Genomic DNA, 57,671 nt, shown 5'->3' with positions numbered 1-57,671 from the left:
CGGGCTGGGTATTGTTTTCAGCCTCTCGGCTGGGCACCTGAAATACTGTAGCCCGAAACCGACATCAGGCACAAATCGCCACGTCATAGTAGGAATATCCATCACTGAGTTGCACCAATGTAATCCAAAGACAACTCCATTGATTTTCAGGTAGAAAAGAGTCATGGCTACTAATACTCCAGACTATGTCCAAGACCGTTTTCCCGGACCTGATCCATATGCTCCTTTGCGGGACCTGCCGACCTTCACATTGACCTCCACCGACCTAGAAAATGGCGACGAGCTCGATGAGAAACTCCGTGCCCCACAGTCTTTGTCGCCGCAGCTCTCGTGGGCAGACCTTCCCGAAGGCACCAAGTCTTTGGCAATAACCTGCTTTGACCCAGACGCACCGACCGGTTCCGGCTACTGGCACTGGGCCGTGTTTAACATCCCTGTTACCGTCAGCGAGCTTCCCACGGGTGCCGGATCATCTTCCGACCTTGGCGGTATCGACGGGGTAGTGACCCTGAAAGGTGACTCGGGCGATCACGCCCACTATGGCGCGAACCCACCCGGTGGACATGCTCCACATCGATACCTGTACGCTGTGCACGCAGTCGACGTTGAACAGTTGGATATTGACCCTGAAGCTACCCCAACGGTGCTCGGCTTTAACCTGTACTTCCATTCCCTCGCGCGCACGGTGCTGTGGGGCTACTACGAAACCAAGTCCTAAATGATTCCACTACAAATTCGCGTGGGCGGCGCCTTCATGGCGCTCGCCCTCGTTTTGCTCATCTACGCCTTTATTACGTTTCTGCGTGGTGAGAGCACTTTTACGCTCACCTTATCGTCGCTGCTTGTGATGATCGCAGCAATCCTACTAGGCGCATTTGCGACGATGCGCAAGGATCAACCTGCGTCACGTGGTCAGGTAATCGCGTTGATCGTCGCCGTGATTCTAGTGATCGCGAGCGTGATAGTTCCGGCAGTCACGTTGACAAGTACGACTCCGGTTTGGTTAGTGCTGTACGCCGGAATGGCCGTGCTCTGCGCGCTTATTTTGCGACGTTCTGCCATGTAAATCCGCTACCGACTGCCTGGCTGATATTAGTCAGGCCGTGGGCGCGTACTTGCTGGGCTAGCCCCTTGTGGATGTTGCGGATCCATCCTAAACCGCCATAGATGAACGGCGTGTAGCCCTGGAGTAGATGAGCGCCAGCAGTGATACGTTCCCATGCTTGTTGCGGCGTGGAAATTCCTCCAACACTGATTAACACCAGTTGGTTGCCCACACGATCGTGGAGCTGTTTGAGAACCTCCAAGGACCGATCATTCAGGGGAGCGCCTGAGATGCCACCAGCGCCCATGGCTTCCACCTCGGCAGGATCGGTCGTAAGCACTTCACGCGAGACCGTCGTGTTGGTCGCGACGATTCCCGCAAGCCCCAACTCCAGAGCGAGATCGGCGACTGCGTCGATATCGTCATCGGCGAGGTCTGGAGCAATCTTCACGAGCACGGGAGTTTCGGTTGCATCAAGCACGGCCTGAAGTAGAGGTTTGAGTTCTGAAACAGCCTGAAGGTCACGCAGTCCGGGTGTATTCGGCGACGACACGTTCACCACAACGTAGTCTGCTAGCGGACCCAACAAAGTGGCGCATTGGCGGAAATCACCCACGGCATCAGTAGATGTCTTATTCTTCCCGATGTTGATGCCGACGACGTCGGAGGACTTTCGCTTGGCCAAACCTTCAGCAACGACTAGTGCGCCCTTATTGTTAAAACCCATGCGGTTGAGGATTGCTTTGTCTGCCGGCAAACGGAACAGCCGTGGAGCAGGGTTACCTGGCTGAGGCTTTGGGGTCACGGTACCCAGTTCTGCATAGCCAAAGCCGATGGCCCCCCACGCGTCAATGGAAGCAGCATTCTTGTCAAAGCCAGCGGCAAGGCCCAAGGGTGCAGGGAATTTCGTTCCCAGGAGCTCTTGCTCTAGCTCAGGCGCATGAACTCGGACAAGCTTCTCCATCCCTCGGTTCAGCGGACCTACACTGTGCAGCGTTTTCAACCCAAAGTTGATGATTCCGTGAATTCGTTCAGGAGGGAGCAGGAACATTGCTTTGAGTGCGACATCGTACAAGCTCATGGTGGAGTCCTTACTTGATCTGGTCTGTTGGGATAATTTGGAGCCCGGCGCCACTAGCGGAGGCGAAGACGAGAGAACCATCGTCGAGCGTAGCCATGTGTAGTGCGTCGGGAACAGTGTTCACGCTGTAGCGCTTCTGCGGAACACCGTTGGAAATGTCGTACCCAACCGCAATGTTTTCCGCTGTCGATCCGACCCACGCCAGATCACGGCTACTATCCCACGCCACCGCCCACGGAGATTCTGCAACTGGCGCCATCTGCTGCAGGCGGATCACCTGGCCTGTTGTGTAAACCGCTAGCTGAGACCCCTGGGCGTCTGCAGCAAGAACCAATCCATCGGGTCCGGCAACTGCCTGTCCAATACCGATGCCTACGCGCAAAGTTCCGCCCTGGCGTCCGTTTTCCCAGTCTATGTCTTGAATAGTCGTGTTCTCTCGGTTGTAGCGCACGACGGAATCCGGCTGACCATCGTCATGTTGCACCGCGAACACAGAGTCACTCCGGTGTGCCACGGCAAATGAATCGATTTTCTCTCCACCCTTGTACACCCACGCCTTGGCGGAATCGCCGCTTACAGCGATGAGCTCTCCCGTCGAGGTAATCGCAGCGGATTGCACTGGCTCTTCAAGCGTGAAAGCCTCCTCATTCTTTCCATCGACAACACGAACTTGTTTGCCGCACGCGATGACGAATTTGTCGGCGCTGGCCGAAACATCGGTGCAAGTGTCGTCGACAGGAAAGGCCTTGGCGGTGCCGTCCGTGATTTCGTCGATAGTTCCAATCGTCAACTTGTCAGCGGTGCGCACTCCGAGGGTATCCCCGGTTTGGTCAAGATCAATGATGTCTTCGAATTCGTGCACTTCGCCGGTAGGGTCTGGCTGCTCAGGAGAGGCAACTGGCTGCGCGTTACCCATTTCTGGGCCAGGCTCTGGTGCGGTGCCTTCGGCGTTGCAGGCGGTCAGGGCAAGACCGAAAGCGGAAATTAGTGCGACATACTGGACTTTCTTCACGTGTCTAGCCTAGCAAGCAACTACTTGGAAACATCATCGAGCGCAGAAGCTATGGGGCGAGGCAAAATGATCTCAGGTACTTTCATCAATTCATGAAGATGACCCACCGAATCTACTTCACACACCACTCCGTCGACGCCGGGTTGTGCAAAAACCCAAGCCAGAGATGTGGCGGTAGGCGAGAGCCCTAATCCATCCGCTGCTGTCACCAAGGCCTCTACGATCGTGCGCGACTTCTCACCTGCATAAGGGTGTGTTTCTGGGCGGTTAGGTTGCCAGTTTCCGGTGAGCAGCCCATGTGCCAGTGGGGCTGCTGCAATAACTCCAACCCCAAGATGCTGAGCAGCGGGGATCACTTCCTCTTCGATGTCTCGTCGCAAAAGCGAATAGTCATTGTGCGTGACGACGAGGCCCGGGGTAACGGCGAGCTGCCAACCGGCGTATCCGTGGGCACCACCGTAACGCGCGCGACCGGAGGCTACGACTGATTGCACTGTGCCAGCGACCTCATCAGGAGGCGTTCGAGCATCCCAATAGCCGGCACTCAGTACATCGACGTAGTCGGTTCCTAGCGCATTCAGTAGGTGGTCTAGCTCAGCCAACAAATTTGTGCGCGAACAATTGACACGCGAGCCGACTGGCAGAGACATGTCCACTCCAACTGGAGCAGATAGCACCAGCTTCTCCCGCCCAATTTCCTCAATTGCGGCGGCGAGGACGTGCGCCGTCCCAGGGGCGATGTCGACGAAGCAGCCGCCGAGAGAGACGAACTCGCTAAGGATGTCCCGGGCCTTTTCCACTGTCCAACCTGCGGTGGAGAGCCCGAGAGGGCTAATGCGGAGTCCACTGTGACCTACGTTTCGTTGCTTCACTTCCTCCACATTAGTTGTAGTGTGGTTCGACGTGAATGAAGTATCTCAAGTAGCTGACACCATGTCGTGGGCACAGGTCATTGTCCTGTCGATTGTTCAAGGCCTCACCGAATTCCTCCCGGTTTCTTCCTCAGGCCACCTTCGTATCGTTTCTGAACTTTTCTGGGGCCAAGATGCAGGCGCATCGTTTACCGCAGTGATCCAGCTTGGCACCGAGGCTGCAGTGTTGGTTTTCTTCGCCAAGGAGATCTGGCAGATTCTCACCGGTTGGTTCGCCGGCGTATTTGATAAAGAGAAGCGCGGCCAGGATTACCGGATGGGCTGGATGGTCATCGTGGGCACTATTCCGGTGGGATTGATCGGCTTTTTGGGTAAAGATCTGATTCGCGAGAACCTGCGCAATCTGTGGATCACCGCAACGGTGCTGGTTGTCTTCTCCTTCGTTTTCATTTGGGCAGAGCGCGTGGGTAAAAAGGATCGTGGCTACGAGGAGCTCACCATGAAAGATGCCATTGTGATGGGGCTTTTCCAGTGCCTCTCACTTATCCCTGGCGTCTCACGCTCGGGCGGCACGATCTCTGGTGGCTTGTTCATGGGCCTCGACCGTGAGGTTGCAACCCGTTTCAGCTTCTTGTTGGCGATCCCAGCTGTTTTGGCTTCGGGCCTGTTTTCCCTGCCAGATGCGTTCGACCCACAGGCAGGCCAGGCCGCTACGGGCATGCAACTGACTGTCGGTGTCGCAATCTGTTTCGTCTTGGGCTACATTTCGATCGCTTGGTTGCTGAAGTTCGTCTCCAACCACTCGTTCGCCTGGTTCGCTGCTTACCGTATCCCTGCAGGTCTTATCGTCATGGCGCTGCTCGCGGCTGGCGTTTTGGCTCCGATGTAAGGTAGGACGCATGCAGTCTTGGCCAATCCCTGAAGTTCCTACTGTTCAAGGCGAACCTGTTGCGTTGTGTCTTTACGACACTGCCGACGAAAAGGTACGCCCCGTCGATGTCTCCGGCGATCCGGTAGGCATGTACGTTTGCGGAATCACCCCGTACGATTCCACTCACCTTGGTCATGCAGCGACCTATCTGACATTTGACCTTGTCTATCGTCAGCTCTTAGCCAACGGCCACAACGTTCACTACGTGCAGAACATCACAGACGTGGATGACCCGCTGTTTGAGCGCGCCGCACGCGATGGTGTCGATTGGCGCGACCTCGGAACCAGCCAAGTGAACTTGTTCCGCTCCGACATGGAGATTTTGAGCGTGATCCCGCCGCAGGACTACATCGGCGCAATGGAGTCTGTCGACGAAGTGATCGAGATGGTAGGGATTCTGCTGGACAAGGGTGCTGCGTACAAGCTTGACCACGGCGACATCTACGCTTCTATTGAGGCCACCGAGGAATTTGGCTACGAATCCAACTACTCCCGCGAGCAGATGTTGGAGTTTTTCGCCGAACGCGGTGGCGACCCATTCAGAGATGGAAAGAAGGATCAGCTCGACGCACTGGTGTGGAAAGGCCATAGGGAAGGGGAGCCTGCGTGGGATTCTCCGTTTGGTCAAGGTCGGCCCGGCTGGCACATCGAGTGTTCAGCAATTGCCACAAACCGGCTGGGGGCAAGCTTTGCGATTCAAGGCGGTGGCAGTGACCTTGCCTTCCCTCACCACGAGTTTTCTGCTGCCCATGCAGAAGCAGCTCATGGTGTGGACCGTATGGCTGGCCACTATGTCCACTCGGGCATGATTGGCCTCGATGGCGTCAAGATGTCCAAATCGCTGGGCAACCTAGTCTTCGTGCACAAACTTACCGAAGAGGGCCATGAAGCCAGCGCCATTCGCCTTGCTGTTTTCAACCAGCACTACCGCTCCGACCGCGATTTCAGCATGGCGGGGCTCGCCCGTGCTGAAGAGCGACTTCGAAAGTGGCGGGGGATCGTCGCCAAGCAGTGCTCGGAGCACGATGCTTTGGCAACGGTCAATTCGGTGCGTGCCGCCTTGGCGGATGACCTCAATGCGCCTCTAGCATTGAGCATTGTCGACGAAGCACCCGGCGACCACAATGGCATTGTGGCGGACGCGGTACACGGATTGCTCGGCGTGCAGCTTTAGCATTTCTAGGCCAAAATGATTTCTATGACCATCCGTGAACAGTTTCAAGCTGACGTCGACGAATTTATCTCTGATCTGAATACCTTTGCTACTGGCTCCTACTTGCGTGAGGACGATAAGGAGTTCTGGGAGCAGCCTTTCGACCCTGCGGTCTTGCCAGATCTGCAGAAGTTGATCGAGATGTTCTTGGACGCTTTGGAGACTCTTGAAGATGATCCAGGAGCCGAGGAACTCGTCCGCGTCGTAGAGGCGTTTCATGAGAACCTTTTTGCGTTCAATGAGCAGCACCACAACGCGGTGCTGGAACCGGAGGAAAAGGAAGAGCTTGCCGAGCTCATCTTCAACGCTTCTGCAGCTACTGGTGCTGAAGAGGAAGCACTGAACCAACTACCCGAACTGGAGTAAAATGCCCCTGCCTGCCGCCATTTTTTGGGACATGGATGGCACTTTGATCGATACCGAGCCTTTGTGGGAGATCGCAACCTACGAGCTGTCTGAAGCGGTCGGTCGGAGACTGAGTCTCGAGAAACGCTTGGAAACCATGGGTGGCAGCTTTGCTAACACTCTCCAAATCTGCGCCGACTGGGCCGGAGTTACTTACGACGATGCCGATGCCACCCGCTGGAAGGACGGAATGTACGCACGGATGCGCGAGCTTCTTTCTGGCGATATCGATACAAACCCCGGCATCAAACAGTTGCTGATTTCGCTGCGGGAAACTGGCATCCCAATGTTCGTCACCACTAATACCGAACGCACGCTTGCCGACCCTTGCATCGACTCGATTGGTCGCGAGTTCTTCCACGACACAATCACCGGCGATGAGGTACCCGCGGGGAAGCCGGCCCCTGACATGTATGTGGAGGCAGCGCGTCGAGTCGGCGAGGATCCTAAACGTTGTTTGGTTTTTGAGGACTCCTGGGCAGGCATGAGCGCGGGGAGTGCGGCTGGTTGTAAAGTGCTTGGGCTTGCCGACGAAGTCCCAGCAGGTGTGGTCCGTTTCGACCCGAAGCGTTTTGTTGGTGCTAATGCGTCGGACGTTGCTACGTGGTTTGAGGCAATGAGTTAAAGTTATCCCCGTGAAAAACTTTGACTCTCTCTTTGCCGAACTCACTCAACGCGCTGCCGAGCGCCCAGAAGGCTCCTCTACCGTAGAGGCGCTGGACAAGGGAGTGCATACCATCGGCAAAAAGGTCATCGAAGAGGCTGGCGAAGTATGGATTGCTGCAGAGTACCAATCTGACGAAGAGTTGGCTGAAGAAATGAGCCAGCTCATCTACTGGACCCAGGTCATGATGGTCGCTCGTGGGCTGACCCCGGACGACATCTATAAGTACCTCTAACGCCCACCTAACTCTTAAGAAAGAAGATCATGATTAAGATCGCTGTCCCTAATAAGGGTGCGTTGTCCGAGGCTGCATCCGACATCCTGCATGAGGCGGGCTACCGCGGCCGTGGAATGACCAAAGCGTTGAACATCTTCGACGCTGAGAATCAGGTGGAGTTCTTCTTTCTCCGCCCCAAGGACATCGCGATCTATGTTGCGGCCGGACACTTAGACCTTGGCATCACTGGGCGAGACCTTGCCCAAGATTCTCGAGCTGAGGTAGAGGAAGCGATGACACTGGGGTTCGGTGGATCCACCTTCCGCTTCGCCGCCCCTGCGGACGAGGAATGGACTCTTGAAGCGCTGCAGGACAAGCGCATTGCAACCTCGTACCCGCATTTGGTCGAAGATTACCTCGGCGAGCGCGACATCACCGCCGAAGTTATCCGCCTTGATGGTGCCGTGGAGATCTCGATCAAGTTGGGTGTCGCGGATGCGATTGCCGATGTTGTGTCTACAGGTGCGACATTGCGGCAGCACGGACTAGCCCCATTTGCTGACCCCATCGTGGCCAGTGAGGCGGTCGTCGTAAAGCGCAAAGGCGTAGACCTTAACCAGGAGCAAGAGGTTTTGCTCCGTCGCATTAACGGCATCCTTAACGCTCGCCACTATCTCATGATCGACTACAACATTGATCGGGAGAATCTGCCTGCAGCCACAGCAATTACCCCGGGCCTATCGGGCCCAACCGTGTCGCCACTATCTCGAGACGGATGGGTCGCTGTGCGCGCAATGGTTCCACGCAAACGTGCAAACGCGTTGATGGACCAATTGGCGGAGGTTGGCGCTGAAGCGATCCTTGCTTCGGATTTGCGCATCGCTCGAATTTAAACACAAGTACGATATTGGAGAGATCAACGAAAGGAACTCCCACCGTGCAAACGCGTACCGAAGAAGATTTGCTGGGCACCGTCGAGGTCCCTGCCGACAAGTACTACGGCGTCCATACACTCCGTGCAATTGACAACTTTCAGATTTCCCGTAACACGATCAACGATTTCCCTCAGTTCATTCGTGGCATGGTACAGGTAAAGAAGGCGGCGGCGATGGCTAACCGTCGCCTTCATACGTTGCCTAAGGATAAGGCAGATGCCATTGTTCAGGCGTGCGATCTGATCCTCGATGAAGGTCGCTGCATGGATCAGTTCCCGATCGATGCCTTCCAAGGTGGCGCTGGTACCTCCCTGAACATGAACACCAACGAGGTAGTCGCAAACCTTGCTTTGGAGATCCTTGGTGAGCCTAAGGGTTCGTACCACATCATCAACCCAAATGATCACGTGAACCTTGGACAATCCACCAACGACGCATACCCTACGGGCCTCAAGCTGGGCGCTTACTACCAAGTGCAGCTGCTTTTGGACGAGTTGGATCAGCTCCAAAATGCTTTCAAGGAGAAGGGGGCAGAGTTTGCCAACGTGTTGAAGATGGGGCGCACCCAGCTTCAAGACGCAGTCCCTATGACTTTGGGGCAGGAGTTCACCGCTCTCGGTGCCAACCTGGCTGAAGAACAGCCAAACATTCAAAAGGCCGCGGAAGGACTGCTGGAAATCAACCTCGGCGGTACCGCCATTGGTACGGGCGTGAATGCGCCCGTGGGCTACCGCGAAGCTGTCACCGATATCCTCCGCGAAAACACGGGGTTAGACATCATCTCGTCGCGAGATCTGATCGAGTCTACTTCTGATGTTGGCAGCTACGTGTGGACCCACTCGGCAATCAAGCGTACTGCGATGAAGATGTCCAAGATCTGTAACGACCTCCGACTACTTTCATCCGGCCCACGCGCGGGCCTCAATGAGATCAACCTGCCGGAGCGTCAGGCTGGCTCGTCGATTATGCCTGCAAAGGTTAACCCGGTCATTCCAGAGGTTGTCAACCAGGTGTGCTTCAAGGTCTTTGGTAACGATGTCACGATCTCTATGGCTGGTGAAGCAGGTCAGCTGCAGCTTAACGTCATGGAACCAGTCATGGCTGAGGCCTTCTTCGAATCGGTCCAGACGATGACCAACGCGGCAAAGACCTTGCGTGAAAAGTGCGTCACCGGAATCACTGCAAACGAGAAGGTCTGCGAAGGTTTCGTGAACAACTCGATCGGTATCATCACGTACCTCAACCCGATCATCGGTCACCACAATGGAGATTTGATCGGAAAAGAGGCGGCAGCAACCGGTCGTGGTGTTCGCGAACTAGTACTTGAGAAGGGGCTTCTCGACGAAGCTACTCTCAACGAGCTGCTGAGCAAGGAAAACCTGATGAAGCCTGAGTACCGTGGCAAGCTTTACTTGGATGACGAAGCGTAGTTTCCCGCGCAGTCTGTGAAAGGTCCCGCTGGCCATGCCGGCGGGACCTTTTGCGTGGAGTAGTGAGATATTTCTCAATATAATATGACCTAAGCCGAGTGGATCTAGACTTGAGTTGTTCCACCAATGTCTTTCTATTGAATCTAGTAAGGATTCCTGATGCTCCTCGCACTCCACCTGATCATCCTATTCGGGGCGATCATCCTTGGCGCAAGACTCGGGTCCATCGCAATTGGTTTTGCTGGCGGACTGGGCGTTCTGTTCCTTGGCCTGTCCGGTATGACGGTCACAGCTGAAGATATTCCGTTTGATGTCGTCGGAATTATTATGTGTGTGATCGCCGCGATTGCAGCGATGCAGCGCGCTGGAGGCATGGACTATTTGGTCCATCTTGCAGAGCGTTTTCTGCGTCGCAACCCAAAGCGCATCACTCTCTACGCGCCGATTGTGACATGGCTTATGACTGTCTTCGCAGGCACAGGCCACACGGCATTTTCCACACTGCCAGTCATCGTCGAGGTAGCCAAGGAGGGAAAAGTCCGTCCTTCCCGTCCGCTGTCGGTAGCGGTGATTTCTTCACAGATGGCAATCGTTGCGTCTCCAATTTCCGCTGCAGTTGTGTTCATGGCTGATCTTCTGGAACCGCACGGAGTGGGCTACCTACAGCTCCTCGGTGTCATGCTTCCAGCCACATTCCTAGCCATTTTCCCAACAGCTTGGGTAGCTAATCGCATGGGCAAGGATTTGGACAAAGATCCGGTTTACCTCGATCGCTTGGAGAGGAACCTCGTCGGTAAGCCGGTGCCTGCCAGTGAGTACGTGGCTCCAAAAGGCGCAAAGGCTTCCGTAGGAATTTTCCTACTCGCGATCGTGCTAGTGATGGGGTACGCCACGGCAATCTCGGAGCAGTTTGCTCTGATCGCCAATCCAACAATCCCGCGCAACGAGGCGATCATGGCGATTATGCTCGCAGCGGCGACAATCATCGTGTTGATCACTAAGATTCCTGCCGCAGAGATCCTAGGCACTCAGGTATTCCGCTCGGGCATGTCCGCAGCCGTGTGCGTGCTCGGCGTTGCATGGTTGGGCACGACCTTTATCAATCACTACCTAGACGACATTCAAGTCATTGCAGGTGACGTATTGAAGGCGCAACCGTGGTTGCTAGCGGTCGTTCTGTTCTTCGCTGCCGCGTTGCTGTACTCCCAGGCATCTACGGCGAAAGCACTCATGCCGGCGGCGCTGGCCATTGGTGTCAGCCCGCTCACCGCAGTTGCTGCATTGCCGGCAGTCTGTGCGCTGTTCGTTCTACCGACCTATCCGACTCTGCTCGCAGCAGTGGAGATGGATGATACGGGCTCGACCAAAATCGGCAAGTACGTTTTCAACCATCCATTCCTGATACCGGGTGTGGTATGTATCACTGTCGCGGTGCTGTTGGGATATGTTCTCGGCGGCGTAATACTCTAGATGCATGCTCTCTGACGTTTCCATTGCCCAAGCCCATAACCTCGAGCCAATCACCGACATCGCCAAGCGCGTAGGTATCGACGACGAAGCGCTCATTCCCTACGGTCACCACATGGCCAAGGTTGATCTATCCAAGATCAGGAAATCCGACACACCGGGCAAGATCATTCTTGTCACCGGCGTGTCTCCGACCCCCGCCGGCGAGGGAAAGTCCACCGTCCTGATCGGGCTGACGGATGCGATGGCAAAGCTTGGACACAAGGCAATGGTTGCTCTCCGCGAACCTTCACTTGGCCCCGTTATGGGCATTAAAGGCGGTGCTGCCGGTGGTGGCTACTCCCAGGTTGTCCCAATGGAAAACATCAACCTGCACTTCACCGGAGACTTCCATGCGATCACTTCTGCCAACAACACGCTGGCGGCATTGATCGACAACCACATCCAGCAGGGCAATGCGCTGAACATCGATCCCCGTCGCATCACTTGGCAGCGGTGCCTGGATGTCAACGACCGCTCACTGCGGCACGTCGTCACCGGCCTCGGCGGACCTAAACAAGGAGTTCCGACGGAAACTCGCTTTACGATTACGGCTGCTTCCGAAATCATGGCAGTGCTTGGCTTGGCTACAGATTTGGAAGATCTCAAGGCGCGGATCGCGAACTTAACGGTTGGCTTTACTTACGACGACGAACCAGTCACAGCGGGAGATCTCGGTGCCCAAGGTGCCCTGTCCGCACTCTTGAAGGACGCGATCAACCCCAACCTGGTTCAAACGCTCGGTGGCACGCCAGCTTTGATCCACGGCGGACCATTTGCCAATATCGCCCACGGCTGCAATACCTTGATCGCGACCACCACTGCGCAGCAGTACGCCGACATCGTTCTTACCGAGGCTGGTTTTGGATCCGATCTTGGCGCCGAGAAGTTTTTCGATATCAAATCTCGCTATGGCAACTTCGATGTCGCAGGTACTGTCATCGTCACCACAATCCGTTCCATGAAGTACAACGGTGGCGTAGCTCGTGAAGATCTAACCAACGAGAACCTAGAAGCGCTGAAGTCGGGCATCGTGAACTTGGAGCGACATGTGGAAAACATCCGCAAGTTCGGAGTCAAGCCTGTCGTCGCAGTTAATTTGTTTACCAGCGATACAGAAGCAGAACGCGAGTTTATGCGCCAGTGGGCCGATCAGTTCGGCGTTGCTCTCGCCGAGGCAAACGTCTGGGCGGAAGGTGGCGACGGTGCGATCCAACTCGCTGAAACTGTCCTGGACAATTTGGTGGAATCTTCGGCACCTTTGTACGACAACGACAAGGGCGTGGAAGCAGCGATTGAAACCATCGCGCGCGAGATTTACCACGCAGATCGCGTCGAGTACTCTAACCAGGCTCGCAAGGATTTGGAGACGATCAAGAAGAACAGCTGGTACACCTTGCCGGTATGCATCTCGAAGACTCAATACTCCTTTAGCGACGACCCGAAGGCACTGGGAGCCCCCGAGGGACACACTTTGCACGTGCGGGAGCTCTTGCCACGCACAGGCGCTGGCTTCATCGTGGCGTTGACTGGCGCAGTGATGACCATGCCGGGGCTTGGCAAGAAGCCAGCAGCCGACGGTATTGACGTGATTGACGGGAAGATTACCGGGCTGTTTTAGTCCTGCGTGACGTCCGCCGTCGACCCTGGCCAACCAGGGTAGGGCGGCGGAGTACCACCGAACTCCGGGCACAAGCTTTGGAAAGAACACCAGCCACACAACTTTGACTTCTGCGTTCTAAAGCGGCCGGATTTTCCGTCTCCTTCAATCTTTGACCACAAATCGCCAAGATCGCGCTCGAAGTACTCCAGCTCTTCCTTGGAGGGTGCAAGAAACATCGAGTCAATGACCTTCAGGTACATCAGCCGCAGCTGAGTTGGCACGGTGTTGAATAGGCGCCAGTAAACCAGCGCGTAAAAGCGCATCTGGAACTGCGCGTCCGCAGAATAGCGGGGGAGAGGCTTCTTTCCGGTCTTATAGTCGACAACGCGGACTTCACCAGTGGGGGCGACATCGACGCGGTCGATAAAGCCGCGAACTGGCACACCGTTGGGCAGCACAGTGTCAACGTAGAGCTCTTGCTCCGTGGAGTCGAAGGCCGCGGGGTTCTCCATCTCAAAATAGTCGCGCACTAGAGAACGAGCTTCGATGAAAAAGGCCTGCTCGTCGTCGACAAGCGCCGCAATATCGGGATCACTGTCCAGCATTTTCTCCCAGTTGGGCTTAATGCGTTTCACCGCGGCGGGGTAGGTTCTTTCCTCGCGCGCCCAGCCGTGCACGTCCTCCAAAACAGCATGCACAAGTGTTCCCTTTACCTGCGCAAGCGTCTTTTCTTCGGGGAGCCGGTCGATCGTGCGGAAGCGATACAAAAGCGGACACTGGTTGTAATCGGAAGCTCGGGACGGTGAAAGGGCGATTGGTCGTGGAGTCATGATGTTCTTCATCATAGAGTGTAAAGGTATGGACTCTATTCGCGACTTCCTCGATTTCGTTTCAGCTTCACCCTCCGCGTTCCATGCTGCACGGGAGGTAGCGGATCGGCTCACGTCTCATGGGTTTTCAGAAGACACACTCGTTTCCCCCGGAGGCCACGTCCTTGTCGATGGAGGCGCCGTAATCGCTTGGTGGATCCCCGATGTGCCCAACCCGGCGTTCCGCATCGTCGGCTCTCACACTGATTCACCTGGCTTGATGCTCAAGCCGCAGCCCGATTTCACGTCGCATGGATTCCATCAACTTGCCGTTGAGGTTTACGGTGGACCGATCCTAGCTAGTTGGTTTGATCGCGAGCTCTCGTTCGCTGGGCGCATTGTGCTTGCCGACGGCACACAACGCTTGGTGGAAACTGGGCCTATCGCGCGCGTTCCACACCTAGCAATTCACCTCGAGCGCACCAACGAGTTAAAGCCGGATAAGCAGGTCCACATGCAGCCGGTCATGTCGGTTGCACAGGGGGACTCGATTATGGATGTCATCGCGGATGCTGCCGACGTGGACAAACACTACATCATGGCGCACGAGATGATCAGCGTGGATACCCACGAGGGAGTGGTTTTCAATGATCTCATCGCTGCAGGCCGAATGGACAACCTGACCAGTGTTTACGCGTCGATGCAAGCGATGATCAATGCCAAAGAGGACACGCACGACATCATTGTGATGGCTGCATTCAATCATGAGGAAGTAGGCTCTCAAACTACTACAGGCGCCGGTGGGCCACTGCTAGAACGTGTGCTGAATCGCATCGCTGTCGAATATGGGGATCCGATGGAAATGCTGGCTTCCTCAACCATGGTGTCCGCCGATGCGGCGCATTCTCTTCACCCGAATTATGCCTCCAAGCACGACCCAACCCACCAGCCATTGCTCAACGAAGGTCCTGTGCTCAAGATTAACGCCAACCAGCGTTATGCCTCCGATGCAGTGACCGAAGCGCTGTGGATGCGCGCCTGCCAGGCGGTCGACGTTCCGGTACAAACTTTTGTGGGAAACAACGCCGTTCCGTGCGGATCGACTATCGGACCGATTGCGGCCACAAGGCTCGGTATCCCAACGGTGGATGTAGGAGTCCCGCTGCTGTCCATGCACTCGGCACGCGAACTTGCAGGCGTACAAGACCAAATATGGTTTACGAAGGCACTTACGGCATACTTAACCGGAAACTAGAGGAGGATCCTGCATGTATTCCGGACCATTTAAGGCTGGCGACAAAGTTCAGCTCACTGATGCTAAACAACGACACTTCACCATCGAATTGGTTGAGGGGGCTGAGTACCACACCCACAAGGGCTCCATTGCACACGACGATATTATCGGTGCCGATGAGGGGTCGGTCGTGCAGTCTTCAATGGGTTCGGATTACCTGTGTTTCCGTCACCTTCTGGTTGACCACGTACTTTCCATGCCTCGTGGCGCTGCAGTGATCTATCCGAAAGATGCGGCACAGATCATTGTGGAGGGCGACATTTTTATGGGTGCGCGCGTGCTTGAGGCCGGGGCAGGCTCCGGTGCGCTCACGATGAATCTGCTGCGCGCGGTCGGCCCGGAAGGGCACGTGTTTTCATATGAAATCCGCGAAGACCACCTGGCTTTTGCTAAAGACAACGTGGCCGACTACTACCGCGGTACCCCTGAATGGTGGACCCCGCGATTGGGTGACTTTGGCGAGGTCACTGTCGACGATCTCGGCGGGCAGGTCGACCGGGTGATTTTGGACATGGTCGAGCCATGGCATTTCATCGACACTGTAAAGAACGTTCTCATCCCCGGCGGCGTGTTCATGACTTATGTGGCTACGGTTCCGCAGCTCATGAACGTGATGGAGGGGATTCGCGAGGCCAAGTGCTTCACCGAGCCACGCGCTTGGGAGACTCTGTTGCGCGAGTGGAAAGTCGAGGGGCTAGCTACCCGCCCTGAGCACCGCATGAATGCCCACACGGCGTTTTTGGTGTGGACTCGTCGTCTAGCAGATGGAGTGACACCACCGCGCCCGCAGCGGAAGGCGCGTCGCTAAGCTGAATATATGACTTCCGTGGATACTGCCGCCGAGAACCGGGAACTCAAGCGCAAGGTACAGGCGCTGTCGTCGCGAAACGCGAAGCTTGCCGAGTTGTTGAAGTTTTCTCGCGACAACTTGTCTAGCCTCCACGCAGAAATCGATCAGTTAGGTGAGCCCGCCTCGACATACGGCATCTTCATGGGCAGTGTGAAGGAAGGCAAGGAGGCCGAAGTCTTCACGTCAGGTCGCCAGATGCGACTGAAAGTCTCTCCGAACCTTTACGGCCAAGAGTTCGAGCCAGGCGCACTGGTTCGACTCGGAGAGGGCCTGGTGATCGTCGAGAATTGCGGGTTGCCCAAGACGGGTACGTTGGCGACACTCCTAGAAAAGGTCGGAGATCAGCGTGCGATTGTCTGCGATCAAAATGGCAATGAGTCGTTGGTGCTACTCACCGACAAGATCCAGACCGAGGCGCGTGCCGGTGATACTGTGCTCACGGACTACAAGGCTGGTTTCGCCTTCGAGAGGGTTGAGAAGACTGAGGTCGCGCAGCTCTCTCTCGAAGAGGTTCCCGATGTTACTTACGACGACATCGGTGGCCTCGCGCCGCAGATTGAGGCGATCCGCGATTCTGTCGAGCTGCCTTTCTCGCACCCAGAGCTATACCGCGAATTTGATTTGAAGCCGCCGAAGGGATTGTTGCTCTACGGCCCTCCGGGCTGCGGCAAGACGCTGATTGCAAAGGCCGTGGCTAATTCGTTGTCGTCGCGTATCGGTGATGGCGGCAAGTCCTATTTTCTCAACGTCAAAGGGCCCGAGCTGCTGAACAAATTCGTGGGTGAGACCGAGCGCCGGATCAGGTTGATCTTTGAGCGTGCCCGCGAGCTTGCAGGCGATGGGCGCCCGGTAATCGTATTCTTCGATGAAATGGAGTCCATCTTCCGCACCCGTGGTTCTGGAGTGTCTTCGGACATGGAAACCACCGTTGTTCCGCAGTTGTTGACCGAGATCGACGGTGTCGAGGACATTTCAAATGTGATTGTCATTGGCGCGACAAACCGCGAGGAACTCATCGACCCAGCGATTCTGCGCCCAGGTCGTCTTGACATCAAGATCCGAGTCTCCCGACCCGATAGGGAAGGGGCTGCCGATATTTTCGCACGGCATTTGAACGACAAGGTTCCGCACGAAGGCGATATCCAGGATTTGATCGACGCAGCCGTGGGGGGACTGTTCGCTCCGCGGCCCTATGTTCGTCTTGAGCTTGTCGATGGCTCCGTTGAGGTACTGAACTACTCGGATTTCGTTTCCGGGGCGATGATCGCAAATGTTGTAGACCGCGCGAAGAAGCTGGCCATCAAGGATCATATCGCCGGAGTGAGCACTAGTGGACTGACCGCCGAACACCTTCGTCGAGCGGTCGTTGCAGAACAGAACGAGAGTGAAGACCTGCCAAATACCTCCAACCCCGACGAGTGGTCGCGTATCTCGGGAAGAATTGGAAAGAAGGTATTGAACGCCGAAGTAATCGGTTAGGCTGTTACCCATGACACGTTTCATGGGAACAGAGACCGAGTATGGAATCGCAACTCCAACGCACCCTGAAGTGAGCCCGATTGTTACATCGACTCATGCTGTCGTCGCATACGCAGCGATGAACACAGGTGCTCGCTCTCGCTGGGACTACGAGGATGAACACCCGCTCAAGGATGCGCGCGGCTACGACCTGAAGCGCTACAAGACTGTCCCCATCGTGGAACCAGATGCGATCGGCGTAGCCAACGTTGTCACCTCAAACGGTGCTCGCTTTTACGTTGACCACGCCCACCCTGAGTACGCCTCGCCCGAGGCATCTAACGCCTGGGACGCCATGATTTACGATGCCGCCGGCGATCATATTTTGAACCAGGCAGCAGCAGAAATCCAAGATCTGTATGACCAGGACATCTCAGTCCTGTTCCGCCACGATCCATGCCCTCCGATCAAAATCTATAAGAACAATGTGGACGGCAAGGGCGCATCCTACGGATCACATGAGAATTACCAATACTCCCGCAAAACTGACTTTGAGGTGCTGACCCAAGCGATTCTGCCGTTCTTTGTCACTCGACAAATCATCATTGGCGCGGGTCGCGTTGGCATTGGAGAGACCGGCGAGATTGATGGCTTCCAGATCTCTCAACGCGCAGACTATTTCTTCCAGGAAGTTTCCCTCGAGACAACGCTGAACCGCGGCATTGTGAATTCGCGCGATGAGCCACATGCCAACGCTGTTCACTACTGTCGTCTGCACACCATCATCGGTGATGCCAACATGTCTCAGTATTCAAACTTCCTCAAGATGGGGATGACCAAGCTGGTCATCGATGCGGTCGAGGCTGGCGTGGATTTTTCCGATCTGAAACTCAAAGATAGCGTCGCAGAGCTCAAGGCAGTTAGCCACGATCCGACGTTGCAACACAAGGTCGCGCTCGTTGACGGACGCGCTCTTTCTGCCCTTGAGATGCAGCGAATTTACCTCGGACGCGTGAAGGCAGAAGACGACATCGACCAGAAGGTCATCGATCTGTGGGGCGAGATTCTCGACGACCTCGAGCGAGATCCGCTTTCCACCGCTGATCGACTCGACTGGACAGCCAAGTATGCCTTGATCCAGCGCTATGTTGCTCGCGGCTTGTCTATGGGGGATCCGAAGATCAAGCTGATCGACTTGCAGTACGCCGACATCGACCCTGCTAAGTCCCTCTATCACGCGCTTGTGCGCAGCGGTCGGATGAAGACGTTGGTCAGCGCCGACGTGATCGAGCAAGCAGCCCAGCTCCCGCCCGAGGATTCACGCGCCTACTTCCGTGGCATGATTAGCGCCAGGTTCGGCGAAAACGTGGTCGCCTCCAGTTGGCAGACCGTCATTGTGAATACAGGCGACAAGGTGGCGAAGATTGGCATCGACAATGTGCGTGGCTTCACCCGAAACGAAATTGGCGACATTTTTGACAAGGCGGAAACGATAGACGATGTTATCCAGGCCCTAGACAAGCCCGGAAACGAAGGCCTCGTGCAGTACGTTCGCCGCTAATCCACACCTACACCGTCCCGGTTACTAAGCTGGGACGCAGCAACAACTAGCACTACCGACGAAGGAGTCACCATGGCAAACCAGCAGCAAATCCAGCCACAGGGTAGCGGAGGCGGAGACGAGTCGCTTGACGATGTCAGCGCAGGCCAGGTGCAGATCAATACCACCGGCACCGACGACTTGCTCGACGAAATTGACGGTCTGCTCGAGACCAACGCTGAAGAGTTCGTCCGTTCCTTCGTACAAAAGGGCGGCCAGTGAGCCCAGTATTCGCTCGACGCATCACTGGCGTCGAGACCGAGTTCGGTATTACCGCCACACGTGATGGTCGCGCCGTACTCGGTCCCGAGGAGGTTGCTCGCTACCTCTTTCGCCCGATCGTCGCCAAGTATCGTAGCTCGAACATCTTCACCAGTTCGGCGGCGCGTTTGTACCTCGACGTTGGCTCGCATCCTGAGTACGCGACAGCCGAGTGCGACAGCCTGACGCAGCTTCTTAACCACGATAAGGCCGGCGAGGTGATCTATCACCGTTTGGCTTTGCAGGCTGAACAGGCGCTTGCCGACGACGGCATCGGCGGACAGGTCTACCTGTTCAAAAACAACGTGGATTCCATGGGCAATTCTTATGGCGCTCACGAGAACTACTTGATCAGCCGCGAGATGGTTCTGAAGTCTCTAGGCAAGCAAATGTTGCCTTTCATGATCACCCGACAGCTGATCTGCGGTGCTGGAATGATCAAAGATGGTCAGTTCGTCCTCTCGCAGCGTGCTGACCAGGTGTGGGAGGGAGTTTCATCCGCCACCACACGTACTCGTCCGGTGATCAACACGCGTGATGAACCGCACGGAGACTCACACCGTTTCAGGCGTATGCACGTCATCGTGGGGGACTCCAACATGTCGGAAACCACCTTCGCCCTAAAGATTGGCTCGACTTTGCTCCTGCTGGAGATGCTTGAAGCTGACTTCGAGCTGGCGAGTTGGGAGCTGGAGAATCCAATCAACGAGATCCGCAAGATCGCTGCCGATCCCACTGGGCTTACTCCACTCAAGCTTGTTACTGGTGAAACCGTGACAGCACTGGAAGTGCAGCGCGGCATCTTGGAATCTGCGAAGCGCTGGCTCGAAGTTCGTCCTGATGAAGGCACTCCGAACGAGGAGATGGCACGTGTTGTCGATTTGTGGGAGCGAACTCTCACTGCAATTGATAGCCAGGACTTCTCTGGCGTTGACACCGAAATCGACTGGGTGATCAAGCGCAAGCTGCTTGAACAGTACAAGAACAAGCTGGCCTGCGATTGGACTCATCCGAAGCTCGCTCACATCGACTTGGCGTACCACGACATCCACCCAGAGCGCAGCCTGTTCTACCTTCTCCAGCGCAAGGGTCTTGCTGCGCGTTGGACTACCGACGAGGCGATCGTTCATGCTGCCGATACGGCGCCAGAAACTACGCGGGCACACTTGCGTGGCCAGTTCCTTGCAGCAGCAGAGGAGACTGGCGCGGCGATTTCTGTCGATTGGGTGCATATGAAGGCGGAACGACCCGAGCCTCGCACTGTCGAACTTTTGGATCCGTTTCTCACAGAGGACGCACAAGTTGACGAGTTGATCGCATACATGCGGGAAAATCAGGAAGCGAAGTAATTAGGCGAGATGGCAGTTGAGGATGAGGCAGTCGAGCGCCTGACTAATTTAACGTTCGCACTCCTTGGCGCCGAACGCCCGAAAACCTACGAATGGGTGCGCAACCGCGTGACGGGCTACCACGACAAAACCGAGGAAGCCTTTAGCCGAATGCTACTCCGCGACATCGCATCTATTCGTCGCGCTGGTGTCCCCGCACGGATGGAGAACGGACTCGTTTGGGTAGACAAGGACTCTTACGAACTAGCGCCCGTAGAATTCACCGATGCCGAAGCAACTGTCTTGGGCCTCGCTGGTGACCTTGGTCAGCAGGGAAGCCTCGGAGCCTTTGCTCGGTCTGGTTGGACGAAGATCGCTGCGTCTGGCGCTACGCGTTCGTTTAACGATGCGCCGTTGTCCGCAGTAGATAACGACATTCTGCGGCTGTCAGCGGAAACAGTCCAATCGGTAGCGGCCTGTGTTCGCAACAACACCCGCATGAGCTTTGACTATCGGCCGACGCCCACCGCTGAAAAGCAGCGCCGCGTGATGGATCCCTGGGGAATCGTGGCGCTCAACAACCTGGCCTATATCGTTGGATGGGACGTTGATCGCCAGGCTGAGCGCAGCTTTCGTGCGCTTCGGGTCTCTGACATCAAGAAAGTGCGCTCCACCAATTTCATTCCAGCGACACGACCGCTGCAAGACGTTGTCGAGGCATCGATACGCGGGCCACTTGTGGATGCGCGCCTTCGGGTCGTCGACAAGCATGCTCACGATCTAGTGGAACAGGGACGTTTTGATGGCGACGAGCTTGTGATGCAAGGCGTTGAACGTGATTGGCTTGTTCGCACCGCCGTGAGTTTTGCGCCGTATGCTGCAGTGCTTGAACCGGCAGAGGTGCGTGACGAGGTGCTTGGGTTGCTCAAGGAGGCGACAAGCGATGAAGGATAACCCGCGCAAGCTGGAGGGCTTGGTTCAGTCACTCAACTTAGTGCCGTACTTGCAAAAGCACCCCGGGGCCACGCCGATGGAGGTAGCGCGTGACCTCGGCATGTCGAACACTCAGGTGATGAGTGCTCTGCAGCGATTGCGCCTCTCTGGCGTCGGGCAAGGTCCCGGCGAAATGATCGATCTTGTCGCGGATTGGTCGGGAGTAACCATCGTGGAAGATCAAGGGCTTAATCGCCCATTGCGCCCGACACCAACTGAAGCCAACGCTTTGTTGCTCACTTTGGAGTCTCTGGAAACGATGCCAGGGCTGATCGACCATGCCGCAGTGACCTCCGCGGCGGCAAAGTTGCGCAACATCATGAAGACTCGCGCGGTTCCTGACACGATCCATCCCGCTGAAGCTGGTCCCGCAGCAACAGTTGCTGAGGCGCTCATGAACCGCAAGCAACTTTCCTTGGAGTACTACTCGGCGTCCTCGGACACGACCTCGAGGCGCATCGTGAGCCCTGAGCGACTGTTTCATCAAGACGGCAACACGTATCTCAAGGCTTGGGAAGGGGAGCGGGAGAAGACGTTCCGCCTTGATCGGATCCGCCAGGCAGAGATGCTTGACGACGACTCCTTGGCTAAGCGATCGACATTCGACGACCAAGACCCGTTCGGGTTCGGTGAAGAGAAAGTCGCTGAGTTGCGCCTGCGAGACAGTGCGACCTGGTTGATCGACTACTGGCAGATCGATCTTGGAGAGCGAATGGACAACGGGTGGTGGTCTGCGTCGATGCCCTACGGCAGTGCAGAGTGGTTGATTCGCTTCTCGCTGAGTCAGGCCGACCGCCTCAAAGTGATATCACCGCAGGCAGTAAGTGATGAGGTGTTTCGACGCGCGAAAGAAGCGCTACAGAGTTATGATTCATCGACAGGCCATTCCTGAGCAATCTACAAGTGCTAGATTGGTCAGTTAACGGCAATGCATTACTTTTTGAAAGGCCCTAACCAATGAATCTCGGTTGGATGGAAATCACTCTCATCCTCGTAGTTATCCTGCTGCTCTTCGGCGCAAAGAAGCTGCCAGATCTCGCGCGCTCCGTAGGTCGTTCGGCGCGGATCTTCAAGTCCGAAGTCAATGAGATGAAGGCTGAAAACGCAGAAAAGCCACAGGGTGAGATCGCCGCAGCTGCCCAGCCTGAGCAGGATTTCTGGGAGCGCCCAGAGAACCAGCCAGGCGCTGTTAACGAACAGCCACAGCAGAATAATCCTCAGACCCCACAGAACTAATATCCGTGGCTGAGAAGACGGCTCGCAGGAAAAGAAAACAAAAAAATCCCGACGGCTCGATGCCGCTGGTGGAGCACCTCCAGGAGCTTCGCCGACGAGTCATCTACTCCCTGCTAGCCATGATCGCCGGCACGATCATTGGATTTGCGTGGTATCAAAACGCGCCCTTTGGCCTGTTGTCTTTGGGCGAATTGATCCGTGGACCATACTGTAACCTGCCGGAAGACCTGCGTATGGCCGTCGGTCCAGATGGTGAGTGTCGCTTGCTTGCAACAGGACCATTTGAGATGTTCATGCTGCGCCTCAAGGTTGGTGCCCTAGCTGGCTTGGTTATTTCTTCGCCGTTTTGGTTGTACCAAATCTGGAGCTTTATTACACCAGGTCTGCACAAGAACGAGAAGCGCTACACGCTGTCGTTCGTCTCTCTTGCCGTGATCCTTTTTGTTGCTGGCGCAGTTCTGGCCTACTTCATTCTCGACATCGGTTTGGAGTTTTTGCTCTCCATGGGTGATGAGTTCCAGACCGCGTGGCTTACCGGTGAGCAGTACTATAATTTCGTCCTCGCGCTTATCGTTATTTTCGGCGTAAGCTTCGAGATTCCTTTGATCATCGTGATGCTCAACTTGGCCGGCCTGCTTGAATACGATCAGGTCAAAGACAAGCGTCGCATCATCATCGTGGTCGTGTGTATTTTCGCGGCGTTCATGACGCCAGGCCAGGATCCATTTTCCATGGTGGTTCTCGCCGTAGCAATCAACTTGCTTGTCGAGATGGCTTTGCAGTTCTGTCGCTGGAACGACAAGCGCCAATCACGCGAGCGTCCTGAGTGGATGGACCTTGACGACGACGCTTCGTCTTCATTGAGCGCTGCTGAGAAGCCAAGCCCCGTGGAGGCACCTTCGGCAGTTAGTGCACCTGCGAAGAAGGCCGCCCCGAAGCAAGACACTTCAACTCAGAACTACTTCGACGATGTTTTGTAGCGCATTCATCTAATCTGGGGGCATGGTCACTTCCCACTTGGATGAGTTCCGCGCAACTAAGAGTTTTCCCCTCGATGATTTCCAGATCGCCGGCTGCGAAGCCGTTGAATCTGATCGGGGGGTTTTAGTCTGCGCGCCTACTGGAGCGGGCAAGACGATCGTGGGCGAGTTTGCGGTCTCCCTGGCCTTGCATCGGGGCACAAAATGCTTCTACACCACACCGATCAAGGCACTGAGTAATCAGAAGTACCACGATCTCGTTGAAGAGCACGGCGACGATGCCATCGGTCTGCTCACCGGCGACGTGAGCATCAACGGCTCCGCTGACATTGTCGTCATGACGACTGAGGTCTTGCGCAACATGATCTACGCCCAATCACCCGCGCTCCATCGCCTGGAGTTCGTGGTAATGGATGAGATTCACTTCCTTGCCGATCGCGATCGTGGTGCAGTTTGGGAAGAGATCATCTTGAACCTAGACGAGTCGATCTCAATCATTGGACTCTCCGCCACAGTTTCCAACTCGGAAGAGTTCGGAGAATGGCTTACCGCCGTACGTGGTGATACAGAGGTCATCGTCAGCGAGCATCGACCAGTGCCTTTGAGCCAGTACATGATGGTAGGACGGCAGATTTACCCGCTGTTTGAGCCCGGAGAAGATGGTCGGGTGAACCGGCAGCTCGAACACAAAATCCAGCGCCTTGAGGAAGACATCAGCTCCGAAGGTAGAAGTGATTACGAACGTGGGCAGGGGTTCCGTGCCCGCGCTGAGGGGCGGCGTAGCGGGCAGTCGCGGCCACAGGACAAGACACGCCCCATCGGTCGCCCCGAAGTGATCCGCGCACTTGGAGCTCAGGAGATGCTGCCCGCAATCATCTTCATCTTTTCTCGTGCGGGCTGTGATGGTGCTCTGGTTCAGTGTCTGCGGGCAAAGATCGAGTTGACCACACCCGAGGAAGCCGATGAGATCAAGGAGATTGTCGATCGCGGTGTCGAGGGAATCCCTGAAGAAGACCTCGCGGTGTTGAATTTCCGCCAACTGCGCACCGCATGGAGCCGCGGTTTCGCGGCCCACCACGCAGGTATGCTGCCGGGATTCCGGCACATTGTGGAGGAGCTGTTCGTTAAGGGCCTCGTACGCACCGTCTTTGCCACTGAAACACTTGCTTTGGGCATCAATATGCCAGCGCGCACTGTGGTACTAGAAAAGTTGGTCAAGTTCAACGGTGAAGCCCACGTGGATCTCACCCCGGGCCAGTACACGCAGCTGACAGGCCGAGCGGGTCGACGAGGCATCGACGTGTTGGGCAACGCTGTCGTCCAATGGGCCCCGGCGATGGATCCCCGCGCCGTGGCCGGATTGGCCTCAACCCGTACATACCCGCTGATCTCGACGTTTAGCCCGGGTTACAACATGGCTGTAAACCTGCTCGCCATGAACGGTTACGACGAATCGCTGCGACTCATTGAGAAGTCTTTCGCACAGTTCCAGGCTGACGGGTCTGTGGTCAATGAAGTCCGTGAGATCGAACGCGCGGAAGCCAAAGTAGAAAAACTCCGCGCTCAACTCAATGAGCGCATTGAGGCCTTCGCGCCTCCATCAGATGATGCAGCGGAAGAACTTGTAGAGTATCTCGACCTTCGTCGTGACCTCTCGGACGCTGAGAAGGAAGGCAAGCGCTCTGCGATCGAGGACCGCCAGCAGGAAACCGCCAAGATTCTTGGGCGTCTCCAGGTTGGAGAGGTTATCGCGCTGCCGTCAAAGCGACGCCCCGAGCTTGCGGCTGTGGTGGCTCCTGCAGGACGGCAAGATGATCCGCGCCCATGGATCACCACCATGAAGGGCTGGTCCGGCCGGATCGATGCCGCTGCTTTCCGCAACCCGCCCGTGGTTGTGGGTCGCATCAAGGTGCCGCGCCACATTTCCGATCAGCCGCGACGCCACACTCGCAAGATTGTTGACTCACTACATAAGGGCCAGTTCAACGTTCCGCGCAACCTCAAAGAGGAGGCTCGGGCTCGACCGACCAAGCGGGTCATAGAGCTACGCGAGGCAATCAAGGACCACCCGGTGCACTCGTGGCCTGCTGCTGATCGCGAAATGCTTGCGAATATTGGCCACGATCTCGTACGAGAAAAGAGAACTCTGCGTAAGTTGGAAAATCGCGTGAACAAGGCTACCGACACTCTCGGCCGGACCTTTGAGCGCATCATCGGGCTACTCGCCGAGATGGACTACGTCGAAGTTGTAGCCGGCGAGCCTCAAGTAACTGAAGAGGGCGAGCGCTTGGCACAGATCCACAATGAGGCTGACCTTTTCGTCGCCCAGTGCCTAAAACGTGGAATCTGGAACGAGCTCGACCCAGCAGAGCTAGCTGGCGTGACCTCGATGTGCGTCTTCGAAAACCGAAAGACAACTGGCGGCTATCCTGATGCCCCCACCGATCGCATGGCAGACGCTATGAACGCGACGATGCGCATTTACGACGAGCTCGTCGCAGATGAACAGCGCCACGAGCTGCCTGTCACACGCATTCCGGAGGCCGGCTTCTCACTGGCAATCCATCAGTGGGCTGCTGGTGCTCCGCTGGGTTATTGCCTCGCGGCGGCGTCGGAGTCTGGTGCAGAGCTTACGCCTGGCGACTTCGTACGTTGGTGCCGCCAAGTCATCGACTTGCTTGAGCAGATCTCTAAGACTGGCTACACCGACGACATCAAGCACAATGCACGTCGTGCGGTCGACGCAATTCGCAGGGGCGTTGTTGCTATCGGATCATAGCTTCGTCGACAAGCGCGACAGTAGCCACGTGAGTGTTGACCCCGCCTGGCGCCATGATCATCGACTGCACTGCGAACAGTTTCCCATTCGAGTACACGGGCCCGCCGGAGTCGCCGAGAACTGCCGCATTGTGGTTGAAGATCCAACCCGCTGGACGCACCTTGGTTTTCCGGTCGCGAGACATCGCAAACGGGACGCGCATGAAGAAGCGGCCGTGACGCACTCGGAAATGGCTGTTGCTGCGAGTTGTTCCTCCCAGCCCAAAGGTCGCGGTGAGCGCACCGGGCAGGGGAGAAGGTCCGAATGTCGGCAATTCATCGGGCGCGATAGAAATCCTAGTTGGGAGCGTAAGCACTGCGACATCGGTCCCAGGGATGATTTTCAGCTCCTTGTAAACCAAGCGCTTTCCCCGGATCCAGATGAAGGTTGTTCCAGATACGTCGCGGAAGAAGTGAGCACAGGTTAGTACCGTATCCGGCGTGCACAATACGCCCGAACAGTAGCGAGATCCGTTGGTAATACGGGCCAAATTGGAAGGCAACACAACACTCACAGTAGCGGGCCTACGATGGAAACCATGAGTGACGCGATTGTGAAAACCTTTGGCCCGGATGTTTATGCCGATCGAATCAAACGTGCGCAGGCACTTGTCCACGAGCGTGGTCTCAGTGGCCTCATCATTGGCACCGGATCAGAGTTTGCCTACTTCACGGGGTCGTGGATGCAATCACACGAGCGCCTCACAGCCCTAGTGATCCCGGCTGAGGATGCGCCCTGGGTCGTAGTTCCGCTCACCGACGCGGAGTCATTAGCGGCAGATGGAGTGTCGATCCGGGGCTGGCGTGACGGGGACGATTCCTACGCGTTGGCCACCCAGGGGCTTCGACCCGGAACAGTCGGCTTCGGCTCATCGCTGACTGCCAACCACGTGTTTCGCCTGCAGCAGCTTGTCGACGACTCCGTTTTGGCCGTAGAGGTGCTCGCCGAGCTCTTCATGGTTAAGGACGCGGCGGAGCTAGAGCAGCTAGATTTCGCAGGGCGGGCCATCGATCGAGTGCACGACGTTGTGCCGGAGCTCTTGCAACCAGGACGCACCGAGCGTGCGGTAGCGCAGGATCTGGAAAGGCTGATTCTCAAGGAGCACGATGCGGTTGATTTCGTTATCGTCGGCTCAGGCCCCAACGGTGCCAACCCGCACCACGATTTCTCAGACCGAGTACTCGAAGAAGGCGACTCGGTCGTGGTTGATATTGGAGGCACCGTGGGGGTGGGGTATCACTCGGATTGCACGCGCACATACCAGGTAGGGGAGATCACTGATCCGGAGTTCCTCGCGGCCTACGATGCAGTGCGCCTCGCCCAGGAGGCCGCTTGTCAGGCTGTGAAGCCCGGAGTCTCCGCGGCGGATCTTGATGCTGTCGCGCGCGGCATCATTACCCAGGCCGGATTCGGTGATCTGTTTACACACCGCCTGGGACACGGCATTGGCCTTGCGGGCCATGAGGAGCCGTTCATCATCCAAGGTAACGATCAAACGCTACAAGAGTGCATGACGTTCTCCATCGAACCAGGGGTGTATAAGCCCGGAGCGTGGGGGATTCGCATTGAAGACATTGTTGCTGTAACATCAAAATCCGTACGATACTTTAATTTTCAACCAAAGGATTTACGATGACCACTCAAGCACTGTTTGTCGGCCACGGCTCGCCGATGAACGCCATTGAAGACAACGACTTCACCCGCACCTGGGCAGAATTAGGCAAGGGAATTACTCCCCGCGCGATCGTGAGCGTCTCCGCACACTGGTACACGCGGGGCACGGGCGTGACCGCCATGACTGACCCGAAGACCATTCACGATTTCTGGGGTTTCCCACCAGAGCTCAACGCGGTGGAATACAACGCACCGGGCGACCCTGAAATCGCCGAGCTAGTGTCCGATATTGCTAAGCCAACGATGGTCGCGCAGGATTACAACTGGGGTCTTGACCACGGCACCTGGTCCGTGCTCAAGCATATGTTTCCCGAAGCCAACATCCCGGTGGTTCAACTCTCCATCGACGGCACGCAACCTTTAGAACACCACGTAGCTCTGGGCACGCGTCTTGCTCGTCTAGCACAAGAAAATGATGTGTTGATTGTGGGATCAGGAAACGTTGTCCACAACCTTTCGATGGTCCAGTGGCATGCAGGAAACACAGGCTTCGACTGGGCCGACGCTTTTGACGAGGACGCCGCCGAGCTCATGAAAACGGATCCCGAGCGCCTCGCAGCTCTCACCGATCACGAGGCATATAGCCGCGCCGTGCCCACTCCGGATCACTTCCTGCCCCTCGCGTACGTAGCAGGTGTGACAGCTGCTTTAGACAATGCAACGGTTGAGGAATTCAACAAGCAACGCACGATGGGATCTCTTTCGATGACAGGATTCGCAGTACACTCTGCTGCATGATCAGCGACAACACTGGACCAATCCTTCTCCTCGGTGGCACGAGCGACATCGGCGTGGAATTGGCGCTCCGAATATGCAAGGGAAGAGATGTCATCCTGGCGGCGCGCCGCCCCAGCGCGCTCGGTGTCGTCGAGAAGCAACTTCTCCAGGCGGGAGCTAGCAAGGTTACCTGTCGTCACTTCGAGGCAACCGACCTTGCGAGCCACCGGAGCATCGTGCGAGAAACCCAACCGACAACCGCCATCGTTGCGTTTGGAATTTTGGGCGACCAAGCTCGAGCCGAACATGATGAGTCCCACGCCGTTGAGATCGCCACAATCGACTACACTGCACAAATTTCGATGCTTACCGTGCTTGCCGACGAGATGTCTTACGGAGACATTGTCGCGTTTTCATCCATCGCTGGGTGGCGCGGTCGCAGGGCTAACTATGTCTATGGTTCAACAAAAGCGGGGCTCGATGCGTTCTGTCAAGGATTGGCCGACAAGCTCCATGGAACACAGCTGCGACTGATTACCGCGCGCCCCGGGTTCGTGGTCGGCTCGATGACCAAAGGGATGAAACCCGCCATCATGTCAGTGACCCCCGATACCGTTGCTGACCATGTAGTTGCCGCGCTTGAGCGAAAGGGGAGTCGCACGATCTGGATCCCGCGACGCTTACAATTGCTCGCGTTCATCATGCGATTGGTTCCTCGCCCGATCTGGCGGAAAATGCCAAGGTAAAGTCGCTATCACTTCTCACGATGTTGGCAGCTTGTCCACGGGCATGTTCGATGGCCAGCACTTATGGCTAGCGGGTAGTCTGGCCTCATGCGTTTGATTGTTGGATTCCTCCTCATCGAAATCATTGCGTTTACCGCGTTGGGAGCCGCGATTGGTTACGGCTGGGCGATCCTGGTCGTGTTAGGCCTCATGCTGTTGGGTTCGCTAGTAGCTAGCGTGTCTCTGCGTTCCACGTTGGCGCGAATGCAAGGCTCCTCAACCAAGCCAGGACAATTGGCTGGCGATGCGGGGCTTATTTTGGCGGGTTGGGGACTAAGCATCGTCCCGGGAATCGTCTCCTCGATCGTTGGCTTGCTGATCATGTTCGGGCCAACGCGTGGGATCATGCGTCGCGCCGCAGCGCGTTGGTTTAGCCGTGAGGTGGAGAACTTTGGCGTACGGATGTATCAGCATTCACCAATGGCGAACGAACACACTAGCTACGGCTCGTTTAGTGATTTTGCCGGTCACACACAGCACTCTGCAGGCGCTTCGCATCCTACACACGAAGTAATCGATGCTGATGAGATCAAGGCTTGGACGCAAAACGTCACCCCGGACGACTTTACTAAGGGGACCAAGTGATCTTGCTTGCGCGGCTTCTCCTGGCCGCCATCTCGGGAGTGCTGGTGTATGCCTCCCACGAGCCACATGGCTTTTGGTGGGCCGGAATCGCAGGAGTCGCAATCTTCTACGCCAGCCTCATTCCGTGGGGTGAGCGCCGTCCAAAGCCCCTGCATGGGGCTCTTCTCGGCTTCGTACATGCTGTAGTCGTTTATCTAAATCTTTTGCCCTGGGTGGGATACTTCGTCGGCAACATGCCGTATATTGCATTGTCGATTTTTTGCGCGCTTTACAGCATCGCTACTGGTGCGTTCGGAGTACTCGTGGCGCGCCAGAAGTGGGGCTTTCTCGCGTTTCCCTTCGTCGTAGCAACTCTTGAGTTCGCACTGTCCTCATTTCCCTTCGGTGGCTTTTCCTGGGTCCGCATTGCCTGGGGACAAATCAACGGGCCGCTAGCCAACTTAGCTGCTTGGGGCGGCCCGGCACTGGTCACGCTCGCAACGGTGATGGTAGGTACTGGTTTCGTTGCTGCCTTCCGATTCCGCAAGCTCGGCCCCGTGGCCATCGTGTTACCACTCGTGTCCGGGCTCGTCGCAGGTATTGGAGTCAATGATGCGTCGAACACCACTGGCGAGGTTACGGTCAGCGCCGTGCAAGGCAACGTCCCGCGACTCGGTTTAGACTTCAACGCCCAACGGCGTGCAGTTTTGGCCAATCACGCTAACGTCACCAAACAGCTTGCCGCTTCCGACTCTGAACCCGACTTGGTGATCTGGCCGGAAAACTCTTCGGACGTTAATCCATTCAAGGACGCTGAGGCTCGTGCACTTATCGACGAAGCCGTTGCCGCAGTTGACGCTCCGGTCTTGATAGGCACGATCACTCAAGACGAGGTGGGTGACCGCAACACCATGGTGGTGTTTGATCCAGACACCGGTCCGGGGGATTTTCACCATAAGATTTACTTGCAGCCGTTTGGCGAATACATGCCGATGCGTGAGTTTTTCCGAAATTTCTCGGACTATGTCGATATGGCGGGTAACTTCCAGCCAGGAAACGGTAGTGGCACCGTAAAGATGCGTGGCATCGTGGTTGGAATAGCCACCTGCTACGAGGTTGTGTTTGATCCAGCTTTCCGTGATGCAGTGCTCAACGGTGCCCAGATTCTGACTACTCCGACGAACAATGCGACATTCGGGTTTACGGATATGACGTACCAGCAGCTGGCGATGAGCCGCCTGCGCGCGATTGAGACCGATCGTGCAGTGGTAGTCGCGGCTACCTCTGGTGTGTCCGCAATCGTGCATCCTGATGGGTCAGTTTCGCAGCATTCTGAGATTTTCGAGCCAGCATTGTTAACAGAATTATTACCTTTGCGTGATTCGGTCACCTTTGCTGTCCGATTCGGGCATTATGTGCAGTGGCTTATCGCTGGTCTCGGCGTAATTCTCATGGCCGCATCTGTCATACGACGCAACCACAGGTAAGCTGGAACTCATTAGAATCAAGATTCGAGCAAGCAGCTGGAACGATGAATAGGAGAGTAGACATTGAATAAGGTCAGCGATTCAACCCTCGTTATTATCCCGACATACAACGAGGTAGAGAACCTTCCCATCATCGTTGGTCGCGTGCGCGAAGCACAGCCAGACGTCGATATTTTGATCGTCGACGACAACTCGCCTGACGGCACCGGCATCAAGGCCGACGAGCTGGCGGCATCCGATGACCACATCAAGGTTTTGCACCGCGAAGGCAAGGGCGGACTGTTGGGGGCCTACCTCGCAGGTTTTGACTGGGGTCTCGAGCGCGAATACGCCGTCATCTGTCAGATGGATGCCGACGGTTCACACGCACCTGAACAACTTCACCTACTGCTTGAGCAGATCGACGACGGCGCTGATCTTGTTATTGGTTCGCGCTACGTGCCAGGCGGCAAGGTAGTGAATTGGCCACGCGATCGCTACCTGCTTTCCAAGCTGGGTAACCTCTACATCGCACTGGTTCTCACCGGCGATGTGCGTGACATGACCGCGGGATACCGCGCAATTCGTCGGGAAGTTCTCCAGACACTGGATCCAAAGTCCTTGTCCAAGAAGGGCTACATCTTCCAGGTAGAGTTCGCATTCCGTGCAATCCAGCAGGACTTCGATGTCCGCGAGGTGCCGATCACCTTCACCGAACGTGAACTTGGCGAGTCCAAGCTCGATGCGAGCTTTGCCAAGGACTCACTAGTCGAGGTGACCAAGTGGGGCGTTACCCATCGCACTGATCAATTCCGCGACTTTGCTAGCTCGATGAGCAAGCTGATCACCTACGAGTACAAGCACTCCAAGCTCCCAGGCATCCCTAATCGCGTTCGAGAGATGGCTGATCAGGCCTCGGGAATGGCTTCAGAAGGATTGAAGCTTGCCAACTACGAAGTCAAGCATTCGGGCCTGCCTACGGTACCGAATAAGGTTAAGGGCCTTCTTAACCAAATGACCGGCATGGTTTCTAAAGGCGCTAAGCTCGCGGACTATGAGGTTCGCAACGCTACGAAGAAGCGCTAAGAGCACGAGAAAAGGGGCACTGGCTAAACGGTCAGTGCCCCCTCTTGTTTATTGAAACGCTTTATGCGTTATTGTTTTCTGCCTGCTGTTCCTTGGCCAGGCGCGCGGCCGCACGGCGACGCTTGCGCAGCTGTTCAAGGCGCTCTTCAAGAAGAACATCGAGTTCTTCGATTGAACGGCGCTCACGCAACATGTCCCAGTGAGTACGAGGCGGTTTGATCGGCTTCGATTCCACGCCTTCGCCCTCAATCAAGGTGCCCAGCTGGCCGTTCTTGCACATCCATTCTTCAGGGATTTCTGCGTCATCGGCAAACGGGACGTCAAAGATTTCGCCAGACTCGGTCCGGTACTTCACCATCTGGCGGGGGGCGAGATCATGGTCGCGGTCAGTTTCGTAGCTGACGGCACCCATGCGGCTTCCGCGTAGTACGCGATCTGCCATGTAGCATCATCCCTTCGTAGTTACGTACCCACGACAATGGGTACTAAAAGCAGTCCGTTAAGTATAACGGCCTAAAGACTTGGATTGTTCCCTGGGTGGACTAAGGTGGAAAAGCGTGAATGATCCCCGCGAGCCAAAGCAGAGTACATGCCGATGGTGTGGCACTGAACTGGTTCAGCCGTCGGGGAGGGGGCGTCGTCGGAAATTTTGCAGCGCGTCGTGCAAACAACGTGCGTATGAGCAGCGTAACAACGTTTCTGGCACCTCCATCCCGAAGCAAGCGGTTATTATTCATCCGGACAAAGCCGAAGCGCTACGTGACGAGTTGTATGAGTTGCGCTGCGCCGCCGAGGATATAGCCACGGCGAGCGCCGAAGGCGCTGGTGCAGAAGAAATTCGCCTCCTGTGTGACGAATTAGTGGCATTAGCCAAACAAATCGAGAGACTGAGGTAAATGACGTGCAGAAGATGACGGGAACGACCAAAGCAGTCGTCGCGGTAGGCTCGATTTTGATCGTGGCGTTGCTTGCTTTTGCGCTGTTCCCGGTTGTGTACGGCCTTGCCATGGGCCCAGGAATCAAAACTGAGGGAATCAACGCGGACAAGACCTCGCCTGCAACAGTCGACGTTGATGGCGAGTGGGAAGTAACCACCCAGCCCGGACCAAATGTAACCTCGGCGGGCTTTACATTCAATGAAGTTCTTCCGGCCGAGTACAAAGAGACCTCTGGTTCCACGGGAACTGTCGCTGGCACTGTAGAAGTATCAGGCGGCAAGGCCACGAAGGGCCAGGCAATCGTCGACATGACTAATATCGTCACGGATCGAGACGTCCGTGACGTAAATGTACGGCAAAAGATCTTGCTTACCAACGAATACCCGGAAGCTTCATTCGTCTTGACCAAGCCAGCTGACGTCTCTCATTTACCAGATGACGGCAGCGTTGCCACCGTGGAGCTAACGGGCGATCTGACCATCTTGGATACGACGAAGACGATCACCCAAGAATTCGAAGCTGTGCGCGATGGCAAGAATCTTGTTGTCGCGGGTGACATTCCGATCAATCGCAAACAGTTTGGCGTGGAGACACCGGAGTTCGTTGCTGCGACGATCGCCGAGGAAGGCGAAGTCAACGTGCGCCTGAACCTGGTGAAGAAGTCTTAGACCGACGAAGAGTCGTCGGTAGCTGTTCTTCCGGCTATCCGGTAGCTCACCCTAATTACGTCACCCTTACGTAATTAGGGCCCATCACTGTCCGATAATGTACATTATGTCAACTAACTTGGGCTGCCGTTAACTTCAGGTTCGTACTGCTGAGCCAGCGGCGCGTAATCCTCCCACGCGATCTTCTCTACGTCCTCTCCCGCCATTGCGGCCACCCAGCGATCGATGTAGAACTCCCAACCAGCACCCACGTCTGCGGCCATCGTTTCAAAACCTGCGATGTCTTGAATGAACTCCACGCGCGTGTGATCGTCGTCAAGCGCCTCGAGCTTTAGAATCAAGCTCCACGGATTACCCTCGCCGTCGCTCAGCGTTACGTCAAGCAGCTCCGGTGCCACGCAGCGATTGATCACCGCAGTACCCGGGTTATCTGGCGCCTCAACCATGATGAGGGTGACCTCTCCGCTTGCCGGGTCTCCGGAGAATGAGCCATAAAACGTCACAAGTGTCTCAGACGTAGTGACGAATTTCCACACGTGATCGCGAGGGTGATCGAAAATTGTTGGGATGCTTAAGACATTGGCGGAAATCTGGCCGCGTTTTTCTCTCGTCATGCCAACTAACTTACCCATATTGAGAATACTTAGGTGTACATTTGTGCTCATGACCGCACAATTCACGCCATACCGCCGTTTCTCAGGCACCGCAGCCGACGCCATGACCTTTTACCACGGGATCTTTGGTGGAGACCTCCAAATGATGCCGTTCTCCCAGGTACACTCCGCAGAAGAAGTTGGCGGCGCAGAAAACCTTGACAAGATCATGCACTCCCACATCATCCTCGATGGTCGCCCGATTATCTTTGCTTCCGACTCCCCTGGCGAGAACTCCATCACCCCGGGTGATGACACCCCTGTAGCCATCACGGGCGGGTCTGAAGACCTCGAAGAGATCAAAACTTGGTGGGAAGCCCTGTCTGCGGATGCGACCATTTTGATGCCTTTTGACACTGTGCCGTGGGGCGCATCGTTCGGAATGCTGCAAGACAAATTTGGCACCCATTGGTTCTTTAACGTCGCAGGTTAGAGCCTCACTCTAGCGCAAACCGCGTCGGTTCCTGTGGACCAACGAGAACTGCACTACATCGATCATTCCGAGGCTTGACAACGCCTCGCGCAGCGAAAGCTGCCAGATCCAGAGGCGGCGGTAGACGGAATCAAACCCGTCAGCTGCTGCCTCCCTTAGCTGGCTCACGAAAATTTCACGCTGCAAACGTAGGCTGCGTTCCAAATGATCAGGCGCATGAACTTGTCCAATAACGCGAAGCCCCGTGCGCTTATCGACGATTCGCGCCACCTCGACCTCAGTGGGATAATCCAACGCCGGCCACACATACGCGCGCAGCGACTCGAGCGCAGCGATACCAGCTTTGTTCATGGCCGGAGTCTTGATCACCGTCTGCATCGCGGCTTGACCCCCTGGAGCGAGAAGCCGGTCGATTGCGGCTAGGTAGCCAGCTCTTTGTTTCTGCGGCAGGGTCTCAAGCTTTTCGACGCTCACAACGGCATCGTAGCGACCGTGCCACCGACCAGGTCCGAACTCGGGCGCATCAATAAGTTCGATGTGGACGGCGTCATCAACCCCAGCAAATGTAAAGCGTTCCCGCAAAGCCTCCGCCAAGTCGCGGTCAGCGGTGACAGTGTCCACTGTCGCTTGTCGCTGCGCAGCCGCGATGGACACAGCACCACCCGACGACGGGTACTCCACCACGTGGGTGCCTGCGCTGACATCAACTAAATCAAGTAGCGATTCTGCGGCTCGTCGCTGGGCATCTCCGAGATCTATCCGGTCGACTTCCAACGGGGCCGACAGATGGGTGACATCGACAAAATGAGAAGCTGGTTCGCGACCATGGCCAGCACCTTTCACATGCGATTGCACACTCACGCGACGGGTCGTCGGCACGCCCGTTGCAAAGATGCCGGAGAAGGCACTGAGCCCATCGCCTGAAAACCGCTCAACTAGCTCGGGTGGGACTTCTCCACCAACGTGTTCGCGGTCCTGTTTCACTCGCAGAGTGCGAGGAACGAAATCCACTTGCAGAAGCGCTCGAAGAACTTTGACAAGGTCGTGAGGAGACTCGGTGTGCCACTCTCCTGCCAAATAGCTTTCGGCAAGGCCCACCCATCCGCCGTCAGAGAGACGCGGAAAGAGATCTGGCGTGTCGACGACCAAATCAGGCTCATGATCAGGTCGCAGCTCTAGTCCAGCCTCGGTGCAAGCCTTAGCAAACCTAGCTTCGGAAACCCGTGCCCGCATACTCATGGCGATGCCATCGGGCACCGTAGCAACCCCGGGCCAAAGCCCAGAATCAATCAGAGATAAGTGAGACGCGTTATTCACAAGGCTTACTTTAGACAGGTATCACGTCGATTTAGACGAGGCGAGGCCATTCCATTTAACAGAATGGGCGTATGGTGAGTAATGTTGCCACGTCGCACATATATGAAGTTGAACGTAGACTGGCTGAGAGTAACTTCATATTTGAAATAACCGTACAAGGAGAGTCCATGACTGAAAAGCCTTTCCGTCCAGCCGGATCCCGGCACCACGTCGTCATTATTGGTTCTGGCTTTGGTGGCCTATTCGCCGCTCAGGAACTTCGTAATGCCGATGTAGATGTCACCCTTATTTCCCGCAGTAACCACCACTTGTTCCAGCCTCTGCTGTACCAGGTAGCAACAGGAATTCTTTCCTCCGGTGAAATTGCGGTTTCCACTCGTCAGATTTTGTCGGAGCAGGACAACGCAACCGTAATTAAGGGCGATGTTACAAACATCGATATCGAAGCCCAGACAGTAACCGCACGCGTCGAAGAGTACGAGCGCGTTTTTGAGTATGACAGCGTCATCATCGCCGCGGGTGCCAACCAATCCTACTTTGGAAACGATCATTTCGCTGAGTTTGCACCTGGTCTAAAGACTCTAGACAACGCCTTGGAACAGCGCGCACGCATCATCCACGCGTTTGAAAAGGCAGAGATCGTCACTGATCCAGCTGAGATGGAACGCCTTCTCACCTTCGTTATTGTTGGCGCAGGTCCAACTGGCGTTGAAATGGCAGGCCAGATCGCAGAGATGGCCCACCGCAGCTTCTCCAAGGATTACAGCAACTTCAGCCCGTCCCAGGCAAAGATCATCCTCGTCGACGGCGCACCACAGGTACTGCCACCATTTGGCAAGCGACTTGGTCGCAATGCGCAGCGCCAGCTGGAAAAGATGGGTGTCACCGTCCGCCTCAACGCACTGGTTACCGATGTCGATGCACACTCCGTGACCTTCAAGGATGCAAAGACGGGTCAAGAAGAAACCATCTTGGCTGACACCAAGATTTGGTCTGCGGGTGTCGCGGCTTCCCCACTGGGCAAGATCGTTGCCGAACAGGCAGGCTTGGAGGTTGACCGTGCTGGTCGAGTCCCTGTCAATCCTGACCTCACTGTTGGAGATAAGAGCAACGTCTTCATCCTTGGCGACATGATGAGTCTCGATGGCCTGCCGGGCGTTGCCCAGGTCGCTATCCAGACCGGCGAGTACGCCGCTAAGGCCGTACGCGCAGGCGTTGAAGACGATCAGAAGCCTGAAGAGCGCAAGCCATTCGAGTACTTTGACAAGGGCTCCATGGCGATTGTTTCCCGCTTCAACGCCGTTGTAAAGATGGGCAAGGTCGAGGTTACTGGTTTCCTCGGTTGGATCATGTGGCTCGTTGTCCACGTCATGTTCTTGGTCGGATTCCGCAACCGCTTTGTGTCCATGGTCAACTGGGGTCTCAATGCCCTATCGCCTCGTCGTTACAACCTGGCGACCACTTACCAGCAGATGCACGGCCGCACCGGCCTGCTGAAGTTGCGCAAGGTTCTCCCAGAGTCCGAACGCGGTGTTCCAGAGGTGCGCGACACCATCAACTTCGGCGAAAAAGAGTAGCCACAAGTTCAAACCAAAAACCCGACTTTCCTCGTGAAAGTCGGGCTTTTGCGTTATCTAGGACACAACCGGACGAGGTTGAGTTCTATCTAACGTCGAGGTGGGCACGCTGATGTGGACAACACCTAGATATCATCAATATACTTGTACATGACGTGGGGACACGCTTGAAATTCGTAAACCACCGCTATCGGTGAATTTGCGTGAAATAGTTAGGGAATTTTGGGTAAGCGTGACTCCATGAGAGACCACTACCGAAAGGGGATACACCTCGTGACTACAGTCACCACACCTGCCGTAGAAGCCTGGGAAGGCTTCGAGGCAGGCCCTTGGACCGAAACAATCGATGTCCGCGATTTTATCCAGCGCAATTACACGCCGTACAACGGCGACGCATCCTTCCTTGCAGGTCCGACCGACAAGACGCTGCGAACTTGGGATCACCTGGAGAAGAACTACCTGTCCGTGGAACGCCAGCGCCGCGTCTACGACGTTGACACCGAAACCCCTGCGGATGTCGACGCGTTTCCTCCAGGATTCATCTCTGAAGACGATGATGTCATCGTCGGCCTACAGACCGACGTTCCGCTAAAGCGTGCGATGATGCCATATGGTGGCTGGCGCATGGTGAAGCAAGCCATCAAGGAAGCTGGAAAAGAGACAAACCCAGCGGTGGAGAAGGTTTTCACCCAGTACCGCAAGACCCACAACGACGGTGTCTTCGACATTTACACTCCACGCATCCGCGCTGCACGTTCCTCACACATCATTACTGGACTTCCAGACGCATACGGTCGTGGCCGAATCATCGGTGATTACCGTCGTGTTGCTTTGTATGGTGTCGATGCTCTGATCGAAGACAAGCTGAAGGCGAAAGACAGGGTCCTCGACCAGCCCTTCAGTGAAGACTGGGCACGTTACCGTGAAGAGCATTCCGAGCAAATCATAGCCCTGAAAAAGCTCAAGGTAATGGCTGAGGGCTATGGGTTCGACATCTCCGGCCCGGCGACCAACGCAAAGGAAGCGGTCCAATGGACCTACTTCGGATACCTTGGCTCCGTCAAGAGTCAAGATGGTGCCGCGATGTCTATCGGCCGCCTCTCCCCGTTCTTCGACGCATACTTCGAGCGTGATCTGAACAACGGCACCATGACAGAGGAAGACGCCCAGGAAATCATCGATGCCTTGGTAATCAAGCTGCGCATCGTTCGATTCCTGCGCACTGAAGATTACGACCAGATCTTCTCCGGAGACCCTTACTGGGCAACCTGGTCCGACGCTGGCTTCTCCGAAGATGGTCGCCACCAAGTAACCAAGACTTCGTTCCGCTTGCTCCAGACGCTGCGCAATCTTGGCCCTGCTCCAGAGCCAAACATCACCATTTTCTGGGATCCAGAACTGCCTGACGGCTACAAGGAGTTCTGCGCGGCCATCTCCATCGAGACATCGTCACTACAGTACGAGTCAGACAAGCAGATTCGCGACCAGTGGGGCGATGATGCCGCGATCGCTTGCTGCGTCTCGCCTATGAAAGTCGGAAAGCAGATGCAGTTCTTTGGCGCGCGCGTCAATGCTGCCAAATCTCTTCTCTACGCGATCAACGGTGGCCGCGATGAAATGACCGGCAAGCAGATCACAACCGGTCACACTCCGATCGAAGGCGACGGCCCACTCGACTTCGACGAGGTGTGGGAAAAGTACGAGCTCATGCTCGACTGGGTGATTGGAACCTATGTCGAGGCCTTGAACATCATCCACTACTCGCACGACAAATACGCCTACGAGTCCATCGAGATGGCGCTGCACGATTCCGACATCATCCGCACCATGGGCTGCGGCATCGCGGGACTGTCCATCGTCGCGGACTCTCTGTCTGCAATCAAGTACGCCAAGGTCACCCCGATCCGCGATGAGACCGGATTGGTCGTTGACTACAACACAGAGGGCGACTTCCCGTTCTATGGCAACGATGATGACCGTGCCGATGACATCGCTGCGACCATTGTTCACACCGTGATGGAGAAGATCAAAGAGATCCCGATGTACCGCGACGCGATTCCTACTCAGTCGGTACTGACGATTACTTCAAACGTTGTCTACGGTAAGGCAACCGGCTCCTTCCCATCGGGTCACAAGGCCGGTACTCCTTTCGCTCCTGGCGCTAACCCAGAAAATGGTGCCGACAACCACGGCATGGTTGCCTCTATGCTTTCTGTTGGCAAGCTCGACTACAACGACGCCCTCGACGGAATCTCGCTGACTAACACCATCACTCCGTCCGGTCTGGGTCGCACAAAGGACGAACAAGTAACAAACCTTGTCGGTGTGCTCGATGCCGGCTTCGTCATGGACGAGGCATGCATGCCTCAGGACCAGTAACGCAAACTAACCCCCTCAGCTTTCACATCATTCAAGGAGAAAACAATGGCTGCAAAAACTTTCGAAGAGCGCATGGCGTCTATGAAGGCCAACCGTGAAGACAACAACATGGAATCCGGTCTCTACCACGCAAACATCAACGTTCTTGACCAGTCCACCCTCGAAGACGCCATGGAGAACCCAGAAAAGTACCCGAACCTCACCGTTCGCGTGTCTGGCTACGCGGTGAACTTTGTCAAGCTTACGAAGGAACAACAGCGCGACGTTATCTCGCGTACTTTCCACCACGGCGCGTAAGCACAAGGCAACAACAGCGGAGAATTAATGGCACAAGACGGCATCACAGGTGTAGTTTCCCTCGAACCTGAGCAGGGCGAAAAGGTCCGCGGCATAGCTGCGGGACTAGGAACCGATTTCGACGATTCTGAGTTCACTAGACCAGAACTAATGGAGTCTCGCCGCACTGGCGATATCGGGCTTGTCCACTCATGGGAACTCGTCACCGCCGTCGATGGGCCAGGCACCCGCATGACCATCTTCATGTCGGGATGTCCTCTACGCTGTCTGTACTGCCACAACCCGGACACCATGGAAATGAAGGAGGGCACGCTCGAGCGCGTCGAAGACGTTGTAAAGCGCGTCATCCGTTATCGACCGGTGTTCAATGCCTCGGGCGGTGGCCTGACAATCTCCGGTGGCGAGCCACTGTTCCAGATTGCGTTCACGCGGCGAGTTCTCAAAGAGGTTCATGACGCAGGTATCCACACCACCATCGACACCTCCGGCAACCTCGGTTCGAGGCTTACCGACGAAGACTTGGAGTCGATCGATCTTGTGCTCCTTGACGTAAAGTCCGGTGACGAAGATACCTACATGAAGGTGACCAGCCGAACGCTGCAACCGACTATCGATTTCGGCAATCGGCTAAACCGCCTAGGCAAGAAGGTGTGGGTCCGTTTTGTACTGGTCCCAGGCTTGACTGATTCCGATGAAAACGTGAACAACGTTGCTGATATCGTCGAAAAGTGGAAAGACAACGTTGAGCGTGTAGAGGTCCTCCCCTTTCACAATATGGGTGCGGACAAGTGGCAAAACATCGGAATGGAATACACCCTGGACGATGTCACTCCCCCTTCAAGAGAGCTGTTGGACCATGTCCGGGGCATTTTCAAAAGCCGTGGTCTGACCACATTCTAACTAGGCACAACCAACATCGGCCTAGGCGCTATTCGCCTAGGCCGATGACTTTTCCTAAAACTAGTTCCTCATGTTGCCCAGCAGTGTCTGCTCATCGACCGACAAAGCTGGTTTGCGGAGGAAAGCAACAAGGAATGTCGATTCTTCATCGAATGGTGCTAGATCCCACGATTCAAAAAGGATCTCTACGTTAAAACCAACATCTTTCGTCAGGGCAATGAAGTCTGGGAAATCCCAGCCACGCCCAGCCCCAAAACCAACAACGAAACGTCCGTCTCCGCGCAAGGCATCGTAGACGTGCTGCAGAGCTTCTCTGCGACCATTGGGATCGAGGAAGCCCATCACGTTGCCAGCAGAGACGGCAATATCGAAGTTGCCCTCGGGGATCGGATCCTTACTCAAGTCCCCGACGTACCAGGCGGAATCAGGATAGAGTTTTTGGGCATAGTCGATGAGAATCTCATCGATATCAGTGCCAACTACGGTATGCCCTTGTTCCGCCAAGTATCCGCCGACACGGCCTTGCCCACATCCTGCATCCAAAATGCGGGCGTCGCGTGGGGCGATGGCATCAATCAATCGGGCCTCGCCATTGATATCATGTCCCTGTTCTTCCATTCGCTTCCAACGGCGAGCGTAGCTTTCCGAGTGGGAAGGATTGGCAGCGGTAACTTCTTTCCAGGTTGGCATAACCTTTAGTATAGGCAGTGAAATCAAATCAGTGACGAAGGAGATAACATGCCTCCACTTTTGCCTCGCATGAACGGCAAAGCAGCGAAACCTTCGCCACGAATGACTGTTCCGGTGGAGCGCTCAATTGACCATTGCTACGTCTACCACGAGGGCAAAAGACTCCCCGGGGAGTATCACTTTAGCTCTGCACTAGAAAAAGCACACGAGGCTTCAGACGGATTCGTCTGGCTCTCTCTCAAAGAACCAGACAATGCTCAGATGGAGCGCGTCGCCGATGCTTTTAGCATCCACAAACTTATCGTCGAAGATGCCGTTTTAGCTCACCAACGCCCTAAGGTAGAACGCTACGACGACCAATTGTTCATCGTCGTTCGCTCCGTCAACTACGCCGATGACGAAGAAGTAACAGATGCGCGTCAGATCATCTCTACCGGAGAAGCGCAGATGCTTATCGGGAGAGATTTCATCATTTCTGTCCGCCACAATGCGTGGCTTAACAGGCTCGCACAGGAGCTTGACCAAGAGCCAGAACTGACGGCTTTGGGGCCAGCGGCGATCGCATGGAAGATTGCTAACGACTTGGTCGAAGACTATTCCGTGGCCACCGCTGCGCTATCGGCCGACGTCGACGAGTTGGAGAATGAGGTATTCACTCCAGAGCGCAAAATCAACATTGACAAGATCTACATGTACAAGCGAGAGATCTTGGAGATGAAGCACGCCACCGCTCCCCTGGGTCCGGCACTGCGCACCGGTATCGCCGCGAACAAGGATGTGCTTGGCAAACAGATCCGGTCGTATTTCCGCGACGTGTTGGACAACGCCATGATTGTCAACGACCAAGTCGCGGGCTTTGACGAGCGGCTGTCCTCGCTGCTCGATGCCTCGGTGGCAAAAGTGACCATGCAACAGAACTCGGACATGCGCACGATCTCTGCAGTGGTTGGTATGGCGGCGGCGCCAACCTTGATCGCCGGCATCTATGGAATGAACTTCACTCACATGCCCGAACTTGATTCGCGCTACGGCTATCCCGTAGCGCTGCTGTTGATGCTGCTTGTTGTCCTATTAATGTTTTGGTGGTTCAGGCGAAACAACTGGCTGTAGTTGCTACGCCTAGTCGCGCATAACCATCGTGCGCAGCGAGCTGGTTGCGACGAGACGGTCGTCGTTAAGCATCTCAATGCGCCAGAGCTGAGTGGTACGGCCAAGATGCACTGGTGTGGCCGTTGCGACGATAACCCCGCTCTTGACGCTCCGAAAGAAATCAGTGGAATTGGTTACTCCAACAACCGGAGCGCCAGCTGCAACGATGCCTGCGATTGAACCGACTGATTCGGCGATCGCTGCAAAGGCGCCGCCGTTTACGATCCCGACGGGCTGGAAGAGGTGCGGGCCTACTTCAACCTGGGCTACGACCTCTTCGGGCGTAATTTTGGAAAACTTCGTACCGATGAAGGAATCGAACTGAGTCGAAGTGGAGTTGATTTCTTCGAGATCTTCCGAAGTCAACGGGTGATCGGCAGCTTCAAGGAGACGGGTGAGGTTCATGGCTATTGAGGGTACACGCAAATCCTCGGAATAATGATCATATTTAAGCGGGCAATTTCCTGATTTTGAGCTCACTGTTGCGTACTATTGAGATTATGACCACTCCTGAATCTCTCGCACAGATCGGCGTCGTTGGCCTCGCAGTCATGGGGTCCAACCTCGCTCGCAACTTCGCATCCCGCGGCCACAAGGTCGCCGTTTACAATCGCACGTTTGCCAAGACCCAGCAATTCATGGATGACTTCGCAGACACCGGCGATTTCGTCGCTGGTGAAACCATCGAAGAGTTCGTCGCCTCGCTTGAAAAGCCGCGTAAGGCCATCATCATGGTCCAGGCAGGAAAAGCCACCGACGCTGTCATTGACCAGCTCGCAGAAGCCATGGACGACGGCGACATCATCATCGACGGTGGCAACGCACTTTTCAACGACACCATTCGCCGCGAGAAGGAGGTTGCCGAACGCAACCGCCACTTCGTCGGCGCGGGCATCTCCGGCGGCGAAGAAGGCGCGCTTAAAGGGCCATCGATCATGCCTGGCGGACCGAAAGAATCTTGGGAGACCCTGGGCCCTCTGCTCGAGTCGATTGCGGCCCGTGCAGACGACGGTACCCCGTGCGTTACTCACGTTGGCCCAGACGGTGCTGGCCACTTTGTCAAGATGGTTCACAACGGCATCGAGTATGCAGACATGCAGGTCATCGGCGAGGCGTACCAATTGCTACGTTTCGGTGCCGGTTTGACTCCGGCCGAGATCGCCGACATCTTCGCGGAGTGGAACAAGGGCGACTTGAACTCCTACCTCATCGAGATCACTGTCGAAGTGCTTCGCCAAGTTGATGCGGAGACAGGTAAGCCGCTGGTAGATGTCATCCTTGACGCCGCTGGCCAGAAGGGCACCGGACGCTGGACCGTGAAGGAAGCTCTCGATCTAGGTATCCCTACGACTGGCATCGGCGAGGCCGTTTTCGCCCGCGCACTCTCCTCTTCCTTGGATCAACGCGCGGCAGCGCAGGGCAACCTTCCAACGGGAGCCCTGCAGACCTTCGACGATCTGGGAATTTCCAAAGACGACTTTATCGAGGAAGTTCGAAAGGCCCTGTACGCCTCCAAGCTTGTTGCATACGCACAGGGCTTCGACGAGATCAAGGCTGGTTCCGCTGAATACAACTGGGGCATCAACCCCGGCGACATGGCGATGATTTGGCGTAACGGCTGCATCATCCGCGCCGTATTCCTCGAGCGCATCAAGGAAGCCTACGACAACAACCCAGAGTTGGCCTCGCTCCTGCTCGATCCGTACTTCAACGGCGAGCTCAAGGATCTCATGGACTCGTGGCGAAACGTCGTCGTTTACGCAACCCGTCTGGGTCTCCCAGCACCAGTGTTCACCTCTTCCCTGTCCTACTACGATTCGTTGCGTGCAGAGCGCCTGCCTGCCGCGATCGTCCAGGGCCAGCGCGACTTCTTCGGTGCGCATACCTACAAGCGCATCGACAAAGAAGGCACTTTCCACACTCAGTGGTCAGGCGACCGCTCTGAGATTGAAGCCTAAGGTCTGATTGCTTCACGACGAAGGCGCCCTACGGATTCCGTTGGGCGCCTTTTCTATCGCTCGTATCCGATAGACTCACTGGTAATTCTTTTGTGTCAGTCGCAGGGACGAGTACAGTTCAAATAATGACAACTTTCGCCGATCTTGGCTTGCCACGCCCCATCGTCACAGTTTTGGGCAAACAGGGCATCACAGAGCCGTTTCCGATTCAGGAAGCAGCGATCCCTGATGCGTTGGCCGGGCGTGACGTTCTAGGCCGCGGCCCGACTGGATCTGGCAAGACGTTCACCTTTGGACTCCCAATGCTGGCCCAGCTAGCAGGCAGGCCCTCAAGGCCAGGACACCCCCGTGGTTTGGTGCTTTCACCGACGCGCGAGCTGGCAACTCAAACCAGAGAACGACTAGAGGATGCGGCCGCCGCACTCGGATTGCGTGTTCTTGACATCGTCGGTGGAGTCAACATAAACAATCACATCCGTTCGCTTGCCGCCCCAGTAGATCTGCTCGTGGCAACACCTGGACGAGCAGAAGACTTAATTAACCAGCGTAAGCTTTTCCTGGATCAGGTCGAGATCACCGCTATCGACGAAGCCGACCAGATGGCGGATATGGGATTTTTGCCGCAGGTAAGAAAACTCATGGATCGAACGCCGAAAGACGGCCAGCGGCTATTGTTTTCTGCAACGCTTGACGGAGACGTCGACAAGCTCGTTCAGCGCTACATGAATGCCCCGGTCACTCACTCCACTGCGCCAGTGGAGGCCGCCGTCGACACCATGGAGCACTATCGACTCCTCGTTGGTGGCCGTGAGCAGCGCAACGACATTGTCATGCGTATCGGTGCTCGCGAGGGCAAGACCATCATGTTTATGCGCACCAAGCATGGCGTAGACCGCCAGGTAAAGAAGCTGCGCCGCGAAGGCATTCACGCACAAGGGATTCACGGCGATAAGGGCCAGGGCGCGCGTACCCGGGCGTTGGAAGGATTCTCTGATGGATCGTCACCAGTTCTCGTAGCTACAGACATTGCAGCTCGTGGCATCGATATCGACGATGTCTCACTCGTAGTACACGTTGATCCGCCGGCAGAGCACAAGGCGTATCTTCATCGCGCTGGACGTACTGCACGCGCGGGCACCTCGGGAACCGTGGTTACCTTGGTCATGGATGAGCAGGAAAAGGAAGTCGAAACGCTGCTTAATAAAGCTGGAGTGAAGGCACGCGCTATCCAAGTAACGCCAGAATCAGACGCTTTAGCTAAGATAACGGGAGCGCGAAAACCTCAAGGTTCACCGCTTCCTCCTCCCGGGCAGGCGACACAGCCCACCAAGAATCGCTCACAGGGCAATTCACGTGGTTCAGCGTCGAGGTCAAACCGTGGCAGGGGCACCGGGCGTCCGAAAGCCGGACGTCGCAGCAACTCAAGGAAGAACGGACGCTAGACCACAGCTCACCTGAAGTGGCGTCGTATAGCTCATGGACATAGTCTTATCCATCGTTTCGCTGATCGGCTTCATTTTGCTGACAGCGTCGACAGGTCTGTTCGTTGCGATTGAATTCGCCCTTACTGGCCTCGAGCGCTCCACCATTGACCAACACGTCAACGAGAAAAATGATCGTCGCGCCCGGGCGGTGCAACGTGACTACCAGAACCTCTCCTTTGTGTTGTCTGGTGCTCAGCTCGGAATCACGGTGACCACGTTGGCTACCGGGTTCTTGGCAGAGCCAGTACTTTCTGAGTACTTCACGCCCCTGTTAGAACTTGTGGGGTTGTCGGAAACAGCTTCCAGTGCCGTCGCTTTGGTCCTGGCATTGATCGTGGCGACATTCCTGTCGATGGTGTTCGGAGAGTTGGTTCCAAAGAACTGGGCCATTACGAATCCCCTCGGAGTGGCACGGTTCGTCGTTCCGCCGGTCAACGCCTTCAACGTGGTGCTTAAGTGGTTCATCAAAGCCATGAATGCCTCTGCAAACTGGTTTGTGCGCAAGCTTGGTTTCCAACCTTCCGACGAACCGGCTTCTGCTCGTTCACCGGAAGAACTCGGTGCATTGGTGCGTAACTCAGCGCAGTCCGGAGGATTGGATGCCTCAACCGCTCGCATGCTAGATCGTTCCCTCCGCTTTGGAGAGACTACCGCCGAAGAATTTATGACTCCCCGGGCAACAATCAACTCCCTTGACGTCGAAGACACAGTATCGGAGCTCATTGCACTGGCACGAGAAACCGGCCACTCGCGCTTCCCAGTTCGACGCGGCGACCTCGACGAGACCGTCGGGGTGGTGCACATCAAAGATGCCTTTTCCATCCCGCGCGATGAGCGGGCCACCACCACCTTGGACTCGATTGCGAAGTCTGTCCCCTACGTCCCTGGGACTCTCGACGGCGACTCGGTGCTCAATCGCGTCCGCTCCGCGGGATCGCAGGTAATCATGGTTGCCGACGAATACGGAGGCACTCAAGGCCTAGTTACCATCGAAGACGTTGTTGAAGAGATTCTTGGCGAAGTTTACGACGAGTATGACGACATAGAATCCGAGCGCGACTTCCAGCGTTTTGGTTCCTCCTGGGAGATCTCGGGCCTGGTGCGCCTAGACGAGCTTCCTCAGCGCATAGGTTATACAGCTCCAGACGGCCCTTTTGAAACCCTTGGCGGCTTGATTATGGCAACGAAGGGATCGATTCCCAATGTTGGCGACGTGGTTTTGCTCCCCCAAACCGAAAACGATGCAATGGAGGAGTTTGAGTCCGGCATCCGCGGACGCTGGATCGCGCGAGTAACTGTGATGGATGATCGCCGCGTTGACCGAGCGATCCTCACACCTATTTCCGATGAGGACGCGAAGGAGTATCAGTCGTGAGTATTTGGCTTACTATCTTGCTGATCGCCTTGCTGCTCCTAGCCAATGCTTTCTTCGTCGCGGCCGAGTTTTCCTTAATCTCTTCTCGACGCGACCGACTCGATTCCCTAGTGGCCCAAGGTCAGGCGGGCGCCAAGCGCGTCATCAATGCCACCGAGCATTTATCAATTTATCTAGCGGGAGCGCAGTTTGGCATCACCATCTGTTCGCTGATCCTAGGTAAAGTCGCCGAACCTGCCGTTGCACACTTTTTGGAAGAACCATTTCTGTCGTGGGGCATTTCTCCCGAGCTGATTCACCCGATTTCTTTCGTGCTGGCTTTGGCAATCATCACCTACCTGCACATTCTGTTCGGCGAGATGGTTCCGAAGAATATCGCGATCTCTGGTCCGGAATCACTCGCGATGTGGCTGACCCCAGCTATGGACGTCTGGGTGAAACTCACCGGCCCGATCATCCGTTTCCTCAACTGGATTGCGCGCATCACCCTGCGTGCCGTGGGCGTGGAACAAAAGGATGAACTTGATTCCACGGTGGACGAGGTTCAGCTCGCATCGATGATTCAGGAATCCAGCCAAGAAGGTCTTCTCGATGCTGAAGAAACCGCTCGCCTTGCAAAAGCCTTAGACACTGACTCTTTGAGTTTGAAAGACGTCTTGATCCCTATGGAACAAGTGCGCAGCGTAGAAAATCGCCCAGGCGGCATCCCGATGTCCGACCTCGAAGAGGCTGTCCGCGAGACCGGCTTTTCCCGCTTCCCTGTTTCTGGCACCGCAGGCGCATTGTTGGGCTATATCCACGTCAAGGATGTACTCGACCTTCTCGAATCCGATGAAGCTAACGTAAGAATTCCGCTCAAACGCATTCGACCGCTGAGCATTGTTGAAGGCACCGGGACTCTCGACGAGGCCCTGACATCAATGCACCGTCGCAGCGCACACATGGCGCAGGTCCGTCTAGGCGGAGAACTCGTAGGCATCATTGCACTCGAAGACCTTATCGAAGAATACGTTGGCACCGTGACAGACTGGACCCACGAAAACAGCGTCGAAGAAGCATAGATCGTGCTTCTTTCTCGACAGGCTTGGCAGACCGAGCAAGAGGTGCACCACGCTCGAGCAGCTCAATGGGTTGAGCCTCACTTAGAGCGACGGCGAAGAGGCGAGAAGCACGCGGTGTGGGACTTTCTTTTCGACTATTACCGGCTTCGGCCGAACCACCTGTACAAATGGCACCCCGGGGTTGGACGCAGCATGGCAGACGCCAGTGAGGCTCCACAGGCGCACTGGCGGGACTATCTTTTAAGCGAGGATGGCACCGTCACGTTCGATGCACAAGGCTTTGTTGAACGGCGCTACCACGGCATAGAAGAAATCCACCTACTTCTTTCCAAGACGATTCATCGCACCCCTCAGTTTGACTGTTTTGGCCTGCACGAATGGGCAATGGTGTACCACGACGAAGCGCCACGGCATGATCTTCCGCTTCGGCTAGGCCCAGCGGGGACGGATGCGGTCGTCGACAAGCATCGTTTGAAGTGCACTCATTATGATGCTTACCGATTCTTTACTAAGCCTGCTCTGCCTTTGAACCTCACTGTGTTGAAGAGGGAGACTCAGGCAGTTAACGATCAGCCCGGGTGTGTCCACGTGAGCATGGATCTGTATAAATGGGCGGTCAAAATGGGACCGTTAGTGCCTGGAGATCTACTGTTGGATTGTTTCGAGCTGGCAGTACAGGCTCGAAAGTTGGACATGGAGGCTTCTCCGTACGACTGTCGCGCCCTCGGGTTCGAGGTGGTGCCGATTGAAACGCCGGAAGGTAAGACCGAGTACGTTCACCGCCAGCGTAAATTAACTCGGCAAGCAACACGCCTGCGCGAGCGCTTATTAAATCTCCTAGATAGCGACCTTTTCCAGATAGGATAGGTCAAGGATCTATCACACTTTAGTGGGAGGCAGCATGGGTCGCCACAGCGATGGGAAGAACAACTACAAGTTGGCCGCCAACGCGGTCACATTCTTGGTCGGGCTACTAGTACTAGGTCTAGTGGCTGTCTGGTTTTTCTTCCTCCGCAATGACGGACCAGTTCAACCAGTTGAGGCGCAATGCGTCTCAGGTGAGCTCAACGTGCCAGTGGCAGCTGCCAACACACCGCTGGCACAGCAGCTTATCGACGATTGGTCGGACACAAACCCAGTCGTTCGAGATTATTGTGCCCAGCCAGTACTGGTTGACGATGTAGCCTCGGCCGCGGTCTACCTCGGTCCGAATAACCCGGTAACCACCAAACAGCTTGAAAAGGCAGAACGATCAAGTGCAACTGGCGATCCGCAGCCGGTCCACACCGTCACCGCTGGCTTGTGGGGCAAAAGCACAATCAGCGAACCATCGTCTATCCCCGCTACGGACGTTTCCTACGAAAACGATCCTTCTGTTAATGCGATCGTGGCTTCTACCTTGACCGACACCGCTCAAGATGCCGCGAAAGCCCTTCGCACCGGCAAGGGCGAGTACGTTGCCGGGATTGAATCGGACAACATCGAGGGCTCTACTTTCACCGAGCTTCCCGAAGCACGGCTGACTTATGCGGCCTTCCCACTCAACGCCGGTGGCAGTATCAATGAGGACCAAGCTAGAGCGGGTGCAGCCTTTGCCAAATTCGCTGCAGAGGGTTTTGAGGGAGAGGTTGCACAGCCCGAGATCAAAGATGCGGTCTGGACCGCCGCTAGCGAACAACGCGGCAACCGGCCGACAGAATCCTCCCCTGCGCCACAGGCTACGGCTAAGGCGGATACGCTTTTCCTCCTAGATACTTCAACCAGCATGGAGCCGTATTCCCAGGCGGCTGCACAATCCATTGGAAAGGCTGCGAACGACCTCATCGACAGCGGAAACCAGGTAGCCCTGTGGAACTACTCCTCTCCCCTGACGCCAGGTGTGACAAAGGGGTGGCGCTCAAATGTCCAGTTCACAGAGGAGAAGGACGCAGTGGCTAATCGCGTTGCGGTTCTGCAAAACGATGGCCAATCACATACGCGTGAAGCTGTTGAGGCAGCGGCCGACCTCGTCGCAGAGTATGACGGTGACTACAGGATCGTTCTGATTTCAGGCGGGTATGACGATACCGCAGGCGACGATGCTGCATTCAAGGCACGCATGCAACCACTATTGGATAAAGATGTCGAGGTGTCCGTAGTGGCTGTCGGAAACCAGCCAGTTGATCCGGCGCTTGAAGAGATCGCCACGCTCGTCGTCAAGGCTCCTGCAAGTGGCGATATAGAAAAGTCGGTACTTCAGGCAGCCGGGCTGTAGTAGGAAATATCACAAGGAAAAGTAAAACCACCCGCTCTCCCCTTCATCGGGGCTAGCGGGTGGTTTTCTTTGCGCTACTTCAACACCAAGAGTTAATTACGAGGACTTGCGACGACGTCGTGCCGCTAGCTCGTCGATACCGACGACATTCTCGTCTTCGTGGACGATACGTTCCGACGGGAAGGAAGAGATCGTGCCAGTAAGTTCCTTCATGATGCCTGGAACAGCAATACCGAACACACCCTGGCCTCCGCCGAGGAGGTCGATAACTTCGTCGGCACTGCGGCACTCATAGACGGTGGTGCCATCGGAAACAAGGGTGATCTCGGCAATGTCATTGACGCCGCGGTCACGTAATTTGTCCACTGCAAGGCGGATGTTCTGCAGCGAGATACCGGTATCTAGCAGGCGCTTAACGATCTTCAGGACGAGGATGTCCTTAAAAGAGTAGAGGCGCTGGGAGCCGGAACCCTTTGCGCCACGAATGGATGGCTTTACCAAGTCGGTGCGAGCCCAGTAGTCAAGCTGGCGGTAGGTAATGCCGGCAACTTGGCAGGCGATTGGGACACGGTAGCCCACCTCGTCGGATGGGCCGAGATCGAACAAGGACTCCTGAACTGGTTGATCGATCGCGTCGTCGTGATCGAAAGAGTTTGTGGTCACGTAATTACTCCAATGGTGTTTAAAAGTGCGCGTATAAGGCTATTAAATGTCAACCTTAGACTTTGGTCAAGCCCTAGCGCGCGTAACACGCCGAACTCTAACCCTCAAGTTGAAGTTTAGACTTAAATCTCATCCTTGTCATCTTCTACCCCATTGGAACCATCTGTAACATCTGTATCATCCGTGCCCTGCAGGTCAATGGCGATATCACTTGCATCGACACCCATCGAACGCATCAATGACGCAAAATCTGCATCAGCTTTTGCGTCGCCGCTCGCCGATGTTTCTTCTTCATTGTTGGTCTCTGGGAGATCTAGGCCGAAGAACTCATGAGCGTCGGATTCTGAGATCCACATCGAAGCTTGATTGAGCACCGCCTCGTCTGCATCCACCAAGAGATTAAGCTTGCTGGCTAGAATCAGTGCGTCGGAAAGCCGAGCGTCGTACTCTTCCCCATCTTCGAGTTCAACGGTGGCAACGAAAGTACCGTTGTAGTAGCTGGAGATCTCGATTGATTTCACTCCAGAAGTGGATCGTTCAATGATTTCCGTCAAGAGATCATGACTGTCGGGGCGATCCGGATCCCACTCGGCATCCGCGACTGCTAAACGAGAGCCCTCCACTGGCGGCAACCAAACTGGGATAATCCGACCCCGTTCTTCCCAACGCAGCAATGCGCAAAGAAAGTTTTCTGGGCCGAGAGTGTGAACACCGTAGTATGCCAATGGGACTGTAGTCATAGTGACCTAGTCTACTCGGAGGCACAATGGCCCCGTCTTAGTCCAGCTGGTCGCGCAGTTCTTTCTTAACCAGGGAGGCGTGCAGTGAGACGACGAGCGCGGTCAACTGCTGGCCAAGCTCCTCAGCCTGTTGCTTCGCGGTAGCTTTATGTGACTTCGCGATTGGGCTAGCTACTTGCGCGATCAAGTCCGCCTGGCGAGATGCCATTGTGCGCAATGACTTCAAGTGGCGCAGATCAAATCCGAATTCTTGAAGTGCCAAAGCGGTAGTCACGATGCGAACGTCGTCTGGGTTGTACAGCCCAGAGCCATCTGGTGAGATGACACCGACCTTGGTGAGCTCAGCGACTGTGCCCAAGTCAGTGTTTGCCTGGTCGGCAACATCGACATCGGTTAGACGCGTAGGAGCAGGCGCACGAAAGTTGTCTGCCGAAATAATCGGCTCGGCATCTGCCGCACTGAGCACAGCAGTAACTTGCCCGGAGTCCATCGCTTCAAGTTGTTCGCGGATGACTTTCAGCGGCAGGTAGTTATCGCGCTGGGTAACCAGAATATAGCGCAACCGATCGACATCATCTTCAGTAAAACGACGATAGCCAGAGTCCGTACGCTGAGGCGTGATCAAACCTTCGGATTCGAGGAAGCGGATCTTAGAAACGGTAACGTCGGGAAATTCGCCCCGCAGTCGTTCGATGACGACACCAATAGACATGGTCTTCTTACCAGTCCGGGGTGCCGACTGGCGCTGCTGGATCTTGCGAATTGCGCTCACGGGATGTCTCTAGCTCTACTACTTCTCAAACGGTTGGACAGGGATCACGGAATACTTATTGCAGAATCAACCATGGAAATCTTGATTCTAGACATAATGCAGCAGCCACCCGAACTTGGGTGGTCGCTGCACAATTGTCTCTTTAGAATCTACTGCTCACCAGTGATGAAAACCAAGCGGAACTTGCCGATCTGGATCTCGTCGCCAGAAGACAGAGTCTGGGAATTACGTGGCTCACGGTTCACGTAGGTGCCGTTCAGGGAGCCCACATCGACTACTTCAAATTCGCCCTCATTGCGACGGAACTCTGCGTGACGACGAGACACAGTGACATCATCCAAGAAGATGTCAGCTTCTGGGTGGCGGCCTGCCGTGGTCGTGTCCTGGTCTAGAAGGAAGCGGGCACCAGCATTGGGACCACGCTTTACGACGACAAGTGCTGCGCCCTCAGGCAGGTTTTCAACACCTTGGGTGGTGGAGGCGGAACTTGCACCGTTCTCCATTTCCTTCAGCAAGTCGGCACGAAAAACCGATGTGGTTTCTACCTGTGCTTCCGGAGTTCCGGTGTTCTCGCTCATTTCTACTCCTGACGATTATCTGTGGACTAACGCTTACACCAATCATAGCGATATTCGATGCCCTCGTGCCTGAAGCAACACAATTCAACATCTAGTGGGGGTAAATCACCTGAACATATTGGCGATTCCCGAAACGACTGAGTTTCCGCCTCCTGCCAGCGGGTTATCTGAAACCATGTAGGTCCACGTAGCGCTTGGACGCTTCCAGCCGGCATCTTCCAAATGGGCACCTTGGGAATCGATTTCTACCCGCTGATAAGTCTCTACAGCCTGGTCCACTGCGCGCTGTGCGAGATCTTTGAACTCGCGGACCGCGATGCGGTGAAACTCGTCAATCGGTGTTTCTCGGGCGATGGCTCGCAGGTGAATAGATTCACGAACATCGTCCATCATCGCGAGGTGTTCCGACCACTCCGCATCCAAATGGAAGAGCATTATGTCTCGTGCTGCTTGGGTCAGGACGTCGTCGTCAAGCCCTTCTAGCGCGGCGGTGCGCTCTGGTGCGCGCTGCGACAGCTCTTGGAGAGCTTGGTCAGAATCAAGAAGACGTGCTCGTCGCTGGTCGAGAATATCTCGCTGATCGGCAAGAAGCTGATTGTATTTCCAGGTTTGCGAGTGGATCTCAAGCAGCTGCCCCTCGGTAACGCGCTGGCAGTGCTCCACGAAATCCTTGACGCGCTTTGAATCCACGCGACCCGTCGCGTCGGGATTGACGGTGAGTTCAGTGTCTGCGCCACCACTTGTGACGATGTCATCGTCAAGAGAAACGAAGAACAGGCTCAACCCAGGGTCGCCCTGACGGCCTGCTCGTCCCCGGAGCTGATTGTCCAGACGTGAGGTGCGGTGGCGGGCGGTGCCAATTACGGCCAGACCTCCAAGCTCCGCGACCTGGTCATGGTCAGCCTCGTCCGCACCACCTAAACGGATATCCGTTCCTCGACCAGCCATCTGCGTAGAAACCGTCACGCGTCCAAGGTCACCTGCTTCGGCGATAATGCGCGCCTCTTCGGCGTCATTCTTGGCGTTGAGCACGTTAACGTTGATGCCACGTTCTTCCAGTACCTCGGCTAGCGCTTCAGACTCAGCAACATCGTGCGTGCCAACGAGTACAGGCTGTCCAGTTTCATGAATGTGCGCGATCTCCTCCACTATGGCGTGGTTCTTATCCTCCATCGTTGCGTAGATCCGGTCCGCCTCGTCGAACCGCTTGAGCTCTTTAGCACGATCGATGACCGACACATGAAGGTCGTAGAACTGGCGCAGCTGGTCCGTTGCTTCAACTGCGGTGCCCGTCATGCCACACACCATTGGGTAGCGGCGCATTAATGCCTGAAGAGTAATGGAATCAAGGATGCGTCCGCCCTCGGAGACTTCGAGTCCCTCCTTCGCCTCTACCGCCGCTTGCAAACCATCTGGCCAACGCTGCAGCTCAGCTACGCGGCCGCGAGAGCCGTCCACCAAAGCAACCTTGCCGTCCGAAACAATGTAATGCACATCCCGCAGCAACAATGCCTTTGCGTGCAGCGCCAGATTCACTCGCACCAATGTCGAACCAATGTGCTCATCCGAATACAACGAATCAATGCGAAGTCGCTTTTCGACGATCCGTGCGCCCTCGTCTGTTAGAAAGACGTTGCGACCCTCCGCGTCGATTGTGTAGTGCTCGGTTTCTTCCAGATGTGCCACCACATCGGTAATCATGCCGGTGGACTGCACCGCGGATTCGGAACCTGCAAGCACGAGTGGGACGAGAGCTTCGTCGACAAGCACGCTGTCGGCTTCGTCAACGATAGCGACATCTGCTGGCACCTGAACTGTTTGCGAGCGGTTCGTAATCTGGTTGTCTCGCAGATGGTCGAAACCAATTTCTGTCACAGGGGCGTAGATTACGTCGCTTTGGTAGGCGACGACGCGTTGGTCGCGAGTAGATTTCTCGGTGACGGGGGCAACGCTGAGGCCGAAAAATTCGACGAGTGGGCGCATCCACTCTGCGTCACGCTCGGCGAGATAATTATTCACGGTGATCAGGTGGACGCGCTTACCGGTCAAAGCAAATCCGGTGGCAGCCATAGCGCCGACAAGAGTTTTACCCTCGCCCGTGGCCATCTGGATCACATCGCCTTCAAGCAACCGCAGCACGGCTTGATTCTGCACGTTGAAAGGGGTCATTCCGAGTGTGCGGGACGAAGCGATGCTCAATAGCGCTAGGAACTCGGCCTTATCGGTGATCTCGCCATCTTTGACAAGCGCTCGGGCTCGCGTGGAGAGCTCGTGGTTTTCTAACTCTTCGAGCGATTCGAGCTGGGCATGAGCGGCGTCGACAATGCCTTTGGACTTTTTGGTGTTGCGCTCGCTGGTGGCGCCCATGGCTTTCCAGAACCAATCGAATGCTCCCATGTGACCGAAGTCCTTCCTTCACGTCCGTAGTGTTTCCTACCGACTTTACGTCAGTTGCGTTTACGTCAAATTCACACCTCGCCTATTGTGGAGTGAAGCCCGTTCGTCGTTCATCGGAGGTCCAGCGCGATGCAGTCAGTTAACGTCAAATTTCCATCATCCACTGGCGTGGAATTGGCAGCCACGATTGATCAACCCGATGCACCGGCTACCGCTTATGCGGTGTTCGCCCACTGCTTCGCTGGGTCCCGCCACACTCCTGGCGCATCGCGCATTTCGAAGCGCCTTACCGAACACGGCATTGCAACACTGCGATTCGACTTCCCCGGCCTCGGACAGTCCGGGGGCGAATTTGCGGACACCTCATTCTCACAAAACGTCGACGACGTCGAGGCAGCAGTCCAATGGCTAACTCAGAACTACAAGGCTCCTCAGTTATTGATCGGACACTCCCTTGGCGGTGCCGCGGTGTTGCGTGCGGCCGCGGAGAAGAACCTCCCAACGGTAAAAGCGGTGGCCACCGTTGGCGCACCATTCGATCCGGCGCACTCAGTT

The 57,671-nt window shown here is 55.8% G+C and carries 56 protein-coding genes, 1 tRNA gene and 2 pseudogenes (2 of these 59 cut by a window edge); 43 read left to right on the top strand and 16 right to left on the bottom strand.

The window, feature by feature from the left end; all coding sequences use genetic code 11:
• Positions 1-5, bottom strand: a tRNA-Leu gene (locus QP027_RS05615) (it extends 81 nt beyond the left edge of the window).
• A 158-nt stretch (positions 6-163) separates the two neighbouring features.
• Between QP027_RS05615 and QP027_RS05610 the strand changes: the two genes are divergently transcribed.
• On the top strand, positions 164-718 hold the full coding sequence (locus QP027_RS05610; RefSeq protein ID WP_284826678.1) for a YbhB/YbcL family Raf kinase inhibitor-like protein: 555 nt from the start codon (positions 164-166) through the stop codon (positions 716-718).
• Positions 719-1,066: a hypothetical protein gene (locus tag QP027_RS05605; protein ID WP_284826676.1), complete on the top strand. Its 348-nt coding sequence runs from the start codon at positions 719-721 to the stop codon at positions 1,064-1,066.
• Here the strand turns inward: QP027_RS05605 and QP027_RS05600 are convergent.
• Genes QP027_RS05600 through QP027_RS05590 form a run of 3 tightly spaced genes read right to left on the bottom strand, consistent with a single transcriptional unit; the run spans position 1,041 to position 4,010 of the window.
• Positions 1,041-2,126 (bottom strand): quinone-dependent dihydroorotate dehydrogenase, encoded by a 1,086-nt coding sequence (locus QP027_RS05600; protein ID WP_284826674.1) that lies wholly within the window; start codon positions 2,124-2,126, stop codon positions 1,041-1,043. The two genes, QP027_RS05605 and QP027_RS05600, sit on opposite strands and share 26 nt — an antisense overlap.
• 10 nt (positions 2,127-2,136) lie before the next feature.
• The gene (locus QP027_RS05595; RefSeq protein WP_284826673.1) at positions 2,137-3,138 is read right to left on the bottom strand and encodes a YncE family protein; all 1,002 of its coding nucleotides are present in this window, start codon (positions 3,136-3,138) and stop codon (positions 2,137-2,139) included.
• A gap of 20 nt (positions 3,139-3,158) precedes the next feature.
• Positions 3,159-4,010 carry an aldo/keto reductase gene (locus QP027_RS05590; protein ID WP_284826671.1) on the bottom strand — a complete coding sequence of 284 codons (852 nt, stop codon included), beginning with the start codon at positions 4,008-4,010 and terminating at the stop codon, positions 3,159-3,161.
• 61 nt (positions 4,011-4,071) lie between these two features.
• On the opposite strand from QP027_RS05590, the gene QP027_RS05585 reads away from it, so the two are divergent.
• The 9 genes from QP027_RS05585 to QP027_RS05545 all read left to right on the top strand — a co-directional run bounded on the left by QP027_RS05585 (position 4,072) and on the right by QP027_RS05545 (position 12,932).
• Entirely contained in the window at positions 4,072-4,899 is an 828-nt protein-coding gene (locus tag QP027_RS05585) for an undecaprenyl-diphosphate phosphatase (protein WP_284826942.1), read from the top strand.
• A gap of 10 nt (positions 4,900-4,909) precedes the next feature.
• Positions 4,910-6,115: a cysteine--1-D-myo-inosityl 2-amino-2-deoxy-alpha-D-glucopyranoside ligase gene (gene mshC, locus QP027_RS05580; RefSeq protein ID WP_284826669.1), complete on the top strand. Its 1,206-nt coding sequence runs from the start codon at positions 4,910-4,912 to the stop codon at positions 6,113-6,115.
• Positions 6,116-6,139: 24 nt separating this feature from the next.
• Positions 6,140-6,520, top strand: a complete 381-nt coding sequence (locus tag QP027_RS05575) for a hypothetical protein (protein ID WP_284826667.1) — start codon at positions 6,140-6,142, stop codon at positions 6,518-6,520.
• A 1-nt stretch (position 6,521) separates the two neighbouring features.
• Positions 6,522-7,184: an HAD family hydrolase gene (locus QP027_RS05570; protein WP_284826665.1), complete on the top strand. Its 663-nt coding sequence runs from the start codon at positions 6,522-6,524 to the stop codon at positions 7,182-7,184.
• 10 nt (positions 7,185-7,194) lie between these two features.
• Positions 7,195-7,458, top strand: coding sequence for a phosphoribosyl-ATP diphosphatase (locus QP027_RS05565; protein ID WP_284826663.1), 264 nt, complete (start codon positions 7,195-7,197; stop codon positions 7,456-7,458).
• Positions 7,459-7,487: 29 nt separating this feature from the next.
• The gene (gene hisG / locus QP027_RS05560) at positions 7,488-8,333 is read left to right on the top strand and encodes an ATP phosphoribosyltransferase (protein WP_284826660.1); all 846 of its coding nucleotides are present in this window, start codon (positions 7,488-7,490) and stop codon (positions 8,331-8,333) included.
• A 44-nt stretch (positions 8,334-8,377) separates the two neighbouring features.
• Positions 8,378-9,805: an aspartate ammonia-lyase gene (gene aspA, locus QP027_RS05555; RefSeq protein ID WP_284826658.1), complete on the top strand. Its 1,428-nt coding sequence runs from the start codon at positions 8,378-8,380 to the stop codon at positions 9,803-9,805.
• Between the two features lie 159 nt (positions 9,806-9,964).
• Positions 9,965-11,275, top strand: a complete 1,311-nt coding sequence (locus QP027_RS05550) for an anaerobic C4-dicarboxylate transporter (RefSeq protein ID WP_284826656.1) — start codon at positions 9,965-9,967, stop codon at positions 11,273-11,275.
• 4 nt (positions 11,276-11,279) lie between these two features.
• Positions 11,280-12,932, top strand: coding sequence for a formate--tetrahydrofolate ligase (locus QP027_RS05545; RefSeq protein ID WP_284826655.1), 1,653 nt, complete (start codon positions 11,280-11,282; stop codon positions 12,930-12,932).
• On the opposite strand, the gene QP027_RS05540 is transcribed toward QP027_RS05545, so the two are convergent.
• Positions 12,929-13,756, bottom strand: a complete 828-nt coding sequence (locus QP027_RS05540; RefSeq protein WP_432418622.1) for a RecB family exonuclease — start codon at positions 13,754-13,756, stop codon at positions 12,929-12,931. The genes QP027_RS05545 and QP027_RS05540 overlap by 4 nt on opposite strands.
• Before the next feature lie 16 nt (positions 13,757-13,772).
• Here QP027_RS05540 and QP027_RS05535 point away from each other — a divergent pair, with 16 nt between their 5' ends.
• The 11 genes from QP027_RS05535 (at position 13,773) to QP027_RS05485 (ending at position 26,502) form a co-directional block, all read left to right on the top strand.
• A complete protein-coding gene (locus QP027_RS05535) occupies positions 13,773-14,978 on the top strand; it encodes a M18 family aminopeptidase (protein ID WP_284826651.1) in 1,206 nt (401 codons plus the stop codon).
• 13 nt (positions 14,979-14,991) lie between these two features.
• Positions 14,992-15,825, top strand: a complete 834-nt coding sequence (locus QP027_RS05530; protein ID WP_284826649.1) for a tRNA (adenine-N1)-methyltransferase — start codon at positions 14,992-14,994, stop codon at positions 15,823-15,825.
• Between the two features lie 9 nt (positions 15,826-15,834).
• A complete protein-coding gene (gene arc, locus QP027_RS05525; protein ID WP_284826647.1) occupies positions 15,835-17,346 on the top strand; it encodes a proteasome ATPase in 1,512 nt (503 codons plus the stop codon).
• Between the two features lie 10 nt (positions 17,347-17,356).
• Complete coding sequence (gene dop, locus QP027_RS05520; protein ID WP_284826645.1) at positions 17,357-18,886, top strand: depupylase/deamidase Dop; 1,530 nt, start codon at positions 17,357-17,359, stop codon at positions 18,884-18,886.
• Positions 18,887-18,958: 72 nt separating this feature from the next.
• Positions 18,959-19,147, top strand: coding sequence for a ubiquitin-like protein Pup (locus tag QP027_RS05515; RefSeq protein ID WP_284826643.1), 189 nt, complete (start codon positions 18,959-18,961; stop codon positions 19,145-19,147).
• Positions 19,144-20,535: a Pup--protein ligase gene (gene pafA, locus QP027_RS05510; RefSeq protein ID WP_284826641.1), complete on the top strand. Its 1,392-nt coding sequence runs from the start codon at positions 19,144-19,146 to the stop codon at positions 20,533-20,535. The genes QP027_RS05515 and pafA overlap by 4 nt, the downstream gene beginning before the upstream one ends.
• 9 nt (positions 20,536-20,544) lie before the next feature.
• On the top strand, positions 20,545-21,468 hold the full coding sequence (locus QP027_RS05505; protein WP_284826639.1) for a helix-turn-helix transcriptional regulator: 924 nt from the start codon (positions 20,545-20,547) through the stop codon (positions 21,466-21,468).
• On the top strand, positions 21,458-22,399 hold the full coding sequence (locus QP027_RS05500) for a helix-turn-helix transcriptional regulator (protein WP_284826637.1): 942 nt from the start codon (positions 21,458-21,460) through the stop codon (positions 22,397-22,399). Before QP027_RS05505 ends, QP027_RS05500 begins: the two co-directional genes overlap by 11 nt.
• A 65-nt stretch (positions 22,400-22,464) precedes the next feature.
• On the top strand, positions 22,465-22,743 hold the full coding sequence (tatA, locus tag QP027_RS05495) for a Sec-independent protein translocase subunit TatA (RefSeq protein WP_284826635.1): 279 nt from the start codon (positions 22,465-22,467) through the stop codon (positions 22,741-22,743).
• Between the two features lie 5 nt (positions 22,744-22,748).
• Entirely contained in the window at positions 22,749-23,723 is a 975-nt protein-coding gene (tatC, locus tag QP027_RS05490) for a twin-arginine translocase subunit TatC (protein ID WP_284826633.1), read from the top strand.
• A 22-nt stretch (positions 23,724-23,745) separates the two neighbouring features.
• Complete coding sequence (locus QP027_RS05485; RefSeq protein WP_284826631.1) at positions 23,746-26,502, top strand: DEAD/DEAH box helicase; 2,757 nt, start codon at positions 23,746-23,748, stop codon at positions 26,500-26,502.
• Here QP027_RS05485 and QP027_RS05480 read toward each other — a convergent pair.
• Positions 26,489-27,046, bottom strand: coding sequence for a trypsin-like peptidase domain-containing protein (locus tag QP027_RS05480; RefSeq protein WP_284826629.1), 558 nt, complete (start codon positions 27,044-27,046; stop codon positions 26,489-26,491). The two genes, QP027_RS05485 and QP027_RS05480, sit on opposite strands and share 14 nt — an antisense overlap.
• 33 nt (positions 27,047-27,079) lie before the next feature.
• Here QP027_RS05480 and QP027_RS05475 point away from each other — a divergent pair, with 33 nt between their 5' ends.
• From QP027_RS05475 to QP027_RS05450, 6 genes are all read left to right on the top strand, one after another.
• The gene (locus QP027_RS05475) at positions 27,080-28,177 is read left to right on the top strand and encodes a M24 family metallopeptidase (RefSeq protein ID WP_284826627.1); all 1,098 of its coding nucleotides are present in this window, start codon (positions 27,080-27,082) and stop codon (positions 28,175-28,177) included.
• Positions 28,174-28,953: a 4,5-DOPA-extradiol-dioxygenase gene (gene ygiD, locus QP027_RS05470; RefSeq protein ID WP_284826625.1), complete on the top strand. Its 780-nt coding sequence runs from the start codon at positions 28,174-28,176 to the stop codon at positions 28,951-28,953. The genes QP027_RS05475 and ygiD overlap by 4 nt, the downstream gene beginning before the upstream one ends.
• Entirely contained in the window at positions 28,950-29,678 is a 729-nt protein-coding gene (locus tag QP027_RS05465) for an SDR family oxidoreductase (RefSeq protein WP_284826624.1), read from the top strand. The genes ygiD and QP027_RS05465 overlap by 4 nt, the downstream gene beginning before the upstream one ends.
• Positions 29,679-29,765: 87 nt before the next feature.
• Positions 29,766-30,302 (top strand): FxsA family protein, encoded by a 537-nt coding sequence (locus QP027_RS05460; protein ID WP_284826622.1) that lies wholly within the window; start codon positions 29,766-29,768, stop codon positions 30,300-30,302.
• Positions 30,299-31,768 carry an apolipoprotein N-acyltransferase gene (lnt, locus tag QP027_RS05455; protein WP_284826620.1) on the top strand — a complete coding sequence of 490 codons (1,470 nt, stop codon included), beginning with the start codon at positions 30,299-30,301 and terminating at the stop codon, positions 31,766-31,768. The genes QP027_RS05460 and lnt overlap by 4 nt, the downstream gene beginning before the upstream one ends.
• A 63-nt stretch (positions 31,769-31,831) precedes the next feature.
• Complete coding sequence (locus tag QP027_RS05450) at positions 31,832-32,833, top strand: polyprenol monophosphomannose synthase (protein ID WP_284826619.1); 1,002 nt, start codon at positions 31,832-31,834, stop codon at positions 32,831-32,833.
• Between the two features lie 61 nt (positions 32,834-32,894).
• On the opposite strand, the gene QP027_RS05445 is transcribed toward QP027_RS05450, so the two are convergent.
• On the bottom strand, positions 32,895-33,275 hold the full coding sequence (locus QP027_RS05445) for an RNA polymerase-binding protein RbpA (protein WP_284826618.1): 381 nt from the start codon (positions 33,273-33,275) through the stop codon (positions 32,895-32,897).
• 115 nt (positions 33,276-33,390) lie between these two features.
• On the opposite strand from QP027_RS05445, the gene QP027_RS05440 reads away from it, so the two are divergent.
• The gene (locus QP027_RS05440) at positions 33,391-33,729 is read left to right on the top strand and encodes a hypothetical protein (RefSeq protein WP_284826616.1); all 339 of its coding nucleotides are present in this window, start codon (positions 33,391-33,393) and stop codon (positions 33,727-33,729) included.
• 14 nt (positions 33,730-33,743) lie between these two features.
• Entirely contained in the window at positions 33,744-34,439 is a 696-nt protein-coding gene (locus QP027_RS05435; RefSeq protein WP_284826940.1) for a YceI family protein, read from the top strand.
• Positions 34,440-34,552: 113 nt separating this feature from the next.
• Here QP027_RS05435 and QP027_RS05430 read toward each other — a convergent pair whose 3' ends face one another.
• Complete coding sequence (locus QP027_RS05430; RefSeq protein WP_284826614.1) at positions 34,553-35,071, bottom strand: SRPBCC domain-containing protein; 519 nt, start codon at positions 35,069-35,071, stop codon at positions 34,553-34,555.
• A 31-nt stretch (positions 35,072-35,102) separates the two neighbouring features.
• Here QP027_RS05430 and QP027_RS05425 point away from each other — a divergent pair, with 31 nt between their 5' ends.
• Positions 35,103-35,525 carry a VOC family protein gene (locus tag QP027_RS05425; RefSeq protein WP_284826612.1) on the top strand — a complete coding sequence of 141 codons (423 nt, stop codon included), beginning with the start codon at positions 35,103-35,105 and terminating at the stop codon, positions 35,523-35,525.
• A 9-nt stretch (positions 35,526-35,534) separates the two neighbouring features.
• On the opposite strand, the gene QP027_RS05420 is transcribed toward QP027_RS05425, so the two are convergent.
• The gene (locus tag QP027_RS05420; RefSeq protein ID WP_432418611.1) at positions 35,535-36,842 is read right to left on the bottom strand and encodes an SAM-dependent methyltransferase; all 1,308 of its coding nucleotides are present in this window, start codon (positions 36,840-36,842) and stop codon (positions 35,535-35,537) included.
• 167 nt (positions 36,843-37,009) lie between these two features.
• Between QP027_RS05420 and QP027_RS05415 the strand changes: the two genes are divergently transcribed.
• From QP027_RS05415 to pflA, 4 genes and pseudogenes are all read left to right on the top strand, one after another.
• Positions 37,010-38,419, top strand: a complete 1,410-nt coding sequence (locus QP027_RS05415) for an NAD(P)/FAD-dependent oxidoreductase (RefSeq protein WP_284826610.1) — start codon at positions 37,010-37,012, stop codon at positions 38,417-38,419.
• A 240-nt stretch (positions 38,420-38,659) separates the two neighbouring features.
• Positions 38,660-40,510, top strand: a pseudogene (locus tag QP027_RS05410) (pyruvate formate lyase family protein); the annotation flags it as partial.
• A pseudogene (grcA2, locus tag QP027_RS12345) lies at positions 40,493-41,095 on the top strand (autonomous glycyl radical cofactor GrcA2). The pseudogenes QP027_RS05410 and grcA2, both read left to right, overlap by 18 nt.
• 27 nt (positions 41,096-41,122) lie before the next feature.
• Positions 41,123-41,995, top strand: a complete 873-nt coding sequence (pflA, locus tag QP027_RS05400; protein ID WP_284826608.1) for a pyruvate formate-lyase-activating protein — start codon at positions 41,123-41,125, stop codon at positions 41,993-41,995.
• Positions 41,996-42,055: 60 nt separating this feature from the next.
• Here the strand turns inward: pflA and QP027_RS05395 are convergent, their stop codons facing one another.
• On the bottom strand, positions 42,056-42,685 hold the full coding sequence (locus QP027_RS05395) for a class I SAM-dependent methyltransferase (protein WP_284826606.1): 630 nt from the start codon (positions 42,683-42,685) through the stop codon (positions 42,056-42,058).
• Between the two features lie 48 nt (positions 42,686-42,733).
• Between QP027_RS05395 and QP027_RS05390 the strand changes: the two genes are divergently transcribed.
• Positions 42,734-43,795 carry a magnesium and cobalt transport protein CorA gene (locus QP027_RS05390; RefSeq protein WP_284826604.1) on the top strand — a complete coding sequence of 354 codons (1,062 nt, stop codon included), beginning with the start codon at positions 42,734-42,736 and terminating at the stop codon, positions 43,793-43,795.
• Between the two features lie 9 nt (positions 43,796-43,804).
• Here the strand turns inward: QP027_RS05390 and QP027_RS05385 are convergent, their stop codons facing one another.
• A complete protein-coding gene (locus tag QP027_RS05385; RefSeq protein ID WP_284826602.1) occupies positions 43,805-44,239 on the bottom strand; it encodes a PaaI family thioesterase in 435 nt (144 codons plus the stop codon).
• A 95-nt stretch (positions 44,240-44,334) separates the two neighbouring features.
• Here QP027_RS05385 and gndA point away from each other — a divergent pair, with 95 nt between their 5' ends.
• From gndA to QP027_RS05355, 6 genes are all read left to right on the top strand, one after another.
• Positions 44,335-45,792 carry an NADP-dependent phosphogluconate dehydrogenase gene (gene gndA, locus QP027_RS05380; RefSeq protein ID WP_284826600.1) on the top strand — a complete coding sequence of 486 codons (1,458 nt, stop codon included), beginning with the start codon at positions 44,335-44,337 and terminating at the stop codon, positions 45,790-45,792.
• A gap of 125 nt (positions 45,793-45,917) precedes the next feature.
• Positions 45,918-47,234 carry a DEAD/DEAH box helicase gene (locus tag QP027_RS05375; RefSeq protein WP_284826598.1) on the top strand — a complete coding sequence of 439 codons (1,317 nt, stop codon included), beginning with the start codon at positions 45,918-45,920 and terminating at the stop codon, positions 47,232-47,234.
• 34 nt (positions 47,235-47,268) lie between these two features.
• A complete protein-coding gene (locus QP027_RS05370; RefSeq protein WP_284826596.1) occupies positions 47,269-48,651 on the top strand; it encodes a hemolysin family protein in 1,383 nt (460 codons plus the stop codon).
• On the top strand, positions 48,648-49,712 hold the full coding sequence (locus QP027_RS05365) for a hemolysin family protein (protein WP_284826594.1): 1,065 nt from the start codon (positions 48,648-48,650) through the stop codon (positions 49,710-49,712). The genes QP027_RS05370 and QP027_RS05365 overlap by 4 nt, the downstream gene beginning before the upstream one ends.
• The gene (locus tag QP027_RS05360) at positions 49,713-50,579 is read left to right on the top strand and encodes a 3-methyladenine DNA glycosylase (RefSeq protein ID WP_432418621.1); all 867 of its coding nucleotides are present in this window, start codon (positions 49,713-49,715) and stop codon (positions 50,577-50,579) included.
• A gap of 34 nt (positions 50,580-50,613) precedes the next feature.
• Entirely contained in the window at positions 50,614-51,966 is a 1,353-nt protein-coding gene (locus tag QP027_RS05355; protein ID WP_284826591.1) for a vWA domain-containing protein, read from the top strand.
• A 96-nt stretch (positions 51,967-52,062) separates the two neighbouring features.
• Here the strand turns inward: QP027_RS05355 and QP027_RS05350 are convergent, their stop codons facing one another.
• The 5 genes from QP027_RS05350 to secA2 form a co-directional block, all read right to left on the bottom strand.
• A complete protein-coding gene (locus tag QP027_RS05350; protein WP_284826589.1) occupies positions 52,063-52,629 on the bottom strand; it encodes a MerR family transcriptional regulator in 567 nt (188 codons plus the stop codon).
• Positions 52,630-52,751: 122 nt separating this feature from the next.
• Entirely contained in the window at positions 52,752-53,369 is a 618-nt protein-coding gene (locus tag QP027_RS05345; protein WP_284826588.1) for a bifunctional nuclease family protein, read from the bottom strand.
• Between the two features lie 37 nt (positions 53,370-53,406).
• Positions 53,407-54,081 (bottom strand): transcriptional regulator FtsR, encoded by a 675-nt coding sequence (gene ftsR, locus QP027_RS05340; protein WP_284826936.1) that lies wholly within the window; start codon positions 54,079-54,081, stop codon positions 53,407-53,409.
• A gap of 209 nt (positions 54,082-54,290) precedes the next feature.
• On the bottom strand, positions 54,291-54,719 hold the full coding sequence (gene odhI / locus QP027_RS05335) for an oxoglutarate dehydrogenase inhibitor Odhl (protein WP_284826587.1): 429 nt from the start codon (positions 54,717-54,719) through the stop codon (positions 54,291-54,293).
• Positions 54,720-54,824: 105 nt separating this feature from the next.
• A complete protein-coding gene (gene secA2, locus QP027_RS05330) occupies positions 54,825-57,116 on the bottom strand; it encodes an accessory Sec system translocase SecA2 (RefSeq protein WP_284826586.1) in 2,292 nt (763 codons plus the stop codon).
• Between the two features lie 129 nt (positions 57,117-57,245).
• Here secA2 and QP027_RS05325 point away from each other — a divergent pair, with 129 nt between their 5' ends.
• Positions 57,246-57,671, top strand: partial view of a bifunctional alpha/beta hydrolase/OsmC family protein gene (locus tag QP027_RS05325; protein ID WP_284826584.1) — the 5' end (the start) only. The gene runs 735 nt beyond the window's last position; only the first 426 of its 1,161 coding nucleotides appear in the window; the start codon lies at positions 57,246-57,248; its stop codon lies beyond the right edge, outside the window.

Source organism: Corynebacterium breve (genome assembly GCF_030252165.1).
Taxonomy (GTDB): domain Bacteria; phylum Actinomycetota; class Actinomycetes; order Mycobacteriales; family Mycobacteriaceae; genus Corynebacterium; species Corynebacterium breve.
This window is presented reverse-complemented; position numbering and strand designations above follow the sequence as displayed.

Bases quoted from the DNA above. Each gene is read 5' to 3' on its own strand.
- QP027_RS05610 (WP_284826678.1), top strand. From the start codon at position 164: ATGGCTACTAATACTCCAGACTATGTCCAAGACCGTTTTCCCGGACCT.
- QP027_RS05605 (WP_284826676.1), top strand. From the start codon at position 719: ATGATTCCACTACAAATTCGCGTGGGCGGCGCCTTCATGGCGCTCGCC.
- QP027_RS05600 (WP_284826674.1), bottom strand. From the start codon at position 2,126: ATGAGCTTGTACGATGTCGCACTCAAAGCAATGTTCCTGCTCCCTCCT.
- QP027_RS05585 (WP_284826942.1), top strand. From the start codon at position 4,072: ATGTCGTGGGCACAGGTCATTGTCCTGTCGATTGTTCAAGGCCTCACC.
- mshC (WP_284826669.1), top strand. From the start codon at position 4,910: ATGCAGTCTTGGCCAATCCCTGAAGTTCCTACTGTTCAAGGCGAACCT.
- QP027_RS05575 (WP_284826667.1), top strand. From the start codon at position 6,140: ATGACCATCCGTGAACAGTTTCAAGCTGACGTCGACGAATTTATCTCT.
- QP027_RS05570 (WP_284826665.1), top strand. From the start codon at position 6,522: ATGCCCCTGCCTGCCGCCATTTTTTGGGACATGGATGGCACTTTGATC.
- hisG (WP_284826660.1), top strand. From the start codon at position 7,488: ATGATTAAGATCGCTGTCCCTAATAAGGGTGCGTTGTCCGAGGCTGCA.
- QP027_RS05550 (WP_284826656.1), top strand. From the start codon at position 9,965: ATGCTCCTCGCACTCCACCTGATCATCCTATTCGGGGCGATCATCCTT.
- QP027_RS05545 (WP_284826655.1), top strand. From the start codon at position 11,280: ATGCTCTCTGACGTTTCCATTGCCCAAGCCCATAACCTCGAGCCAATC.
- QP027_RS05540 (WP_432418622.1), bottom strand. From the start codon at position 13,756: ATGAAGAACATCATGACTCCACGACCAATCGCCCTTTCACCGTCCCGA.
- QP027_RS05535 (WP_284826651.1), top strand. From the start codon at position 13,773: ATGGACTCTATTCGCGACTTCCTCGATTTCGTTTCAGCTTCACCCTCC.
- QP027_RS05530 (WP_284826649.1), top strand. From the start codon at position 14,992: ATGTATTCCGGACCATTTAAGGCTGGCGACAAAGTTCAGCTCACTGAT.
- arc (WP_284826647.1), top strand. From the start codon at position 15,835: ATGACTTCCGTGGATACTGCCGCCGAGAACCGGGAACTCAAGCGCAAG.
- dop (WP_284826645.1), top strand. From the start codon at position 17,357: ATGACACGTTTCATGGGAACAGAGACCGAGTATGGAATCGCAACTCCA.
- QP027_RS05515 (WP_284826643.1), top strand. From the start codon at position 18,959: ATGGCAAACCAGCAGCAAATCCAGCCACAGGGTAGCGGAGGCGGAGAC.
- QP027_RS05505 (WP_284826639.1), top strand. From the start codon at position 20,545: ATGGCAGTTGAGGATGAGGCAGTCGAGCGCCTGACTAATTTAACGTTC.
- QP027_RS05500 (WP_284826637.1), top strand. From the start codon at position 21,458: ATGAAGGATAACCCGCGCAAGCTGGAGGGCTTGGTTCAGTCACTCAAC.
- tatA (WP_284826635.1), top strand. From the start codon at position 22,465: ATGAATCTCGGTTGGATGGAAATCACTCTCATCCTCGTAGTTATCCTG.
- QP027_RS05485 (WP_284826631.1), top strand. From the start codon at position 23,746: ATGGTCACTTCCCACTTGGATGAGTTCCGCGCAACTAAGAGTTTTCCC.
- QP027_RS05475 (WP_284826627.1), top strand. From the start codon at position 27,080: ATGAGTGACGCGATTGTGAAAACCTTTGGCCCGGATGTTTATGCCGAT.
- ygiD (WP_284826625.1), top strand. From the start codon at position 28,174: ATGACCACTCAAGCACTGTTTGTCGGCCACGGCTCGCCGATGAACGCC.
- QP027_RS05465 (WP_284826624.1), top strand. From the start codon at position 28,950: ATGATCAGCGACAACACTGGACCAATCCTTCTCCTCGGTGGCACGAGC.
- QP027_RS05460 (WP_284826622.1), top strand. From the start codon at position 29,766: ATGCGTTTGATTGTTGGATTCCTCCTCATCGAAATCATTGCGTTTACC.
- QP027_RS05445 (WP_284826618.1), bottom strand. From the start codon at position 33,275: ATGGCAGATCGCGTACTACGCGGAAGCCGCATGGGTGCCGTCAGCTAC.
- QP027_RS05435 (WP_284826940.1), top strand. From the start codon at position 33,744: ATGACGGGAACGACCAAAGCAGTCGTCGCGGTAGGCTCGATTTTGATC.
- QP027_RS05430 (WP_284826614.1), bottom strand. From the start codon at position 35,071: ATGGGTAAGTTAGTTGGCATGACGAGAGAAAAACGCGGCCAGATTTCC.
- QP027_RS05425 (WP_284826612.1), top strand. From the start codon at position 35,103: ATGACCGCACAATTCACGCCATACCGCCGTTTCTCAGGCACCGCAGCC.
- QP027_RS05415 (WP_284826610.1), top strand. From the start codon at position 37,010: ATGACTGAAAAGCCTTTCCGTCCAGCCGGATCCCGGCACCACGTCGTC.
- pflA (WP_284826608.1), top strand. From the start codon at position 41,123: ATGGCACAAGACGGCATCACAGGTGTAGTTTCCCTCGAACCTGAGCAG.
- QP027_RS05395 (WP_284826606.1), bottom strand. From the start codon at position 42,685: ATGCCAACCTGGAAAGAAGTTACCGCTGCCAATCCTTCCCACTCGGAA.
- QP027_RS05390 (WP_284826604.1), top strand. From the start codon at position 42,734: ATGCCTCCACTTTTGCCTCGCATGAACGGCAAAGCAGCGAAACCTTCG.
- QP027_RS05385 (WP_284826602.1), bottom strand. From the start codon at position 44,239: ATGAACCTCACCCGTCTCCTTGAAGCTGCCGATCACCCGTTGACTTCG.
- gndA (WP_284826600.1), top strand. From the start codon at position 44,335: ATGACCACTCCTGAATCTCTCGCACAGATCGGCGTCGTTGGCCTCGCA.
- QP027_RS05375 (WP_284826598.1), top strand. From the start codon at position 45,918: ATGACAACTTTCGCCGATCTTGGCTTGCCACGCCCCATCGTCACAGTT.
- QP027_RS05370 (WP_284826596.1), top strand. From the start codon at position 47,269: ATGGACATAGTCTTATCCATCGTTTCGCTGATCGGCTTCATTTTGCTG.
- QP027_RS05355 (WP_284826591.1), top strand. From the start codon at position 50,614: ATGGGTCGCCACAGCGATGGGAAGAACAACTACAAGTTGGCCGCCAAC.
- QP027_RS05345 (WP_284826588.1), bottom strand. From the start codon at position 53,369: ATGACTACAGTCCCATTGGCATACTACGGTGTTCACACTCTCGGCCCA.
- ftsR (WP_284826936.1), bottom strand. From the start codon at position 54,081: ATGTCTATTGGTGTCGTCATCGAACGACTGCGGGGCGAATTTCCCGAC.
- odhI (WP_284826587.1), bottom strand. From the start codon at position 54,719: ATGAGCGAGAACACCGGAACTCCGGAAGCACAGGTAGAAACCACATCG.
- secA2 (WP_284826586.1), bottom strand. From the start codon at position 57,116: ATGGGAGCATTCGATTGGTTCTGGAAAGCCATGGGCGCCACCAGCGAG.